This window comes from Actinomadura sp. NPDC048394 (assembly GCF_040651755.1).
GTDB classification, from domain to species: domain Bacteria; phylum Actinomycetota; class Actinomycetes; order Streptosporangiales; family Streptosporangiaceae; genus Spirillospora; species Spirillospora montaniterrae.
Genome location: NZ_JBEZJL010000030.1, coordinates 1 through 55,432, shown reverse-complemented (window position 1 = coordinate 55,432; position 55,432 = coordinate 1). Strand labels below are relative to the sequence as shown.

General features: G+C 74.3%; 52 protein-coding genes and 1 tRNA gene. 27 read left to right on the top strand and 26 right to left on the bottom strand.

Annotated elements, in window-relative coordinates:
• Positions 1–91: 91 nt before the first annotated feature.
• Positions 92–1,006 (bottom strand): LysR substrate-binding domain-containing protein, encoded by a 915-nt coding sequence (locus AB0C78_RS22875; RefSeq protein ID WP_360751106.1) that lies wholly within the window; start codon positions 1,004–1,006, stop codon positions 92–94.
• A gap of 80 nt (positions 1,007–1,086) precedes the next feature.
• Here AB0C78_RS22875 and AB0C78_RS22870 point away from each other — a divergent pair, with 80 nt between their 5' ends.
• Entirely contained in the window at positions 1,087–2,049 is a 963-nt protein-coding gene (locus AB0C78_RS22870; RefSeq protein ID WP_360751004.1) for a DMT family transporter, read from the top strand.
• A complete protein-coding gene (locus AB0C78_RS22865; protein ID WP_360751002.1) occupies positions 1,997–2,938 on the top strand; it encodes a phosphotransferase in 942 nt (313 codons plus the stop codon). The genes AB0C78_RS22870 and AB0C78_RS22865 overlap by 53 nt, the downstream gene beginning before the upstream one ends.
• 70 nt (positions 2,939–3,008) lie before the next feature.
• Here AB0C78_RS22865 and AB0C78_RS22860 read toward each other — a convergent pair whose 3' ends face one another.
• Both AB0C78_RS22860 and AB0C78_RS22855 read right to left on the bottom strand, forming a co-directional pair.
• Complete coding sequence (locus tag AB0C78_RS22860; protein WP_360751000.1) at positions 3,009–3,944, bottom strand: sensor histidine kinase; 936 nt, start codon at positions 3,942–3,944, stop codon at positions 3,009–3,011.
• A gap of 85 nt (positions 3,945–4,029) precedes the next feature.
• Positions 4,030–5,112 carry a glutamate--cysteine ligase gene (locus AB0C78_RS22855; protein WP_360750998.1) on the bottom strand — a complete coding sequence of 361 codons (1,083 nt, stop codon included), beginning with the start codon at positions 5,110–5,112 and terminating at the stop codon, positions 4,030–4,032.
• 203 nt (positions 5,113–5,315) lie between these two features.
• Between AB0C78_RS22855 and AB0C78_RS22850 the strand changes: the two genes are divergently transcribed.
• The gene (locus AB0C78_RS22850; RefSeq protein WP_360750996.1) at positions 5,316–5,447 is read left to right on the top strand and encodes a hypothetical protein; all 132 of its coding nucleotides are present in this window, start codon (positions 5,316–5,318) and stop codon (positions 5,445–5,447) included.
• Positions 5,448–5,481: 34 nt separating this feature from the next.
• Here the strand turns inward: AB0C78_RS22850 and AB0C78_RS22845 are convergent, their stop codons facing one another.
• The 3 genes from AB0C78_RS22845 to AB0C78_RS22835 all read right to left on the bottom strand — a co-directional run bounded on the left by AB0C78_RS22845 (position 5,482) and on the right by AB0C78_RS22835 (position 7,210).
• Positions 5,482–5,664, bottom strand: coding sequence for a hypothetical protein (locus AB0C78_RS22845; RefSeq protein WP_151542631.1), 183 nt, complete (start codon positions 5,662–5,664; stop codon positions 5,482–5,484).
• A gap of 2 nt (positions 5,665–5,666) precedes the next feature.
• Entirely contained in the window at positions 5,667–5,876 is a 210-nt protein-coding gene (locus AB0C78_RS22840) for an HGxxPAAW family protein (RefSeq protein WP_151542630.1), read from the bottom strand.
• Positions 5,877–6,031: 155 nt separating this feature from the next.
• Positions 6,032–7,210 carry an acyl-CoA dehydrogenase family protein gene (locus tag AB0C78_RS22835; protein ID WP_360750993.1) on the bottom strand — a complete coding sequence of 393 codons (1,179 nt, stop codon included), beginning with the start codon at positions 7,208–7,210 and terminating at the stop codon, positions 6,032–6,034.
• Between the two features lie 120 nt (positions 7,211–7,330).
• Here AB0C78_RS22835 and AB0C78_RS22830 point away from each other — a divergent pair, with 120 nt between their 5' ends.
• The 9 genes from AB0C78_RS22830 (at position 7,331) to AB0C78_RS22790 (ending at position 17,308) form a co-directional block, all read left to right on the top strand.
• Positions 7,331–9,154, top strand: a complete 1,824-nt coding sequence (locus AB0C78_RS22830; RefSeq protein ID WP_360750991.1) for a methylmalonyl-CoA mutase subunit beta — start codon at positions 7,331–7,333, stop codon at positions 9,152–9,154.
• Positions 9,151–11,364: a methylmalonyl-CoA mutase gene (gene scpA, locus AB0C78_RS22825; RefSeq protein ID WP_360750989.1), complete on the top strand. Its 2,214-nt coding sequence runs from the start codon at positions 9,151–9,153 to the stop codon at positions 11,362–11,364. Before AB0C78_RS22830 ends, scpA begins: the two co-directional genes overlap by 4 nt.
• Positions 11,361–12,344, top strand: a complete 984-nt coding sequence (gene meaB, locus AB0C78_RS22820) for a methylmalonyl Co-A mutase-associated GTPase MeaB (protein WP_151542626.1) — start codon at positions 11,361–11,363, stop codon at positions 12,342–12,344. Before scpA ends, meaB begins: the two co-directional genes overlap by 4 nt.
• Positions 12,345–12,422: 78 nt before the next feature.
• Complete coding sequence (locus tag AB0C78_RS22815) at positions 12,423–13,403, top strand: GNAT family protein (RefSeq protein WP_360750987.1); 981 nt, start codon at positions 12,423–12,425, stop codon at positions 13,401–13,403.
• Between the two features lie 163 nt (positions 13,404–13,566).
• Positions 13,567–14,550, top strand: coding sequence for a hypothetical protein (locus AB0C78_RS22810; RefSeq protein ID WP_360750985.1), 984 nt, complete (start codon positions 13,567–13,569; stop codon positions 14,548–14,550).
• Between the two features lie 167 nt (positions 14,551–14,717).
• Positions 14,718–14,788, top strand: a tRNA-Asn gene (locus tag AB0C78_RS22805).
• Between the two features lie 24 nt (positions 14,789–14,812).
• Positions 14,813–15,253, top strand: a complete 441-nt coding sequence (locus AB0C78_RS22800) for an HNH endonuclease (protein ID WP_151547333.1) — start codon at positions 14,813–14,815, stop codon at positions 15,251–15,253.
• Positions 15,254–15,442: 189 nt separating this feature from the next.
• Complete coding sequence (locus AB0C78_RS22795; RefSeq protein ID WP_360750983.1) at positions 15,443–16,459, top strand: hypothetical protein; 1,017 nt, start codon at positions 15,443–15,445, stop codon at positions 16,457–16,459.
• Positions 16,460–16,471: 12 nt separating this feature from the next.
• Positions 16,472–17,308, top strand: coding sequence for an endonuclease/exonuclease/phosphatase family protein (locus AB0C78_RS22790; protein ID WP_360750981.1), 837 nt, complete (start codon positions 16,472–16,474; stop codon positions 17,306–17,308).
• Positions 17,309–17,315: 7 nt separating this feature from the next.
• Here AB0C78_RS22790 and AB0C78_RS22785 read toward each other — a convergent pair whose 3' ends face one another.
• A complete protein-coding gene (locus AB0C78_RS22785; protein ID WP_360750979.1) occupies positions 17,316–18,371 on the bottom strand; it encodes a Gfo/Idh/MocA family oxidoreductase in 1,056 nt (351 codons plus the stop codon).
• A gap of 130 nt (positions 18,372–18,501) precedes the next feature.
• Between AB0C78_RS22785 and AB0C78_RS22780 the strand changes: the two genes are divergently transcribed.
• The gene (locus tag AB0C78_RS22780) at positions 18,502–20,148 is read left to right on the top strand and encodes an FAD-dependent oxidoreductase (protein ID WP_360750977.1); all 1,647 of its coding nucleotides are present in this window, start codon (positions 18,502–18,504) and stop codon (positions 20,146–20,148) included.
• Complete coding sequence (locus AB0C78_RS22775; RefSeq protein ID WP_360750975.1) at positions 20,145–21,566, top strand: ATP-binding protein; 1,422 nt, start codon at positions 20,145–20,147, stop codon at positions 21,564–21,566. The genes AB0C78_RS22780 and AB0C78_RS22775 overlap by 4 nt, the downstream gene beginning before the upstream one ends.
• A 208-nt stretch (positions 21,567–21,774) precedes the next feature.
• Here AB0C78_RS22775 and AB0C78_RS22770 read toward each other — a convergent pair whose 3' ends face one another.
• A complete protein-coding gene (locus AB0C78_RS22770) occupies positions 21,775–22,176 on the bottom strand; it encodes a VOC family protein (protein WP_360750973.1) in 402 nt (133 codons plus the stop codon).
• 56 nt (positions 22,177–22,232) lie between these two features.
• On the opposite strand from AB0C78_RS22770, the gene AB0C78_RS22765 reads away from it, so the two are divergent.
• Positions 22,233–22,691, top strand: coding sequence for a MarR family transcriptional regulator (locus AB0C78_RS22765; RefSeq protein ID WP_360750971.1), 459 nt, complete (start codon positions 22,233–22,235; stop codon positions 22,689–22,691).
• Positions 22,692–22,725: 34 nt separating this feature from the next.
• Here the strand turns inward: AB0C78_RS22765 and AB0C78_RS22760 are convergent, their stop codons facing one another.
• Positions 22,726–23,724, bottom strand: coding sequence for a zinc-dependent alcohol dehydrogenase family protein (locus tag AB0C78_RS22760; protein ID WP_360750969.1), 999 nt, complete (start codon positions 23,722–23,724; stop codon positions 22,726–22,728).
• 134 nt (positions 23,725–23,858) lie between these two features.
• On the opposite strand from AB0C78_RS22760, the gene AB0C78_RS22755 reads away from it, so the two are divergent.
• Entirely contained in the window at positions 23,859–24,794 is a 936-nt protein-coding gene (locus AB0C78_RS22755) for an AraC family transcriptional regulator (protein ID WP_360750967.1), read from the top strand.
• Between the two features lie 23 nt (positions 24,795–24,817).
• Here AB0C78_RS22755 and AB0C78_RS22750 read toward each other — a convergent pair whose 3' ends face one another.
• Complete coding sequence (locus AB0C78_RS22750; RefSeq protein ID WP_360750965.1) at positions 24,818–25,780, bottom strand: helix-turn-helix domain-containing protein; 963 nt, start codon at positions 25,778–25,780, stop codon at positions 24,818–24,820.
• A gap of 82 nt (positions 25,781–25,862) precedes the next feature.
• Here AB0C78_RS22750 and AB0C78_RS22745 point away from each other — a divergent pair, with 82 nt between their 5' ends.
• Positions 25,863–26,774 carry an NmrA family NAD(P)-binding protein gene (locus tag AB0C78_RS22745; RefSeq protein ID WP_360750963.1) on the top strand — a complete coding sequence of 304 codons (912 nt, stop codon included), beginning with the start codon at positions 25,863–25,865 and terminating at the stop codon, positions 26,772–26,774.
• Here the strand turns inward: AB0C78_RS22745 and AB0C78_RS22740 are convergent.
• Complete coding sequence (locus AB0C78_RS22740) at positions 26,771–27,565, bottom strand: class II aldolase/adducin family protein (protein ID WP_360750961.1); 795 nt, start codon at positions 27,563–27,565, stop codon at positions 26,771–26,773. The genes AB0C78_RS22745 and AB0C78_RS22740 overlap by 4 nt on opposite strands.
• A 145-nt stretch (positions 27,566–27,710) precedes the next feature.
• Here AB0C78_RS22740 and AB0C78_RS22735 point away from each other — a divergent pair, with 145 nt between their 5' ends.
• From AB0C78_RS22735 to AB0C78_RS22725, 3 genes are all read left to right on the top strand, one after another.
• Positions 27,711–28,844 (top strand): helix-turn-helix domain-containing protein, encoded by a 1,134-nt coding sequence (locus AB0C78_RS22735; protein WP_360750959.1) that lies wholly within the window; start codon positions 27,711–27,713, stop codon positions 28,842–28,844.
• Positions 28,845–28,920: 76 nt separating this feature from the next.
• Positions 28,921–29,781 carry an LLM class flavin-dependent oxidoreductase gene (locus tag AB0C78_RS22730; RefSeq protein ID WP_360750957.1) on the top strand — a complete coding sequence of 287 codons (861 nt, stop codon included), beginning with the start codon at positions 28,921–28,923 and terminating at the stop codon, positions 29,779–29,781.
• A gap of 51 nt (positions 29,782–29,832) precedes the next feature.
• The gene (locus tag AB0C78_RS22725; RefSeq protein WP_360750955.1) at positions 29,833–30,162 is read left to right on the top strand and encodes a multidrug efflux SMR transporter; all 330 of its coding nucleotides are present in this window, start codon (positions 29,833–29,835) and stop codon (positions 30,160–30,162) included.
• On the opposite strand, the gene AB0C78_RS22720 is transcribed toward AB0C78_RS22725, so the two are convergent.
• From AB0C78_RS22720 to AB0C78_RS22705, 4 genes are all read right to left on the bottom strand, one after another.
• Positions 30,107–30,574, bottom strand: coding sequence for a YkvA family protein (locus tag AB0C78_RS22720; RefSeq protein WP_360750953.1), 468 nt, complete (start codon positions 30,572–30,574; stop codon positions 30,107–30,109). The genes AB0C78_RS22725 and AB0C78_RS22720 overlap by 56 nt on opposite strands.
• Positions 30,575–30,695: 121 nt before the next feature.
• Positions 30,696–31,547: an AraC family transcriptional regulator gene (locus tag AB0C78_RS22715; RefSeq protein WP_151546833.1), complete on the bottom strand. Its 852-nt coding sequence runs from the start codon at positions 31,545–31,547 to the stop codon at positions 30,696–30,698.
• 51 nt (positions 31,548–31,598) lie between these two features.
• Entirely contained in the window at positions 31,599–32,348 is a 750-nt protein-coding gene (locus tag AB0C78_RS22710) for a hypothetical protein (RefSeq protein ID WP_360750951.1), read from the bottom strand.
• Positions 32,349–32,531: 183 nt separating this feature from the next.
• Positions 32,532–33,941, bottom strand: a complete 1,410-nt coding sequence (locus tag AB0C78_RS22705) for an aldehyde dehydrogenase family protein (RefSeq protein ID WP_360750949.1) — start codon at positions 33,939–33,941, stop codon at positions 32,532–32,534.
• A 98-nt stretch (positions 33,942–34,039) separates the two neighbouring features.
• Here AB0C78_RS22705 and AB0C78_RS22700 point away from each other — a divergent pair, with 98 nt between their 5' ends.
• Positions 34,040–35,467: an alpha/beta fold hydrolase gene (locus tag AB0C78_RS22700; RefSeq protein ID WP_360750947.1), complete on the top strand. Its 1,428-nt coding sequence runs from the start codon at positions 34,040–34,042 to the stop codon at positions 35,465–35,467.
• 82 nt (positions 35,468–35,549) lie between these two features.
• On the opposite strand, the gene AB0C78_RS22695 is transcribed toward AB0C78_RS22700, so the two are convergent.
• The 3 genes from AB0C78_RS22695 to AB0C78_RS22685 all read right to left on the bottom strand — a co-directional run bounded on the left by AB0C78_RS22695 (position 35,550) and on the right by AB0C78_RS22685 (position 39,046).
• Entirely contained in the window at positions 35,550–36,107 is a 558-nt protein-coding gene (locus tag AB0C78_RS22695; protein ID WP_360750945.1) for a hypothetical protein, read from the bottom strand.
• Positions 36,108–36,113: 6 nt separating this feature from the next.
• Complete coding sequence (locus AB0C78_RS22690; protein ID WP_360750943.1) at positions 36,114–36,824, bottom strand: hypothetical protein; 711 nt, start codon at positions 36,822–36,824, stop codon at positions 36,114–36,116.
• Positions 36,825–36,910: 86 nt separating this feature from the next.
• Entirely contained in the window at positions 36,911–39,046 is a 2,136-nt protein-coding gene (locus AB0C78_RS22685; protein ID WP_360750941.1) for a DUF6077 domain-containing protein, read from the bottom strand.
• 290 nt (positions 39,047–39,336) lie between these two features.
• Between AB0C78_RS22685 and AB0C78_RS22680 the strand changes: the two genes are divergently transcribed.
• Complete coding sequence (locus AB0C78_RS22680; RefSeq protein WP_360750939.1) at positions 39,337–39,810, top strand: hypothetical protein; 474 nt, start codon at positions 39,337–39,339, stop codon at positions 39,808–39,810.
• A gap of 123 nt (positions 39,811–39,933) precedes the next feature.
• Here the strand turns inward: AB0C78_RS22680 and AB0C78_RS22675 are convergent, their stop codons facing one another.
• Genes AB0C78_RS22675 through AB0C78_RS22665 form a run of 3 tightly spaced genes read right to left on the bottom strand, consistent with a single transcriptional unit; the run spans position 39,934 to position 42,801 of the window.
• Positions 39,934–40,986 carry an ABC transporter substrate-binding protein gene (locus AB0C78_RS22675; RefSeq protein WP_360750937.1) on the bottom strand — a complete coding sequence of 351 codons (1,053 nt, stop codon included), beginning with the start codon at positions 40,984–40,986 and terminating at the stop codon, positions 39,934–39,936.
• Positions 40,987–41,027: 41 nt separating this feature from the next.
• Positions 41,028–41,954, bottom strand: a complete 927-nt coding sequence (locus tag AB0C78_RS22670; protein WP_360750935.1) for an ABC transporter permease — start codon at positions 41,952–41,954, stop codon at positions 41,028–41,030.
• A complete protein-coding gene (locus AB0C78_RS22665; protein WP_360750933.1) occupies positions 41,944–42,801 on the bottom strand; it encodes an ABC transporter ATP-binding protein in 858 nt (285 codons plus the stop codon). The genes AB0C78_RS22670 and AB0C78_RS22665 overlap by 11 nt, the downstream gene beginning before the upstream one ends.
• 158 nt (positions 42,802–42,959) lie before the next feature.
• Here AB0C78_RS22665 and AB0C78_RS22660 point away from each other — a divergent pair, with 158 nt between their 5' ends.
• Complete coding sequence (locus AB0C78_RS22660) at positions 42,960–44,579, top strand: sensor histidine kinase (RefSeq protein ID WP_360750931.1); 1,620 nt, start codon at positions 42,960–42,962, stop codon at positions 44,577–44,579.
• A 44-nt stretch (positions 44,580–44,623) separates the two neighbouring features.
• Complete coding sequence (locus AB0C78_RS22655; RefSeq protein WP_360750929.1) at positions 44,624–45,382, top strand: response regulator; 759 nt, start codon at positions 44,624–44,626, stop codon at positions 45,380–45,382.
• Here AB0C78_RS22655 and AB0C78_RS22650 read toward each other — a convergent pair.
• From AB0C78_RS22650 to aceA, 5 genes are all read right to left on the bottom strand, one after another.
• Positions 45,331–46,311 carry an ATP-binding cassette domain-containing protein gene (locus AB0C78_RS22650; protein WP_360751104.1) on the bottom strand — a complete coding sequence of 327 codons (981 nt, stop codon included), beginning with the start codon at positions 46,309–46,311 and terminating at the stop codon, positions 45,331–45,333. The two genes, AB0C78_RS22655 and AB0C78_RS22650, sit on opposite strands and share 52 nt — an antisense overlap.
• 28 nt (positions 46,312–46,339) lie before the next feature.
• Positions 46,340–47,155, bottom strand: coding sequence for an ABC-2 family transporter protein (locus AB0C78_RS22645; protein WP_360750927.1), 816 nt, complete (start codon positions 47,153–47,155; stop codon positions 46,340–46,342).
• Complete coding sequence (locus AB0C78_RS22640) at positions 47,148–47,936, bottom strand: ABC-2 family transporter protein (RefSeq protein ID WP_360750925.1); 789 nt, start codon at positions 47,934–47,936, stop codon at positions 47,148–47,150. Before AB0C78_RS22640 ends, AB0C78_RS22645 begins: the two co-directional genes overlap by 8 nt.
• A 100-nt stretch (positions 47,937–48,036) precedes the next feature.
• Complete coding sequence (locus AB0C78_RS22635) at positions 48,037–49,548, bottom strand: M1 family metallopeptidase (RefSeq protein WP_360750923.1); 1,512 nt, start codon at positions 49,546–49,548, stop codon at positions 48,037–48,039.
• A gap of 202 nt (positions 49,549–49,750) precedes the next feature.
• Entirely contained in the window at positions 49,751–51,034 is a 1,284-nt protein-coding gene (aceA, locus tag AB0C78_RS22630; RefSeq protein WP_360750921.1) for an isocitrate lyase, read from the bottom strand.
• A gap of 150 nt (positions 51,035–51,184) precedes the next feature.
• On the opposite strand from aceA, the gene AB0C78_RS22625 reads away from it, so the two are divergent.
• The 3 genes from AB0C78_RS22625 to AB0C78_RS22615 all read left to right on the top strand — a co-directional run bounded on the left by AB0C78_RS22625 (position 51,185) and on the right by AB0C78_RS22615 (position 55,170).
• Positions 51,185–52,621: a helix-turn-helix domain-containing protein gene (locus AB0C78_RS22625; RefSeq protein WP_360750919.1), complete on the top strand. Its 1,437-nt coding sequence runs from the start codon at positions 51,185–51,187 to the stop codon at positions 52,619–52,621.
• Between the two features lie 189 nt (positions 52,622–52,810).
• Complete coding sequence (locus AB0C78_RS22620; RefSeq protein WP_151545108.1) at positions 52,811–53,794, top strand: glucosyl-3-phosphoglycerate synthase; 984 nt, start codon at positions 52,811–52,813, stop codon at positions 53,792–53,794.
• 146 nt (positions 53,795–53,940) lie between these two features.
• Positions 53,941–55,170: an acyl-CoA dehydrogenase family protein gene (locus tag AB0C78_RS22615; RefSeq protein WP_360750917.1), complete on the top strand. Its 1,230-nt coding sequence runs from the start codon at positions 53,941–53,943 to the stop codon at positions 55,168–55,170.
• Positions 55,171–55,432 lie beyond the last annotated feature (262 nt).

Sequence of the window (55,432 nt, the reverse complement as noted above, 5' to 3'; positions counted from 1 at the left end):
AGATTCCGGGCGCAGGGATCATTCCCGCCGGGTGCCCGCTACACCTGAAGGCACGGTCAAGTCTCGGCCACGGCTCGCCGCCCTGCGCCGCTCAGGACGCCAGGCGGTCCTCCATGAAGTGCTCGGCGGCGGCCCGCAGCGCCTCGACGCACGCGTCGACGGCCGGGCCCGCGGCCTCCGTCCGCCACGCCACGTAGATCTTGCGGCGCACGACGGGGCGGGTGGCGAGCATCCGGACGCCGGCGGGCACGGGGTCGCGGCCGAGCCGCGGGATCAGCGCCGCCGCGAGCCCGGCGGCGACGAACGCCAGCTGGGTGGGGTAGTCGGCGACGCTGCAGGCGATCTCGGGCTCGACGTTGTGCTCGCGCAGCGTCTGGACGAGCTGCTTCTCGCAGGTCCCGCCGGCCGTCCAGCCCGCCCACCGCAGGCCGCGCAGCTCGTGCAGGTCGACGGTGCGCCGCCGGGCGAGCGGATGCGCGGCCGGGAGCGCCAGGTCGATGACGTCCGAGGACAGCAGGACGTTCGACACCGACGCGGGGAACGGGGTCGGGAGCGTGTCCCAGCTCTCCACCATCGCGACGTCGACGTCGCCGCGCGCGAGGGCGGGCAGCACGTTCTCCGCCTCGCCCTCCTGGAGGGTGGGGGACAGGCCGGGGTGCCGCTCGCGCAGCGCGGCGAGCGCGGGCGGCAGCACCGACCGGGCGGCGGTGACGAACGCGCCGAGCCGCACCGGCCCGGTCACGTCCTCGCGCAGCCCGTCCAGCTCGGCGGCGGCCGCCGACAGCTGCGCGAGCACCCGTGCGGCGTGCCCGGCGAGGACGTGCCCGGCGCGGGTGAGGCGCACCCCGCGCCCCTGCGGTTCGAGCAGCGCGTGGCCGGTCTCGCGTTCGAGCTTGGCCAGCTGCTGCGAGACGCCGGACGGCGTCACGTGCAGCGCCTCGGCCGCCGCCGCGATCGATCCGTGCACCGCGACCGCGTGCAGCGCGCGGAGCCGTTCCAGGTGCATCGTCACGGTAGCGATCCTACCGATTTCCGCTTAAGAACATTCGCTTGTGCTAATGGATCGCGGCGCGGCAGCGTGGAGGGGTGCGAAGGATCGACCCGCGTCTGCTCGCGATCGCCGGGGCCGCGTTCATCTCCGTCTCGGCGATCCTGTTCCGGCTGTCCGGCGTCTCGTCGGGGACGGCCGCGTTCTTCCGCTGCGCGCTCGCGCTGCCGGTGCTGGCGCCGCTCGCGCTGTGGGAGCGGCGGCGGACCGGGCCGCGGCGCCGCGCCGCGGTCGACGTGGCGGCGGGCCTGCTGCTGGGCGCCGACCTGGTGCTGTGGGGCGCGTCCATCGACCGGGTCGGCGCCGGGATCGCGACCGTCCTGGTGAACGTGCAGGTCGTGGTCGTGCCGCTGCTGGCGCTCGCGGTGTTCGGCGAGCGCCCGTCGCGGCCGTTCGCGTTCGCCGTCCCGGTGATGCTCGGCGGCGTCGCGCTCGCCGGCGGGGTCGCCGAGCACGGGACGGGCACGGACCCGGCGGCGGGGATCGCGTTCGGCGTGGGCGCAGGCGCCGCCTACGCGGGCTACCTGTTCCTCACGCGCGTCGCCGGACGCGGGCAGCGGCACCGGGCGCAGCCCGTCCTGCTGTCGACGTGCGGCGCCGGCGCCATGGCGGTCGTGATCGGCGCGCCGTGGCAGGGCGTCGACCCGGCGCCCGGCTGGGCCGCGCTGGGCTGGCTCGCCGCCCTGGCCATGACGGGCCAGGTGTGCGGCTGGATGCTCATCGGCGCCGCGCTGCCGAGGCTGCGCGCCGAGGAGGGCGGGACGCTGCTGCTCCTGCAGCCGGTCCTGGCGGTCGTGTTCGGCGCCGCGGTCCTCGGCGAGCGCCCCGGCTTCTCGCAGATCGCGGGCTGCGTGCTCGTCCTCGCGGCGGTCCGGCTGGCCGGACGTCCCCGCGCCGAGCGCCCCGACGGCGCGCGGCCGCCGGCGCCGCCCGGTACGGTTCATCGGCGTGACGACTCCACCGCGCCGCCCGCCCGCTCCCGAATGGGAGCCCGAACATGAGGTGACGGCGGAGGCGGCGGCCGCGCTGATCGGCGGCCGGTTCCCCGTGCTCGCGGGCGCCCCGGTGGAGGCGCTCGCGATCGGATGGGACAACACGGTCTTCCTGGTCGGCGGCCAGTGGGCGTTCCGCTTCCCCCGCAGGCGCATCGCCGTCCCCGGCGTCGAGCGCGAGATCGCGGTGCTCCCCGCGATCGCCCCGAGCCTGCCGCTGCCGATCCCCGTGCCGCGGTTCACCGCGAGGCCGTCCGACGATTTCCCCTGGCCGTTCTGGGGCGCGCGGATCATTCCCGGCCGCGAACTCGCCGAGGTCAGGCCCGCGGACGAGGACCGGACGGCCCTCGCGGAACAGGTGGGCGCCTTCCTGCGCGCGCTGCACGCCCCGTCGCTCGCCGCGCAGGCGGGAAACGGGCTGCCGCACGACCCGATGAAGCGGGCGGACCCCGCCGTCCGCGCCCAGCGGACGTTCCCCCGGCTGGACGCGCTGGTCCGCCTCGGCGTCTGGGAACGCGACGCCGCCGTGACGGACCTCCTCGCGGACGCGCGGCACCGGGACGCGCCGGACGGCGAAGCGGTGATCGTCCACGGGGACCTGCACGTCCGGCACCTGCTGCTCGCCCCGGACGGACGGGCCGCCGGGGTGATCGACTGGGGCGACGTGTGCCTCGCGGATCCGGCCGTGGACCTGTCGATCGCCTACGCCGGGTTCGCCGGCCTAGCCCGCGCCGCGCTCCTGGCGGTGTACGGGCCCGTCCCGCCGGAGCGGGAGGCCGCCGCGCGGGTGCTCGCGCTGAACCTCAGCGCGACGCTCGCCGAATGGGCCGCCTCCACCGGGCGCGGGGTGCTGCTCGCCGAGGCGCTCGCCGGCATGGGCCGAGCCGTCGCGGGCTGAGCGGGCGCGGGCCGAGCCGTCGCGGGCTGAGCCGTCGCGGGCTGAGCGGGCGCGGCGGGCCGACCGTGCCTCAGACCCGCATGTACACGCGGACCGTGGTGCCGCCGGGCCCGGTGTGCATGCGGACGAGGTCCGCGAGGTGGTTGACCAGCAGGATCCCGCGGCCGCCGAGCGGGCTCATCGCCGCCGGGCGCCGCCCCGCGAGCGGGTCGGTGATGGTCCCGGCGTCGCTGACCTCGCAGACGACCTGGCCGTCCTCGGACCAGATCCGCGCCGTCCCCTTCCCGCCGCCGTGCAGGCAGGAGTTGGCGGCCAGCTCGTGTACGGCCACCTCCAGGGCGCCCGCCGGCTCCGGGTCGAGGCCGAGGTGCAGCGCCCACCGGCAGGTGAACTCGCGGACGCGGGGCAGCGCGTCCAGGTCGAAGCTCATCCGCGCGGCGCCGGACGGCTCGGGCAGCGGCCGGTTGTAGGAGCTGATGACGCGGCCGGGCGCGTAGTCGCCGCTGGCGCGCTCGCCGTCCCGGTCGATGAGGACGGGGTGGGTGGCGCGGGCGTCGGAGATCACGACGGCGTCCAGGCCCGCCACGTCGTAGGGGCACAGGATCGACACCTCGCGTCCGGCGAACGCCAGGTTGATCAGCGCCTCGTGCTGGGCGCACGCGGGGTACTCGGTGTCGGTCCGGCCGGGCCAGATCGGCTCGCCGATGATCCGCACGCGCCCGGCGGGATGCCGGTCGGCGAACTCGCGCAGCACCCCGGGGATGATCCGGCCGGGGTTGCGGCCCGCCTCGGTCATGTCCAGCCACCGGACGTCCCCGGCGGCGTCGCCGAGCGCCTCGCGCAGCACGCCGAGCCGGGGTCCGGGGACCGCGACGGCCACCGGCTCGCCGCCGTCGAGGCCGGCGCGCAGGAACGGGACGGTGCCGGCGAGGTACTCCTCGTCGCCCCGGTAGAAGAGGGCGGGATGGACGAACGGATCCCCCGGTGTCGCGTCGTCCGGATCCATGCCCTCGTGGCCCCCAAGCCCTCAGTGAACGCCGTTCACTCGAACGACTACCCGCGAACGAGCAGGTGAAAACGGGTGAATCATGTCATAGAGCGCGGGTGCGGAGGAGAGCGGCGTCCACCACATCGGTGAGCCGGCCCCTCCGGCGGTACGCGGCGCGCTGCCGCTCGGCGCCCGTCCCGCCGGTCATCAGCCGCCGCACACCGGCCGCGACCCGGTCCAGGTCGCCGCTGTCGCGCAGCGCGGGCAGGACGTGCGCGAGCAGGTCCCCGGCCAGCTCCCGGAACGTCGCCGGACGGCCCGTGCACACGTCGAGGCCGCCGCCCGACAGGCCGTCGCGGGCCGCCAGCCAGTACGCCGCCCGCAGCATCTCCTGCGGCGGATCGGGCGCGGGCTCCCCGGCCTCCACGGCCCGCACCGACATCTCCACCAGCGCGCGGATCAGCGCCGCGAACACCGACGCGTCCGCCGCGGTCGGCGCCACGTCGCCGAGCCGCACCTCGACGGTGGGCAGCCGCGCCGACGGCCGGACGTCCCAGAAGATCGTCCCGGTGTCCATCAGCGCGCCGCACCCCAGCAGCGTGCCGACCAGCTCCTCGTAGTGCCCGTACGACTCGAAGTACGGCGGCGGCCCCGCCACCGGCCAGCGCGCCCACGCCATGACCCGCCAGCAGGCGTGCCCGGTGTCGCGGCCCGCCCAGTACGGCGAGTTCGCCGCGAGCGCCAGCAGCGTCGGCAGCCAGGGCCGCAGGTGGTTGCTGACCGCGACGGCCCGCTCCCGGTCGGGCATCTCGACGTGGACGTGGCAGGAGCAGATGCTCTGCTCGTCGTCCAGCGCCCGGTAGACCGCGAGGCTCTCGGCGTAGCGGGCGCCCGCGCCGATCGGGGCGGGCACGAGGTCGCCGAGCACGGGCGTGCCGGTCGCGGCGAGCCGCACGCCCTCGGCGGCCGCGGCGCCCGCCATCGCGGCGCGCATCGACCCGACCTGCTCCTCCAGCTTGTCCAGGTCGTCGCAGGGCGGGGTCTTCGCCTCGGCCAGGAAGTCGACCAGCTCGGTGGAGGCGCGCTCGCCGAGCGCCCGCTCCGCGCGCCGCACCACGGCGGCGGCACGGGGGACGACCTCCCGGGAACCGGGATCGACGACGAAGTACTCTTCCTCGATTCCCATTCGCAGGGCCATCCCACCACCTCGGGGTCGGGGGCTCGCAGGCGGCCGCGTCACTTCGACGGTACGTTCTCGCGGCCCGCTTCGCACCCGCCGGAGGTGGCCGCGCCGGGGGAGCGGGATCTCCTTGACCCTCTTTTGACCCGCCGCTCAGCGGGCAGCGTTGGAGGAGAGACGCCGCGAAGCGACGAAGGAAGGTGGTCCGGATGACCGGCTCGACCTCGATCGGCGTGCTCCTGCTGGTGCTGGCGATCGTGGCCCTGGTGCTCGTCGGCCTGTTCTATTTCGGCGGCGGGAGGAAGGGCCCGCACAACGGCCTGGACAGGGACCGCCGCTGACCGGCCCGGCGCGCCGGACCGGTCACGGGAGGCTTCAGGGGCCCTTGTCGACGAAGTACATCGACAGGGCGATGACGTGCGTGACCACGACCACGCCGATGCCGAAGAAGAACAGCATCTTCGCGGGGCCGTGCGGGAAGACGGTCCCGGGCTTCAGCGGCCCGCGCTCGCGCTGGCGGGCCGCGATCCGCTCCTCGATGGGCGGCCGCCCGAACACGGCTACTGCCGCGGGTCGTCGACGACGACGTCGGTCATGATGTCGACCGCGAGGGCGATGATCCCGCCGATCACGGCGACCGCGGCGCCCGCGCCGAACACGATCCAGTCGGGGCCCATGACGATGCCCACGCCGCCGATGACGAAACCGACGAAGATGATGGCCACGGCGATCCAGGACTTCGGGCGTCCGGCGTGGCTGCCAGTCGACATGCGCAGTCTTCTCTTTCCGCGTTCGGTGGGGGACGGGGACCCGTCGTGATCGGGTCCTCGACGCCGAACTCTAGCAACGCCCCGCCCGCGCGGCCGCAGCGGGGCGCCCGCGCGGCGCGCCGCCCGGACCCGCGGGCGGGCACCGCCGCGCGCGGTCAGACGAACGCGCCCTGCCCGGTCGCGGCGCGGCCGACGATCAGCGTGTTGATCTCCCGGGTGCCCTCGTAGGAGTAGAGCGCCTCGGCGTCGGCGACGAACCGCCCGATGTCGTAGTCGAGGACGATCCCGTTGCCCGCCATCAGCTCGCGCCCCCAGCCGACCGCCTCGCGCATCCGGCTGGTGCAGTACGCCTTGGCGAGCGCCGAGTGCTCGTCGCGGTAGAGGCCCTCGTCCTGCAGCTGCGCCAGCCGCACCACCATGCCGAGCGAGGCCGTCGCGTTCCCGAGCATCCTGACCAGCAGGTCCTGGACGAGCTGGAACTTGGCGATCGGCCGCCCGAACTGCTCGCGCCGCACCGCGTAGTCGCGGGCGATCTCGTACGCGGCGAGCATCACCCCGACCGCCTGCCAGGCGACGCCGCTGCGGGTGCGGCGCAGGATCGCGGCGGTGTCCCGGAAGCCGGCCGCGCCCGCCAGCCGGTCGGACTCGGGGACGACGCAGTCCTCGAACGCCAGGTCCGCGTTCTGCACCGTGCGGAGCGCGATCTTGTTCTCGATGCGGGTCGCGGTGAAGCCGGGCGTGTCCTTGCCGACGACGAACCCCTTGACCTGGTCGTCGGCCTCGTCCCTGGCCCACACGACGACGAGGTCGGCGAACGTGCCGTTGCCGATCCAGCGCTTGGCGCCGTTCAGCACCCAGGAGCCGCCGTCGCGCCGCGCGGTGGTGCGCAGCCCCATCGCGACGTCGGAGCCGCCCTCCGGCTCGGTCAGCGCGAACGCGCCGATCTTCTCCATCCGCCCCATCGCGGGCAGCCACCGCTCGCGCTGCTCCGGCGACCCGCAGCGGCCGATGCTGCCCATCGCCAGCCCGGTGTGGACGCCGAAGAACGTGGCCATGGACGGGTCGACGCGCGCCATGTCCATCGCGAGGAACCCCGCGAGCAGGCTGCTCGGCCGCTCCCCGGGGCACTCGTCGTAGGCGAGCCCGGCGATGCCCAGCTCGCCGTACCGCGGGACGAGGTCGAAGGGGAACTCGGCCCGCGCCCAGCAGTCGTTGGCGATCGGCGCGACCTTCGACTCCAGGAAGCTCCGCACCCGCTCGACGATCTCCTTCTCGCTCTCGTCGAGCAGGTCCTGCATGTGGTAGAGGTCACCCGGCAGCGGATCCAGCGTCATGGGGTGGCCTGTTCCCCGAGCCCGGACCGCTAACCGGCGGCGGGCCCGGCCCGGCGGGCCGTTCTGGTGACCGGGACCCGGTCTCGGACGCGTTGTAGGCGTGCGCTTACCATCCAGGGCATGACGGTGCCGCCTGAAGAACTCGAACTGGCCGCCGCCTTCCCCCCGGCCGAGCGGGACCGGTGGCGGGAGATGGTGAAGGGGGTGCTGCGCAAGTCCGGCGCGGCGACCGAGGAGACCCCTCTCGGCGAGATCGAGTCCCTGCTGACCCGCGAGTCCTACGACGGAGTGCCGATCGCCGCGCTCTACACGCGCGACGACGCCCCGCCGGGACGCCCCGGCCTCGCCCCCTACGTCCGCGAGGTGCGGCCGGACGGCGAGGGCCTCGCCGGCTGGGACGTCCGGCAGCCGCACGCCCACCCGGACCCGGCGGTGACGCGCGAGGCGGTCCTCGCCGACCTGGAGAACGGCGCCACCTCGGTCTGGCTGCGGCTCGGCGAGGGCGGGACGCCCGTCGCCGCGCTGCCGGAGGTCCTGCGCGGCGTGCTGCTCGACCTCGCGCCCGTCGTGCTGGACGCGGGGGAGCGGGCGGCGGAGGCGGCCGAGGCGTTCCTCGCCCTGGTCACCGAGCGCGGGAACCAGCCGGACGCGTCGGGCAACCTCGGCGCCGATCCCCTCGGCCTGCAGGCCCGCACCGGCACCGCCGGGTCCCTGGACGACGCGGCGGCGCTGGCCGCCCGGTGCGTCCGGGAGTTCCCGCGGCTGCGCGCGATCGTCGCGGACGGCACCCCGTACCACGACGCGGGCGGCAGCGACGCCGAGGAGCTCGGCGCCGTGGCCGCCGCCGGCGTCGCCTACCTGCGCGCCCTCACCGGCGCCGGGCTGAGCGTGGACGAGGCGTTCGGGCAGATCGAGTTCCGGGTCGCCGTCAACGCCGACCAGTTCTCCTCGATCGCCAAGCTCCGCGCGCTGCGCCGGCTGTGGGCCCGGATCGCCGAGGTCAGCGGCGCCGCCGAGGGGACGTCCGCGCGGATCCACGCCGTCACCTCGTCGGCGATGATGACGCGCCGCGACCCGTGGGTGAACATGCTGCGCACCACCGTCGCGACGTTCGCCGCCGGGGTCGGCGGCGCCGACGCCGTCACCGTCCAGCCGTTCGACGCGCGGCTCGGCCTGCCCGACGGCTTCGCCCGCCGCATCGCCCGCAACACCCAGACGCTGCTGCTGGAGGAGTCGAGCCTCGCCCGCGTCGTCGACCCGGCCGGCGGCTCCTGGTACGCCGAGAGCCTCACCGAGGGCCTCGCGCAGGCCGCGTGGGCCTGGTTCACCGAGATCGAGAAGGCCGGCGGCCTCGCCGCCGCCCTGGAGTCCGGGCTGGTCGCCGACCGGATCGCCGCGACCTGGGCGCGCCGCCGCAAGGACCTGGCCCGCCGCAAGGCCCCGCTCACCGGCGTCAGCGAGTTCCCGAACCTCGCCGAGAAGCTGCCCGAGCGCGACGCCGCTCCGGAGCGTCCCGGCGGCGGGCTGCCCGTCGTGACGTACGCGCAGGACTTCGAGGCGCTCCGCGACCGGTCCGACGCCCACGCCGAGGCCACCGGCGCCCGCCCGAAGGTGTTCCTCGCCACGCTCGGCCCCATCGCCGTCCACACGGCGCGCGCGTCGTTCGCCGCCAACCTGTTCCAGGCCGGCGGCATCGAGACCGTCACGGGCGCGCCCGAGGAGTTCGCGGCGTCCGGCACGACCGTCGCCTGCATCTGCTCCAGCGACAGGCTGTACGAGGAGCAGGCCGCCGAAGCGGCGCGCGTCCTGAAGGACGCCGGTGCTGTGAAGGTCTGGCTCGCGGGTAAGGGAACCTACGAGGGGGTCGACGCCCGCGTGCACGCCGGATGCGACGCGATCGAGGCGCTGCAGACCACCCTCCGCGATCTGGGAGTGAACGAATGATCCCCGACTTCACCGAGATCGAGCTCGGGACGGCGCCCCCCGCCGACGCGGCCGCCAAGCGCTGGCGCGCCGCCGTCGCCGACGCCACCGGCAAGGACCCCGAGGCCCACACCTGGGACACCCCGGAGGGCATCGGCGTCCCGCCGCTCTACACCGGCGACGACCTCGCCGGGCTCGACTTCCTCGGCACCCTGCCGGGCATCGCCCCGTACCTGCGCGGCCCGTACCCGGCGATGTACGCCACCCAGCCGTGGACGATCCGCCAGTACGCCGGGTTCTCCACCGCCGAGGAGTCCAACGCCTTCTACCGGCGCAACCTCGCCGCCGGGCAGAAGGGCCTGTCCGTCGCGTTCGACCTCGCCACCCACCGCGGCTACGACTCCGACCACCCGCGCGTGGCCGGCGACGTCGGCATGGCGGGCGTCGCGATCGACTCGATCTACGACATGCGGCAGCTCTTCGACGGCATCCCGCTGGACAAGATGAGCGTGTCGATGACCATGAACGGCGCGGTGCTGCCCGTCCTGGCGCTGTACATCGCGGCGGCCGAGGAGCAGGGGGTGAAGCCGGAGGGCCTCGCGGGGACCATCCAGAACGACATCCTCAAGGAGTTCATGGTCCGCAACACCTACATCTACCCGCCGGCGCCGTCGATGCGGATCATCTCCGACATCTTCGCGTACACCTCGCAGCGGATGCCGAAGTACAACTCCATCTCGATCTCCGGCTACCACATCCAGGAGGCCGGGGCCACCGCCGACCTGGAGCTGGCCTACACCCTCGCCGACGGCGTCGAGTACATCCGCGCGGGCCGCGAGGCCGGGCTGGACATCGACGCGTTCGCGCCGCGCCTGTCGTTCTTCTGGGCGATCGGCATGAACTTCTTCATGGAGGTCGCCAAGCTGCGCGCCGCCCGCCTGCTGTGGGCGAAGCTGGTGAAGCAGTTCGACCCGAAGAACCCCAAGTCGCTGTCGCTGCGGACGCACTCGCAGACGTCCGGCTGGTCGCTGACCGCGCAGGACGTGTTCAACAACGTCGCCCGCACCTGCGTCGAGGCGATGGCCGCCACGCAGGGCCACACCCAGTCGCTGCACACCAACGCGCTGGACGAGGCGCTCGCGCTGCCGACCGACTTCTCCGCCCGCATCGCCCGCAACACCCAGCTGCTGCTCCAGCAGGAGTCCGGGACGACCCGGACGATCGACCCGTGGGGCGGCAGCAACTACGTCGAGCGCCTCACCTACGACCTCGCCCGCCGCGCCTGGGGGCACATCACCGAGGTCGAGAAGGCCGGCGGCATGGCCAAGGCGATCGACGAGGGCCTGCCGAAGCTGCGCATCGAGGAGGCGGCGGCCCGCACCCAGGCCCGCATCGACTCCGGCCGTCAGCCCGTCATCGGCGTCAACAAGTACCGGCCGGACGTCGAGGAGCGGATCGAGGTCCTCAAGGTCGACAACGCCGCCGTCCGCGCGCAGCAGATCGAGAAGCTGCGGCGGCTGCGCGAGGAGCGCGACGAGACCGCGACGCAGGCCGCGCTCGGCGCGATCACCGCCGCGGCGGAGGCCGCCGAGAACGGCACCCGCCCGTCCGACCTGAGCCACAACCTGCTGGCCCTCGCCATCGACGCCGCTCGCGCCAAGGCGACCGTCGGGGAGATCTCGGACGCGCTGGAGAAGGCGTACGGGCGGCACGCCGCGCAGATCCGTACGATCTCCGGGGTGTACCGGGAAGAGGCGGGGAAGGTGAGCAGCATCGAGAAGGCGCGCGCCGCGACCGCCGCGTTCGAGCAGGAGGAGGGCCGCCGGCCCCGCATCCTCGTCGCGAAGATGGGCCAGGACGGCCACGACCGCGGCCAGAAGGTGATCGCGACCGGCTTCGCCGACCTCGGCTTCGACGTCGACGTGGGCCCGCTGTTCCAGACGCCGGGCGAGGTCGCCCGGCAGGCGGTCGAGGCCGACGTGCACATCGTCGGCGTCAACTCCCTCGCCGCCGGCCACCTCACGCTGGTGCCCGCGCTGCGCGAGGAGCTGGCCGCGCTCGGCCGCGACGACATCATGATCGTCGTCGGCGGCGTCATCCCGCCGCAGGACTTCGACGAGCTGCGCGCCGCCGGCGCCGCCGCGATCTTCCCGCCCGGCACCGTGCTCGCCGACGCCGCGATCGGCCTGCTGGACGAGCTGACCGCGCAGCTGGGGCACGCCGGGACGTGAGGCCGGAACTCCAGGACTACGTCTCCGGGGTCCGGGACGGGTCGCGGGCGTGGATCGCGCGGGCGATCACGCTGGTCGAGTCGGCCCGTCCCGACCACCGGGAGCTGGCGCAGCGGCTGCTGGTCGAGCTGACCCCGCACACCGGGAACGCCCGCCGCGTCGGGATCACCGGGGTGCCGGGCGTCGGCAAGTCCACGTTCATCGACGCGCTCGGCACGAAGCTGACGGGCGAGGGGAACAAGGTCGCGGTGCTGGCCGTCGACCCGTCCTCCACCCGCACCGGCGGCAGCATCCTCGGCGACAAGACGCGCATGCAGCGCCTCGCCGCCGACCCGGACGCCTTCATCCGCCCGTCCCCGACGGCCGGGACGCTCGGCGGCGTCGCCAAGGCCACCCGCGAGGCGATGGTCGTGATGGAGGCCGCCGGGTACGGCGTCGTCCTCGTCGAGACGGTCGGGGTCGGGCAGTCCGAGACGACCGTCGCCGAGATGGTCGACTCGTTCCTGTTCCTCACCCTCGCCCGCACCGGCGACCAGCTCCAGGGCATCAAGAAGGGCGTCCTGGAACTGGCCGACGTCATCGCCGTCAACAAGGCCGACGGCGACCACACGATGGAGGCCAAGCGCGCCGCCCGCGAGCTGTCGGGCGCGCTGCGGCTGCTGCGCAGCGACGAGCGCGCCCGCGCCACCCCCGTCCTGACCTGCAGCGCCCGCGAGGGCACCGGCCTCGACGCGGTGTGGGACGAGATCGTCGGGCACCAGGAGCGGCTCCGCGAGTCCGGCGAGCTGGAGGCGCGGCGCCGCCGCCAGCAGGTCGGCTGGACGTGGGCGATGGTCCGCGACCGGCTGCTCGGCGAGCTGCACGCCCACCCCGCCGTCCGCGACCTCGCGCCCGGCCTGGAGAAGAGCGTCGCGGACGGGACGCTGACCCCGGCGCTCGCCGCCGAGCGCATCCTGGAGGCGTTCTCGCGCGAACGGTGAGGGGGCTTCCGGGCGTCCGGAACCACGGGTTGCCCGGGCTCCCGGCCGCGGCGGACGGGGATCAGGTACAACAGTCGGATGGACGTCATCGCGCTCGATGATCCGACGGACGCGCAGATCCGGGAGTGGCACGGCGTGCTGTGCGCCGTGCACGCCGCCGACCCGGCGGGGGAGCCCGCGCCGGAACCGGAGCAGACGGCCGAGCGGCTCCTCGGCGGCGATCCGGGCTCGCGGCAGCGGCTGTGGGCCGCCGCCGACGGCGGGCGGCTGGCCGGCGTCGCCGCGCTGCGGCTGCCGGGCGAGCCGGGCGCGGACCGTCCCGCCGAGATCGACATCCAGGTCCGGCCCGGGCACCGCCGCCGCGGCCTCGGCCGCCGGCTGCTCGCCGCCGCCGCCGAGGGGCTGCGCGCCGACCGCCGCACCAGCGTGATCGCGCAGGTCCACGCGGGCACCCCGGCGGTCCCGTTCCTGGAGTCGCACGGATTCGAGTGCGTGCTGGTGCTGCGCGGCATGGTGCTGCGGCTGGACGAGGTCCCCCCGGAGCGGATCGCCCGGCTCGTCGCGGCGGGCCCGGCCGGATACCGGCTGATCCGCTGGCAGGGCGTCGTCCCCGACGAGCACGCCACCGCCCTCGCGCACGCCAAGCACGCCATGGCCGACCTCGCCGAGTACGAGGGCGCCCCCTGGGACGCGCACCGCGTCCGCGAGACCGCCGAGGTCGTCGCCAAGCGCGGCGACGACCTCTACACCGTCGCCGCCCTCGACGCCTCCGGCGCGGTCGTGGCGGGCTTCACCGAGATCGTCGTCCCGCACGACGCCGCCGGGCGCGCCGCCCAGTACGACACCGCCGTCGCCCCCGAGCACCGCGGCCGCCGCCTCGGCATCTGGGTGAAGGCCGCGATGCTGGAGTGGCTCGCGGCCGAGCGCCCCGAGGTCCGCGAGATCGAGACCGACAACCTGGGCGACAACGAGCACATGCTCGCGGTCAACGAGGAACTGGGCTTCCGCGTCGAGCGCGAGTCCCTGGAGTACCAGGCCCCCGTCTCCGTCCTCCCCTGAGCTCCTCCTCCCGTCCCCCCTGGGCCGAACCCGCTGAGGCGGCCCGCCGCCCGCTCCCGCCTTATCCACAGAATCCCGTTCTTGTTCCGCCCGTCGGCGCCCGCGGCCACGCTGAATCCCGGGCGCGGCAGGGGGCCGTGCCCGCGAACGGGGGAGGCGGCCCATGGGCGGGCGGTTCGAGCTGGAGGTCCCGGAGTCGGTGACCACGCGGTTCCTGGTGGCGACCCAGGCGCGGACGCTCCCCGGGCCCGGCCGCCTCCCCGAGGCCATCGGCGACGGCGCCCTCGCGCGCGAGGCCGCCGCGATGCTGGCGTCGGCCCGCCTCGTCGTCGAACCCGTCACGCGCCCGTCCGGCGACCTGAAGACCCGGTTCCACCGGCTCGCCGCGCCACCCGGCCGGCTCGGGACGGTCGTCGGCGCCCGCCGGCACATCGCGGTCACCGCCGCGGGCCCGCCCGCCGGGCAGCCGCGGGCCGCGCGGGCCGCCCGGCTCGCCGCCCGCGCCCTCGCCGCCGCCGTCGGCGGTACCGTCGCCGACCTGGACTCCCGGCGGATCCTGCCCGGCTCGCCGCCGCCCGCCGAACCGGAGAGGTTCGCCCTCGGCCACGCGTGGGTGTCGGTCTTCGTCGCCCTGGACCCGGACGGCGGCGCCCGCGCCCGCATCGACACGGCCGGGCTGCACCGCTTCGGCCTGCCGGAGGTCGCCGCGCGGCGGGTGGCGTTCGGCGACGTGCTCACGGCCGCCAACCTCGTCCGCGGCCTGACCTGGCAGCTGGTCGCCGAGCAGTCCGCGTGGCTCGGCCGGGGCCACCGCGGCCGCACCCGCACCACCCGCCGCGAACGCGCCGTGTCCGCCGGCGACGTCCTGCGCTTCTGGGGCGTCGGCCCGCCGAGCCGGGCTCCGGGCGACCGCGGCGCCGCCACCGTCCGTCTCGGCTGGACCGGCACCGACTGCCCCGACTGCCCCGCCGCCATCGAGCTGATCCCGCCCGTCCGCCTGCGGCCCGGCCCCTGTGCCTCTGGTTCATCCGCCCCGGTCTCTCGCGCGTCGCCCCCGGACGCCGGCCCCGCCGAGGAGCCGTGGTGGCGCGCGGCGGCGGAGGCGATGCCGAAGATCGTCCGCCCCGCCCCGGACCCGCCCTGCTAGCGCCCCCCGCGCATCCCCTGGAGGGGGCGGCGCCGGTGAAACCTCGGGAGGGGCCGGGCGGGTGACCTGAAGCGGGTGGGAAAAACCGTTGCCTTTGCGGGGCGTGCGTCGGCATTCTGATGGAGGCTTCCGGGAAATGCCCGGAAACCGGAGAATTTCCGGAACATTGTCTCGTAGTTCAACGGCAGAACGCCGCACCGTTAATGCGGATATCCAGGTTCGAATCCTGGCGGGACAGCGGCCCGGGGTGGGAGGTGACCCGGTGAACGTGCTCGTCCTGAACGCGTCGTACGAGCCATTACAAAAGGTCGACCTGCGGCACGCCATCCGCATGCTGGTCCGCGAGGTGGCCGTGGTCGAGGAGGCGGAGGAGGGCCGGACCATCGGCAGCTTCCCGGTGCCGCGGGTCCTGAGGCTCGTCCGGTACGTCGCGATGCGCTGGCGGCACGGCCGCCGGCCGCCGTGGAGCAAGCGCGGCGTCTACCTGCGCGATCGGGGCCGGTGCGGCTACTGCGGGCAGCGCGGCAACACGATCGACCACGTCCACCCGCAGTCCCGCGGCGGCGGCAACACCTGGGAGAACACCGTCCTCGCGTGCGGCCGCTGCAACAACCGCAAAGGGGACCGGACGCTCCGCGAGGCCGGGCTGCGGCTGCGCTGGGAGCCGCGCGTCCCGCGCTGGGAGGACCTCGTCGGGGCCTGAGGGGAAGCCGCCGGACCCCTCCCGGCGGCACGGGGGAGAGGCCGGACCGCCCGCGGGCGGTCCGGCCCTCTTTCGCGTCGTCCGTAGCGTCCGGATCACGCAGTGTGCTTGCCCGAATGTCGGAGGGTTTGTGGTGATTGTGGTAGCGTGCCCGCCAATCTCCGACCCTCTGTTATCCGGGAGTGATCTGTGGCGGCCTTCGGTCCCTTCGGCAGGACGGCGCGCCCGGCCGGCGGGCGCCGGGCGGCGCGGCGGCTCGCGGTGCTCGTCCTCGCGGTCGGGATGTCGGCGGCGCTCCCCCCGGCCGCCGGCGGCGCGGCCCGCGTGCCCGCCGAGCCGAAGGACCTCAAGAAGGAGTACGCGAAGCTCAAGAAGCGCGCGGACACCCTCTCCAAGCAGTACCGCGGAGAGCTCGTCTCCCTTGAGGAGGCGAAGAAGGCCGCCGAGCGGGCGGGCTCCGACGCCGCGCGGGCCGACCGGGACTACGGCGCGGCCCGGCTGTCCGTCGCCCGCATCGCCTCCACCACCTATATGACCGGCAGGCTCGACGTCATCCCGCTCGTCACCTCCGGGGATCCGACGTCCGCGCTGCGCGACGCGTCGGTGGTCGAGCACATCAGCCAGGACAACGGCCGCCGCGTCCAGAGCCTCGGACAGCTGAACGCCAGGGCCGCGCAGTCGCACCGCACGGCCCAGGCGAAGCTGGACGAGGTGCGCAAGGAGATCGACGACCTGGAGGGCCAGCGCGCCCGGGTCAAGAAGCTGCTCGCCAAGTACAAGCCCGAGGTGCCGCAGGCCCCGGCGGGCGGCGGGAAGCCCGACGGCGTCTCCGGGAGCAAGTCGCCGATCGTCGGCAACTCCATGACCGCGCGGATGCGGACGGTCCTGCTGGAGATCGACGGGAAGTTCGGGCCGTTCCCCACCATCGGCTGCTCGCGCCCCGGCGACCCGCAGGACCACGGCTCCGGCACCGCCTGCGACTTCATGGAGAGCACCGGCGGGAAGATGCCGAGCGCGTCGGCGCAGGCGCACGGCGACCGCGTCGCCCAGTACGTGATCGACAACGCGTCCCGGCTCGGCATCAAGTACGTGATCTGGCGGCAGCGCATCTACGACATGCGCGGCAGCGGCGGATGGCGCCAGATGGAGGACCGCGGCAGCGTCACCCAGAACCACTACGACCACGTGCACGTGTCCGTGCTGTGACACGCTCACCGCATGGGCTATGACATCGAGGAGCCGTACGGGCCGCTGATCGAGACGACGTGCCGGGTGGCGACCTGGAACGTCTGGGACCGCTACGGCCCGTACAAGGAGCGCGAGGCGGCGATCATCGAGGTCCTCCGGGACGCAGCGCCCGACGTGCTCGTGCTGGTGGAGGCGTGGGAGGACGGGGACGACTCGCTCGCGGCGCGCCTCGGCGAGCCCCTCGGCCTCCCGCACGGCGTCTTCGGCGGGTCCGCCTACGCGGCGGCGGCGGGCGGCCGCTCGGGGGTCGCGGTCCTGTCGCGCTGGCCGCAGGGCCGGACCGGTGAGCGCCCGCTCGGCGACCCGGCCGGCGGCGACGGCGGTCTCGCCGTGTACGCCGAGGTCCAGGGCCCGCGCGGGGCCGTCCACACGTTCGGCGTCGCGCTGGGCTACAAGCTCGGGCACAGCGGGCAGCGGCAGCAGCAGGTCCGCGACCTCACCGCCTACGTGCGCGAGACGGCGGGACGCGACGCGCCCGCGGTCGTCGCGGGCGACTTCAACGCCGACCCGGACTCCGACGAGATCCGCATGCTCACCGGGCGCGCCGCGGTGGGCGCGCCCGGCGTCGTCTTCTACGACGCGTGGGAGATGGCCGGCGACGGGACGCCCGGTCACACCTGGAGCAACGCCAACCCGTGGACGCGGCCCGTCCTGTGGCCGGACCGCCGCATCGACCACGTCTTCTCCGCGTGGCCCCGCGCGGGCGGCGCGGGCCATCCCGTCCACTGCGCGCTGCTGGGCACCGAGCCGGTGAACGGGGTCGTCGCGTCCGACCACTACGGCGTGCTGGCGGACCTGCGCTACTGACCGGCGGTCACTCCGGGCGGGTGCTCACGACGGTGCCCTCGCCGGCGGAGCGGACGGCGGCCTCGATGACCTCCAGGCCCGCGATCGCGTCGGTGAGGGTGACCGGCGGGGGCGCCTCGCCGCGCAGCGTCCGCGCCACCGCCGCGTAGAACTCGTGGTAGGCGCCCGGCGCGGTCGGCTCCGGGCGGTCGTCGCCGGGCGTGCCGACCAGGCCGTAAGACTCGGGCGGCGCGATGCCGTAGCCGGGGTCCCTCGGGGTGAGGCCGGCGCGCAGCGCGTCCTCCTGCCCGTCCATCCCGTTCACCGTGTAGGCGGCGCGGTCGCCGAGGACGCGGAACCGCGGCCCGAGCTGCGCGGCGGTCGCGCTCATCCAGAGGTGGGAGCGGGTCCCGCCGCGGTGCTCCAGCGCCACGAAGGCGTCGTCGGGCGCCGCCGCGCCGCGCCGCCGCGTGTCGATCTCGGCGTAGACCCGGTCGGGACGGCCGAACAGCGCGATCGCCTGGTCGATCAGGTGGGAGCCGAGGTCGTAGAGGATGCCGCCGGCGTCGCGCGGGTCCGCGCTCTCCTTCCAGCCCGCCTTCACCTCGGGCCGCCACCGCTCGAACCGGGACTCGAACCGCAGCACGCCGCCGAGCGCGCCGGATCCGGCCAGCCGCAGCACGGTCCGGTAGTCGCCGTCCCAGCGCCGGTTGTGGAACGGGATCACCGGCAGCCCGCGTACGGCGCTGAGCGCGGCGAGGGACCGGGCGTCCGCCGCCGTCGCAGCGGCCGGCTTGTCCACGACGACCGGGAGCCCGGAGGTCAGCGCGGTGCGGGCGAGGGGGACGTGCTGCCGGTTCGGGGTGGCGACCACGACCAGGTCGTAGGCGCCGGACACCTCCCACAGCCGGTCCGCGCTGCCGAGCACGGTCGTCTCCGGGTAGCGCTCGGCGACGGCGCGCTGCCGCTCCGGGTTCCCCGTGACGACCGCGGCGAGCCGCATCCCCGGCACCGAGGAGATCAGGGGCGCGTGGAACACCGAGCCCCCGGTGCCGTATCCGATCAGCGCAACACGCAGGTCCATGCGACGATCATTACCGATGCGGTCCCGGCCGCGGGGCGGCGGGGTGGCGGCCGGCCGGTGCGGGCGGGACGCGGCGTGGCCGGGCCACGTAGGCTTTTGCCCGGGGATGTCATGGGATGAGGGGGACGCGTTGTCCAAACCAGTGCTGCTCACCGTCGACGACGATCCGGGCGTGTCCCGGGCGGTGGCGCGCGACCTGCGCCGCCGGTACGCCGAGTCGTACCGGATCGTCCGCGCCGAGTCGGGGCGGCAGGCCCTGGACGCCCTGAGCGAGCTGCGGCTGCGCGGCGACGACACGGCGGTCCTGCTCGCCGACCACCGGATGCCCGAGATGAACGGCGTGGAGTTCCTCGAACGGGCCATGGACCTGTTCCCGTACGCGCGCCGCGTCCTGCTGACCGCCTACGCCGACACCGACGCCGCGATCCGCGCGATCAACGTCGTCGACCTCGACCACTACCTGCTGAAGCCGTGGAACCCGCCGGAGGAGAAGTTCTACCCGGTGATCGACGCGCAGCTGGACGCGTGGCGGCGCACCGACCGGTCCCGGCCCGCCGAGCTGCGGGTCGTCGGGCACCGCTGGTCGGCGCGCTGCTACGAGGTCCGCGACTTCCTGGCCCGCCACCAGGCGCCCTACACCTGGCTGATGGACACCGACCCGGAGGGCGCGGAGCTGATCGCGGCGGCGGGCTCGCCGGAGCTGCCGCTGGTGGTGACGGCCGGCGGGGACACGCTGTGCGCGCCGTCGGACGCGGAGCTGGCGTCGGTGATCGGGCTGCCGAGCACCCCGTCCACCGGGTTCTACGACCTGATCGTGGTGGGCGGCGGGCCGTCCGGGCTCGGCGCCGCGGTGTACGGGGCGTCCGAGGGTCTGAAGACCGTCGTGGTGGAGCGGCGCGCGCTCGGCGGGCAGGCCGGGCAGAGCTCCCGGATCGAGAACTACCTCGGCTTCCCCGACGGGGTGACCGGCCAGCAGCTCGCCGACCGGGCGCGCCGGCAGGCCGACCGGTTCGGCGCCGAGCTGCTGCAGGCCGGGGAGGTCGTCGCGCTGGAGGCGCGCGGCACCGCCCGGGTGGCGCGGCTGGCCGACGGCACGGAGATCGCGGCGCACGCCGTCATCCTCGCCAGCGGCGTGTCGTACCGGCGGCTGAACGCCGAAGGCGTCGAGGACTTCGTCGGCCGCGGCGTGTACTACGGCGCGGCGCTCACGGAGGCGCCGTCGTGCGCGGACGAGGAGGTCGCCGTCGTCGGCGGCGCCAACTCCGCCGGGCAGGCCGCCGTGCACCTGGCGAAGTACGCCAAGAAGGTGCACATCATCGTCCGGGCGGACGGCCTGGAGAAGTCGATGTCGCACTACCTGATCGAGCAGATCGAGCAGACGCCCAACATCGAGGTGCACACCGGCAAGACGGTCTGCGCCGCGGAGGGCGCCGACCGGCTCGAGCGCCTCACGTTCGCGTGGCCCGGCGGGAAGAAGACCATCGACGCGCACTGGCTGTTCGTGTTCATCGGCGCCGAACCGGGCACGGACTGGCTGGACGGCTTCGTCGAGCGCGACGCCCGCGGGTACGTCGTCACCGGCCCCGACCTGGTCGCCGGCGGGCGCCGTCCCGCCGGGTGGCCGCTCGCCCGCCAGCCGTACCACCTGGAGACCAGCGTCCCCGGCGTGTTCGCGGCGGGGGACGTCCGCTCGGAGTCGATGAAGCGGGTCGCGTCCGCCGTCGGCGACGGCGCGATGGCCGTCGCGCTCGTCCACCGCTACCTGGAGCAGGCATGACCACTACCGCGTCGCCGGAGGAGCTGCGGTCGCTGTTCCTCTTCGAGGACCTCGACGACCAGAAGCTGGAATGGCTGTCCCTGTGCGGGACGGTCGCGGAGATCCCCGCCGACGGGGTGATCTGCGCGCAGGGCGAGCCCGCCGAGTTCCTGTACGTGCTGCTGGACGGCGAGATGGTGATGAGCCAGCAGGTCCGGGACCACTCCGTCGAGATCAGCCGGACGTCGCGTCCCGGCACCTACGGCGGGGCCGTCCAGGCGTACCTGGACGACCAGATCGAGCAGAAGTACGCGCACACGCTCAGGGCGACGCGGCCGTCGCGGGTGTTCGTGCTGCCGGCCCGCAAGTTCAGCAAGGCCGTCCGCAAGTGGTTCCCGATGGCGACGCACCTGCTGGCCGGGATCTTCTTCGGGATGACGAACCTGCGGCGGACCGTCGACCAGCGCGAGCGGCTCACCGCGCTCGGCACGATCACCGCGGGCCTCACCCACGAGCTGAACAACCCGGCCGCCGCGGCGGCGCGGGCCAGCGCCGAGCTCGGCGACCGGCTGATCGCGGCGCAGAAGACGCTCGCCGACCTCGCCGCGCAGGGCGCCGACTGCACCCGGCTCGCGGCGCTGGTGGCGCTGCGGCCGACGCTGCCCGCGCCGCCGGGCACGCGGCGCAGCCCGCTCGAGGTCAGCGACGCCGAGGACGAGCTGGGCGACTGGCTGGACGAGCACGGCGTCGAGGACGCCTGGGACCTGGCGCCCGGCCTCGTCTCCGCCGGGGTCGGGGTGGAGCAGGCCGAGGAGGTCGCGCGGGCGGCCGGGGAGCACCTGCCCTCGGCGATCCGGTGGCTGGCGGAGGTGATGGAGGTCGGGCAGCTGCAGGCGGAGATCTCCGAGGCGATGGACCGGATCACCGCGCTGCTGGACTCCGCGCGCCAGTACTCGCAGCTGGACCGGGCCGCCTACCAGCGGGTCGACCTGCGCGAGCTGCTGGACAGCACGCTGACGATGCTCAAGCGCAAGTTCGGGCCGGGCGTGACGGTCAAGACCGTCTACGACGAGTCGCTGCCGCCCGTCCCGGTGTACGCGGCGGAGCTGAACCAGGTCTGGACGAACCTGATCGTGAACGCGCTGTACGCGATGGACGGCCAGGGCACGCTCACCATCCGGACGGCCCGGGTGAACGACCAGGCGATGGTGGAGATCGCCGACACCGGCGGCGGCATCCCCGAGGAGAACATCGACCGGATCTTCACGCCGTTCTTCACCACCAAGCCGGTGGGGCAGGGGACGGGCCTCGGCCTCGACATCTCCTGGCGGATCGTGGCGGACCGGCACGGCGGCGACATCAAGGTGGAGTCGCTGCCGGGCGACACCCGGTTCCAGGTGCTGCTGCCGCTGGCCGAGGCGTCCCGCAACGGGGCCTGACGGCGCCGGTCCTGTCAGTTTCCGGCGGGGTGGCGCGTTCCTTTTCGTCGATGGGGGACAAGCGCTCGTCGGCGGGTGCGTGGTGTCCTTGGGGCACGGGCTCACACCGGGGTCGGCCCGGCGGAACCTCCCTCCGCCGGGCCGAGCGCCCGTCCCGCGACGCCCGCGCCGGCATCCGCTCCCGCGCTGATCCCCCTCGGGGGCGGAGTCAGTACGACTGGAGTTCCAGCAGGTTGCCGCCGGGGTCGCGCAGGTGCGCGGTCCGCAGCCCGGGCCCCCACTCCGGGCGGTCCGCCGGCTCGGCGACCACGGCGGCGCCGAGCGCCGCCAGCGCGGCGGCGGCCTTGCCGACATCGCCGACCCGGAACACCAGCATCGAGCCGTCCTGCCCGGACGGCGCGGGCAGGTCCGCGGTGCCCACCGTCTCCGCCATGCGGGCGCGGCCCATCACGACCAGGACGCACTCGCCTTCGAGGTCCCAGTTGGCGTACTGCGCGTCGGGCAGCATCTTGACCGGCTGAATGCCGAGCAGCTCGTCGAGCGCCGCGGCGTAGAACCGGGCGCAGGCGTCGAAGTCGTCCACCAGCAGGCGCGGGTAGAGCGCGTCCATGCCGCCTCCAATTCGTGGGTGTTAACCAATGATGGGGGTAACCCTACAATAGGGGGATGGACGACACCGCGGGCCCGCTGCCGCCCCGCCTGCTCGGCATCACCACGTTCGTGCTGGCCCAGGTGGGGCGGGCCGGCCGCGTCCGGATGGGGCGGATGATGGACGAGCACGGCCTCGGCCTGTGGCACTTCGCCGTGCTGTCCGCGCTGGACGACGCGTCCCCGGCCTCGCAGCGGGAGCTGGGCACGCGGCTGCGCATCGACCCGAGCGACCTGGTGGAGGTGGTCGGCCGGCTGGAGGCGGCCGGGTTCGTCCGGCGCGAGCGCGACCCGTCCGACCGGCGCCGGTACGTGGTCGAGCCGACCGCCGAGGGTCGCGCGGAACTGGACGCGATCGGCCGCCGTGCCGCCGAGCTGGACGCCGACCTGCTGGCCCCGCTGTCCGCGGAGGACCGCGCCGAGTTCGAACGCATGGCGCGCGTGCTCCTGGCGCACCACGACCCGAGGGCGCGCTGACGCCCGGCGCCGCCGCGCCGGGCGAAGAAGCGCGCTAGTGCCCGACCGTGAGGACGATCTTGCCGAACTGGGTGTTGGACTCCAGATGGCGGTGGGCCGCGACGACATCGTCCAGGTCGAAGGTGCGGTCGATCACGGGGGAGAGGGAGCCGGAACGCAGGCCCGCGTTGATGAAGTGCTTCGCGCGGCGCAGCCGGGGCTCGCTGTCGACGGTGAGCTCGGTGAAGGCGTAGGTCCGGAGGGTGCGGCCGCGGAAGTCGGGGGCGATGGGCAGCGGCGCGGGGGTGGGGTCGAGCCAGCCGTAGAACAGGAGGGCGCCGTCCGGGGCGACCGCCTGGACGAGGGTGCCGACCGCCGGGCCCATGACGGCGTCGATGGCGAGGTCCACTCCGCGGCCGCCGGTGACGGCGTCGATCTCCTTGAGGAGGTCCTGCTCCTGGAGCGCGATGACGTGGGCGGCGCCCGCGTCCAGCAGCCGCCGCCTCTTGGCGCCGGTGCGGGTGGTGGCGATCGGAACGGCGCCGAGGTGGTTGGCGACCTGGACGGCGGCGAGGCCGACGCTGCTGGAGGCGGCGTTGACGAGCACCGTGTCACCGGGCCGGATTCCGCCGAATTCGACCAGGAGGCCATAGGCGGTGGTGTAGGCCATCCAGGTGGCGGCCCCGGTCACCGCGTCGACGCCGTCGGGGCGGTGCACCAGTGCGTGCGCCGGGAGGACGGCCGACTCCCCGTAGGTCCCGTACTCGGTCATCAGGAAGGCGGGCACGGCGCTGACGGCGTCGCCGGGCGCGAAGCCGTCGACACCTTCGCCGACCGCCTCCACGACGCCGGCCGCCTCGTAGCCGATCCCGGACCCGGGAAGGTTCGGCTGGTAGACGTAGGTGCCGGCCCGGAAATTGGCCTCTGCCCGGTTCAGGCCGATCGCGTCGACGCGGATGCGGGCCTCGCCCTTTCCCGGTTCGCCGGGCGCCTCGTCCCGCAGCCGGAGCACCTCCGGGCCGCCGAGCTCGTCGAAGAACACTGCCTTGGTCATCACGGATTCCCTTGGTCGGGCCGGCCGCACCGATGCGAGCCGGGTCATGCCACCGTAGGAGTCCGCGTTCGAGACCTTCAATAAGTGATCGTCTGCGAAGACCCAGCGACCGTCTCGGCACCTAGACTTCCGCCATGGACGTCCTCAGTGACACGATCACCGCCATGCACGCCGGACGGCCGCACGCCAACCGCCACGACCTGCGTGCGCCGTGGGGCATGCGCTTCACCGCCGACAGCGGCGGCGCGTTCCACGTCGTGCTGGAGGGGTCGTGCTGGCTGCTGCCGCCGGACGGCGCCCCGCCGATCCGGCTCGGCGTCGGGGACGTGGCGTTCCTGCACGGCGCCGGCACGCACGGGCTGGCCGACCACCCCGGAAGCCCGCTGGTGGACTTCGACATGCGGCGCCCGCACGCCGGGCCGGGCGGCACCGGCGCTCCCACGGTCGTGCTGTGCGGTGCCTACCTGCTGGACGGCAGCAGGACGCACCCCCTGATGTCGGAGGTCCCGCCCGTCGTCCACCTGCCCGCCCGGATCGGACGCCATCCCTCGCTGCGCGCGGCCGTCGACCTGCTCGGCGACGAGATGGGGCGGTCGCGGCCCGGAGCGGGGGCCATCGTGCCGGCGCTGCTCGACACGCTGCTGCTCTACATCCTGCGGGCCTGGTTCGAGGAGCGGACCGAGGACCCGGCCGCCACCGGCTGGACGGTGGCGCTCACCGACCCGGCGATCGCCGCGGCCCTCACCGCCATCCACGACGCGCCCGACCGGCCCTGGACGGTGGCCGAACTCGGCGCGCGGGCCGGGCTGTCCCGTGCCGCCTTCGCCAACCGGTTCACCGCCCTGGTCGGGCGGCCGCCCCTGACCTACCTGACCTGGTGGCGGATGACGCTCGCGGCGCGGCTGCTGCGCCGGTCCGGCACGCCGCTGCGCGTGGTGGCGCGGCAGGCCGGCTACTCCTCGGACGTCGCCTTCGCCGCCGCGTTCAAGCGCGAGTACGGCGTCACCCCCGGCCGCTACCGGACCGCGAACACGCGACCGCGAGACGACCGGACCACGGGCGGAGCGTAGGGCCCCGCCGGGGCCGCCGGCGGTCACCGCGCGGCGGGCCGGCCCCGGGAGAAGGTGCGGCGGTAGGTGCGGGGCGGGACGCCGCGGCGGAGCGTGAACTGCTCGCGCAGCACGGCCGCGTCGCGGTAGCCGACCCGGCGGGCGACCTCCTGGACCGGCAGGTCCGTCGTCTCCAGCAGCTCCTCGGCCAGGTCGAGCCGCTGCGCGCGCAGCCACGCGTGGGGCGTCGCCCCGGTCGCGGCCTTGAACCGGCGCGCGAACGACCGGCGGCTCATCAGCGCCCGCGCCGCCAGCTCGTCCACCGGCAGCCGCCGGTCCAGGTTGCCGCGCGCCCACGCGATCACGTCGGCCAGCCGCCGGTCGTCGCCGCCGGACGGGACGGGCGCGTCGATGTACTGGGCCTGGCCGCCGTCCCGGTGCGGCGGCGTCACGAGGTCACGGGCCACCCTGTTGGCGAGGGCCGCGCCGTGGTCCCGGCGCAGCAGGTGGAGGCAGAGGTCCAGGCCCGCCGCCGCCCCGGCACCGGTCGCGACCGCGCCGTGGTCGATGTACAGGGCGTCCGGGCGGACGGTGACCCGCGGGTGCGCCGCCGCGAGCTCGGCGGCGTGCCGCCAGTGCGTCGTGACGTCGAGGCCGTCCGCGAGCCCGGCGGCCGCGAGCAGGAACGTCCCGACGCAGTGGGCCGCGATCGTCGCGCCCCTTCCGTGGGCTTCCCGGAGCGCCTCCACGACGTCCGGGGGCACGTCGCGGAACCCGGTGCCGGGCAGCAGCAGGACGAGGTCGGCCGAGGCGATCGGCTCGGGTCCGTGGCCGATGTGCACGTCAAGGCCGAGTTCGGTGCGCAGCGGCCCCGGCCGCTCGGCGCAGAGCCCGAGATCGAACGGCGGGACGCCGTCGCGGGGACCGAACACCGAGCCCGCGATCCCGAGGCTGAGCGCGGTGACGCCCTTCGGGGCGTAGGCGGCGATGCGCCGGAACGGGGGCATGCCGCCAGGATGGCACGAAAACCTCGATGGGTGGCAGATGGGCCACTTTCCCGAGCGGCGGGCGCGGGACAGGCTGGCCGTCATGATCGAACACGGCAGTGACCGGAGCGGTGGCCGCGGCCATCGCGACGACGGGATCGTCCTGGTGACGGGAGCCACCGGAAAGCAGGGCGGCGCGGCCGTCCGGCATCTCCTCGCGGACGGCCGGCGCGTCCGCGCCCTGACCCGCGACGTCCGCGGCGCCGCCGCCCGCGCGCTCGCGGCGGCCGGCGCCGAGGTCGTCGCCGGCGACCTGGACGACCGCGCGTCGCTCGCCGCCGCGGCGGCCGGCGTCCACGGCGTCTTCAGCGTGCAGGCGGGCCTGCTGGGCTCGCCGCCCGTCCCGTTCGACGACGAGGTCCGGCGCGGCATCGCCGTCGCGGACGCCGCCGGCGATGCCCACCTGGTCTACTCGTCCGTCGCGGGCGCCGAGCGGTCGGCGGGGGTGCCCGCCTTCGAGGCCAAACTCCGGATCGAGGAGCACATCCGCCGGAAGGGGATCCCGGCGACCGTGCTGCGGCCCGCGTCGTTCATGGAGAACTACCTCGGCGCCGAGGTGGTCGCGACGCCGTTCTCCCCGGACGTCCCCGAGCAGCTGATCGCGGTGGACGACATCGGCGCGTTCGCCGCCGCCGCCTTCGCCGACCCCGCCCGGTACCTGGGGGAGACGCTCGCCATCGCGGGCGACGCGGCCACGCCCGGCCGGCTCGCGGCGGCCTTCAGCGAGGCCGCCGGACGCGAGATCCCGTACGTTCCGGTTCCCCTCGGCGCGCTGCCGGCGGAGACGGCCGCCGCCGTCGCCCACCTCGACGCGCAGGGCGGTTACGGAGCCGACATCGCCGCCACCCGCGCCCTGCGTCCCGAGACGAAGGACCTGGCCGCCTGGCTGGAGACCGTCGAATGGCGGGCGGCGGCCGCCGGCCGTGGCGGGAGCAGGCCGCCACGGGCGTCCTAGTCGAACAGGTCGGGCTGCTCGCGGGTGATCTGGTCGTAGAGCGGCTGGTAGTTGATCCAGCCGACGAGGTCGTTGCCGATCTGCTCGTGGGTGAGGACGGCGTTGTCGTGCTCGATCGGCACGACCTGGCCCGCGGCCTTCGCCAGCAGCTGCACCTGGCACGAGCGTTCCATCGTGATGAACCACCAGGCGGCCGCGTCGACGGTGTCGCCGACGGTGAGCAGGCCGTGGTTGCGCAGGATGACGGCCTTGTACTCGCCGAGGGCGGCGGCGATGCGCTTGCCCTCCTCCAGGTCGGTGACGACGCCGGTGTAGTCGTCGAACAGGCCGTGGTCCTGGTAGAACGCGCACACGTCCTGCGTGATCGGCTCCAGCTTCTGGCCGAGCGCGGAGATCGCGCGGCCGTGCGTGGAGTGGCTGTGCGCGGCGGCGACGACGTCCGGGCGGGCCTGGTGCACCTGCGAGTGGATCGCGAACGCGGCCTCGTTCACCGGGTAGCGGCCCTCGACGACCTGCCCCTGGTGGTTGACGAGGATGAGGTCGCTGACCTTGATGTGCTTGAACGACATCCCGAACGGGTTGACCCAGAAGTGGTCGGTGCGCTCGGGGTCGCGGGCGGTGATGTGCCCGGCGACGCCCTCCTCGAAGCCGAACTTGCCGAAGATCCGCAGCGCGGCGGCGAGCCGCTCCTTGCGGTGCCGGCGCTCGTCCTCGACGTCGTCGAAGGTCGGCGGCAGCCGGAAGATCAGGTCGGTGGGCAGCTTCTCCAGGAACTGCTCGTCGTCGGGCATCGGCGAACTCCTCGGGCTCTGGGCGGGACACCGCTGGGCACTACCGCCAGCGAACACCAGGCGGCGGGCGGTCCGCTAGGGGAGGCGGCCCAAGCGCCGCCCGGCTCGTTGTCCGATCGGGACAACGACGGGGGACAATGGCGGGATGGAGCCCAGCGAGGACGACCGGTTCCTGCGGCTGGTGAGCGAGCGCGGCGACGACCCGCGGCTCCTGGAGGGCGCGGTCCGCGCCGCGCGCGGCCGGTCGGAGATGGTGGCGGCGCTGCCCGAGGAGGAGACGCGGCGGCACACCCGCGCGCTGCTGCGGGGCGTGCTCGCGGCGCTCGCGGACGGCGCCCCCGGCGAGGAGCTGCTGGCCGCCGCCGGGCGGCTCGGCTCGGACCGGGCCCGGCAGGGCGTGCCGGTCGCGGCGTTCCTGGACGGGTTCCAGGCGGGCCGCGCCCATCTCGTCCGCACGCTCATCGCGGACGGCCGCCGCCAGGGCGTGCCGGACGCGCTGCTGCTGGACGGCGTCAGCCGCATCGACGAGATCAACACCGCGCTCGTCCACCGGATGGTGCACGCCCACCGGGTCGCCGAGCTGGAGATGGCCCGCACGACGCGGGAGGGCCGCGTCCAGATGCTGCGGCAGCTCCTGCACGGCGAGTCCGTCCCGGTCCTCGCCCCGCTCGACCCCGACGCCGAGTACCACTGCGTCGTGTCGGACGTCAGCGACCCGGCGGTCGCGGCGGGCCTGGAGGCGCGCCTGGTCGCGGCGGGCCCTGCCCTGTGCGGGCTGGTGGACGGGCGGCTCGCCGCGCTCGTGGCGCGGCTGCCGCCGCCGGTCAGGACGGGGCCGCTGCTCGTCGCGGCGCCGCCCGCCCGGCCCGGCGCCGTCGCGCCGCTGTACGACCTGGGCCGCCGCGCCCTGCGCGCCGGGACCGCGGCGGGCCTCACCGGGCTGCGGGAGCTGGCCGGGCTCGCGCTCCTCGCCGTCACCGAGGCCGAGCCCGACCTCGGCGGGCTGCTCGCCGGCGGGCTGCTCGGCGGCCTCGACCGCGACGACCCGTTCCACCGCGAGCTCGCCGCGACCGCGCTCGCCTACCTCGACCACGGCGGCCGGATCGAGCCGACCGCCGCCGCCCTGCACGTCCACGGCAACACGGTGAAGTACCGGGTGCGGCGGTTCCAGGAGCTGACCGGCCGCGCGCTGCTCGACCCGTCCGGCGGGACGGCGGTGGAGCGGACGGCGCACTGGTGGTGGGCGCTGCGCCACTGGCTCGCCGGGCCGGGCGCGTGACCGGCCGTCGGTGCCGGGTGATGGGATGGACGCGGCGCCCCGGGGCGGGGCGTCCCGGAGACAGAACGGGGGAGCAGTGACCGCACCGCGGATCAGCACGGTGATGTGGCCGATGCAGTCCTGGCCGGAGGCCGGCGAGCTGTGGCGGCGCGCCGAGGAGCTCGGGTTCCACCACGCCTGGGTCTACGACCATCTGGCCTGGCGCGGGACGACGCCCTGGTACGACGCGTACACCACGATGGCCGCGGCGGCGGCCGTCACCTCGCGGATCCGGCTCGGCACGCTGGTCACCTCGCCGAACTTCCGGCACCCGGTGCCGACCGCGCACGCGATCAGGACGATCGACCACGTCAGCGGCGGCCGGCTGACGATCGGGATCGGCTCCGGCGGGACGCGCCGCCAGTCCGACGCGGGCGTCCTCGGCGGCGACGAATGGACGCCGCGCGAGCGCGCGGACCGGTTCGCCGAATGGGTCGCCCTGCTCGACCGCGTGCTGCGCGGCCCCGAAACCACCAGCGAGGGCGCGTTCTACACCGCGCGGGACGTGGTGTCGGACCCCGGCTGCGTCCAGCGGCCCCGCGTCCCGTTCGTGATCGCCGGCGACGGGCCGCGCGGCATGCGGCTCGCCGCACGGTACGGCTCCGGCTGGGTGACCAGCGCGCACGGGGACGGCGCCGAGCCGTTCAATATCGTCCGAGAGCGCCTGGCCAGGCTCGGCGAGGCGTGCGAGGCGGAGGGCCGCGCCCCGGCCGAGCGGGTCCTGCTGACCGGGTTCAACGGCGAGCCGTGGCTCGCGTCGGCCGAGGCCTTCGCCGACCTCGCGGGCCGGTACGCCGGCCTCGGCATCACCGAGATCGCCCTGCACTGGCCGCGTCCGGGCACCCCGTGGGACGCCGACATGAAGGTGTTCGAGGAGGTCGCCGCGCAGGGCCGGTGAGCGGCGGACCCCGCCCTGGGGCGCCCGGGTGGGCGCGGCTAGACTCCTGCGATGCCGTACGTCCTGCTGGCCTTCGCGATCGCCTTCGAGGTCACCGCCACGCTGGCGATGCGCGCCTCGGAGGGGATGAGCAGGCTCGGGCCGTCCGTCCTGGTGGTGGCCGGCTACCTGATCTCGTTCGTGTTCATGGCGAAGGCGCTGACGTCGCTGAACGTCGGGCCCGTCTACGCGATCTGGTCCGCGCTCGGCACCATCGGGGCCTTCGTCGGCGGCGTCGTGCTGTTCGACGAGCAGGTCAGGCCGCTGACGATCGCCGGCGCGGTGATCATCGTGCTGGGCGTGATCGTGATGAACCTCGGCGGGGGAGTGAGCCGGGGCTAGGCTCCGGCGCGCGCTCCGGGCCCGCGGTGACCGCGCGCCGCGCGCGCGAGCGGCGGGTGTACTCCTGGCCGAGCGCGAACAGCAGCCAGGCGAGCGCGGTGGCGTCGTCCACGACGCCGACCGGCAGGAACACGTCGGGGATCAGGTCGATGGGCGACACGATGTACACCACCGCGACGACCATCGCGACGATCTTGCCGGTGGACGTCCGGTAGTACGCCTGCGCGCCCCCGGCCACCGGGCCGAGGCGGCGCCGCCGGCGCAGCCGCAGGATCCCCGCGACCAGCAGGAAGGCGCCGGCGGCCAGCGCGACGGCGCCCGCGAGGGTGAGATCGACGCCGCCGAGGCGGCCGTCGGCGGTGAGGACGGTGGCGCCGCCCGCGACGAGCAGGACCACTCCGAGCCAGGCCATCGTGCACCTCCGGGGGGAGTCGACTGCGGTATTTCCGCTCGGGCGCGTTCCATTCGCCCGGACGTCCGGACGCCGGGACGAACGGGTGCCCGGGCGCGGGTCGGGCGGGCTCCGGCGCCGGTCAGGCGGGTTCGGCGGCGGTGGTGACGCGCTGCTGCTCGAGCATGCCGCCGAGCAGCTCCGACGGCGTGCAGCCGGCCAGCGCGCGGAACTCCCGGTTCAGGTGCGCCTGGTCGTAGTAGCCGCAGACCGCGGCGGCCTCCGCCAGGCCGAGCCCGCCGCGCGACAGCAGCCCCACGGCGCGCTGGAACCGCAGGACCCGGCCCATCACCTTCGGCGGCAGCCCGGCCTGCTCGGTGAACCGCTGGGTGAGGTGCCGCCGGCTCCACCCGACGTCCTCGGCGAGCCGCGCGACGCCGACCGCGCCGCCGGTGCCGTCCAGCAGCCGCCACGCCCGCGCGACCTCCGGGTCGGGGACGGGGCCGATCTCCAGCCGGCGCAGCAGGAACGCGTCCAGCAGGTCGAACCGGGCCGCCCAGGACGGCGTCCCGGCGAGCCGCTCGACGAGCGCCGCGGCGCCCGGCCCGAGCAGGTCCGGCAGCTCGACGGCCGCGTTGGTGATCCGGGCCATCGGCACGCCGAGCAGCGTGTACGCGCCGAGCGGGGTGACGTCGAGCTGCACGCCGTGCTGCCCGCCGGGCGTCGTGTACTCGCCGTGGCCGTCGTGCATGCCCGCGACGAACGACCCGTACTCGGTGCCGGCGTCGGACGGCGTCGCCAGCCGCATCGGCGGGCCCAGGTTGACGATGACGACGGCGCTGCGGGTCGGCAGCGTGCGCATCCGGGACGGGACGGCCACCGGCTCCCAGTACCCCTGGTAGACGCGCAGGAAGGGGCGCAGCGCGCGGTGCGGGCGCCCGCGCGCCTCCAGCCAGCCTCCCCGGTCGCGGATCTCGACCGGCCTGTCGACCATGCCCCCACTACTACCACCCGCCGCCGACATCGCGCCGCCGCGCGGGCCGGCTCACTCGTACATCTGCCCGCACACCGCGATCCGGGCCAGGTCGCCCCAGGTCATCGTGGTGATCTCGCGGACGTAGGAGCGGGCGGGCGGCTCCCCGGGCGCGGTGGGCACCGGCACCCGCGCGCCGTCCGCCGCGTCCCAGCCGCCGAGGCTCCCGGCGACCGCGCACTCCAGGTACGTCGCCGGGTCGAAGTTGTACCAGCGGGCCGGGGTGGCGCGGGCCCCCGAGCCGGGCGGGCGGGGCGCGTCGACGCCGAACCGCGCCTGCGGTCCCGGCGGGCTGGCGAGGAAGTCCTCCAGGTCGGCGATCTGGGACAGCACGACCCGCTCCCAGTCGGCGTACCCCTCGGGCTCGTCACCGGGCAGGGACAGGTCCTTGGCGCTCCAGGCCGGGTCGAAGCCGGCGGGCGGGGTGGTGGACGCGGCGGCGAACATCGCCGCGACGTCGTCGGGTTCGAGGCGCGCGTTGTCGCGGAGCGGAGCCGACACCTTCCACAGCGCGCGCAGGAACGCCGACAGCGACCACGAGGCGGCGCGGGCCTCCTGGCCGAGGTGCAGGAAGATCAGGTAGAGGTCGCGGTTGGTCCGGACGGACGGGCCCGGCGGCCCTTCCACCCAGTACGACTGCTTGTGCGGGACGCCGCTCTCCATGGCCAGGACCTGCGCAAGCGCGGAGATCCGCGAGTCGTGCGCGGCCAGATGGAACTTGTTGCCGAGATCGTCCTGGCGGATGACGTCCCATGTCTGCATCCGGCTCCTCCACGGTCGGCGGTGCGGTGCGGCGGCCCCCGCTCAGAAAGTGTCCCATTCCGGCAGCGGACCGCCAGTAGTGGTGATGTCACTTTCCGGACTCGAAGTCGTGACTTACCGCACATGTCGATCGGCGTGGGGAGCACCGCGCGAGGGGGCCGGCGGCCCCCTCGCGCCGGGCGCTCAGTGCTTCGAGCGGTGGATCACCTGCATCTCGGTGAAGCCGTACAGGCCCCACGGGCCGTTCTCGACGCCGACGCCGCTCCACTTGAAGCCGCCGAACGGCTGGTGCGGCGCGAGCGCGAGGTGGGTGTTCACCCAGGCGGTGCCGCACTCCAGCTCCGCGGCGACCTCCGCCGCGCGGTCGGCGTCGGCGCTCCACACCGAGCCGGACAGCCCGAAGTGGGTGCCGTTCGCGCGGGCGAGCGCCTCGTCCAGGTCGGTGTACTTGATGATCGGCAGCGCGGGCCCGAACTGCTCCTCGTCCACGATCCGGGCGCCGTCGGCGATGTCGGCGAGGATCGTCGGCTCGAAGAAGTAGCCGGGACCGTCGATCGGCTTGCCGCCGGCCGCGGCGCGGGCGCCGCCGGCGAGCGCGTCGGCGACCAGCTCGCTGACCCGCTCGTACTGCGGCCTGTTGTTGATGGGCCCGTACTGGACGCCCTCCTCCATGCCGTTGCCGACCTTCGCGGCCTTCGCCTGCTCGGCCAGCGCGTCGACCACGTCGCCGTACAGCGCCTCCGGCACGTAGACCCGCTTGATCGCCGAGCAGACCTGGCCGTTGTTCTGAAACGCGCCGCCGAACAGCTTCGGCGCGACCGCCGCCGGGTCGGCGTCGTCGAGCAGGATCGCCGGGTCGTTGCCGCCGAGCTCCAGCGTGACCCGCTTGAGGTCCGGCGCGGCGGCCGCGGCGACCCGCTTGCCGGTGGCGACGCTGCCGGTGAAGCTGATCTTGCGCGGCGTGTCGTGCGCGGTCATCCAGGCGCCCAGCTCGTCGCCGCCGGTGACCACGTTGAGCACGCCGGGCGGCAGCACGTCGCGCAGCACCTCGCCGAGCTTCAGGCTGGACAGCGGCGTGAACGGGGACGGCTTCAGCACCATCGTGTTGCCCGCCAGCAGCGCCGGCGCGATCTTCCAGACCGCCAGCAGCAGCGGGAAGTTCCACGGGGTGATGGCGGCGACGACGCCCATCGGCCGGCGGACGACCTCGACCACGGCGTTGTCGTCGTCCTGGATGATCTCGCGGGGCAGGTCCAGCTCGGCGAAGTACTTGAGCCACACCCCGGCGCCGACGACCTCCATCGTCCCGTCGGCGAGCGGCTTGCCCTGCTCCAGCGTCAGGATGCGGCCGATCTCCTCGGACCGGGCGAAGAGCACGTCGGCGGCGGCCAGCAGCGCCTTGCGCCGGGCCGACTCGTCGCGGCGCCACGCGGGGTAGGCGGCCTGGGCGGCGGCCATCGCCGTGTCCAGCTGCTCGCGGGAGGCGTCGGGCGCCTGCTCGGCCACCTCGCCGGTCGCCGGGTTGATCACTCCGAAGGTGGCGGGCGCGGCCACCGCCGCGCCGTCGATGGTCATCGCGAAGTTCTCGGACACGTTGCTCCTCCGCTCGGGGGGCGGCTAACCGAATGACGTTCAGTATTCACCCTGGGGCGCCCTCTTGACGAGCGCCCCCGGCGGCGGATGATCAGCCCATGCGCTTACCTCTCATCGCGGTGTCCGCTCTGACCCTCGCCCTCGCCGCATCCGGCGGGGCGCCGGCGGCCGCCGCCACCCACGCGGCCCCCTCCGTCCGAGCACCCCGGCTGGCGGACCCCCACCCGTGCGCCGGCCAGCCCGGTTACACCTGCTCGACGCTGACCGTCCCGCTCGACCACCGGGACCCCGCCAAAGGGACGCTCAAGCTCCAAGTGGCCACAGGGGACAACGTCCGCGCGCCCAAGGGCGTCCTGCTGTTCCTGACGGGAGGGCCGGGCCAGCCCGGCGTGCCCTTCATCTCCCGCATGGCCGAGCAGAGGCTCCCGGAGCTGGCGAAGAACTACCGGTTCGTCACCATCGACCAGCGCGGCACCGGCGAGTACGGCGCCCTCGACTGCCCGAAGCTCCAGGCCGAGGTCGGCAGCAGCGACATCGAGCCGCCCACCCCGGACGCCGTCCGCGAATGCGCCGGGATCCTCGGCGACCGGCGCGGCTACTACACGACCGAGCAGACCGTCGGCGACCTCGACCTGCTGCGCCGCGCGCTCGGCGTCCGCGAGATGGTCCTCGACGGCGTCTCCTACGGCACCGTGACCGCCGCGAGCTACGCCGTCGCTCATCCGCACAACGTGGACAAGGTCGTCCTCGACTCGGTGCTCCCGCACGTCGACCCGCAGCACGACGACATGCTCTACCTCACCAGCCTGCGCGCCACGGCCCGGGTGCTCCGCGACGCCTGCGCGACCGCACCGGCCTGCGGGTTCGACCCGGCGCAGGACCTCGCTTGGCTCGCCCGGCACCGCACCGACCCCGTCCTCATCTGGGACATGCTCGTCAGCTACGAGTTCCTCGACCCCACCTATCGCAACCCCGACCCGGGCGGCATCCCCGCCGGATCCGGCGACGTCGTCACCGCCCTCCACCAGGCCCGCCACGGAGAACCGGCCCGGCTCGACGCGCTGCTGCGGATGATGAACTCCGGCGGCGACCCGGTCGCCGACTACAGCTCCGGGCTGCACATCGCCACCATCTGCGGCGACGGGCAGTTCCCGTGGGGCACGTCCGAGGCGCCGCTCGCCGGGCGGGAGGCCGCGCTGCAGCGCGTCCGCCGGACCCTTCCCGCCTCCGCCACCTGGCCGTTCACCGCGGACACCGCCGTGGGCGACGGCTTCGTCCAGGAGTGCCTGCACTGGCCGTGGGCGCGGCACACCGCCGAGCCGCGGACGGACCGGTTGCCCGCCGTACCGATCCTGCTCCTGAACGGCGACCGCGACCTGTCCACGCCGCTGGAATGGGCCCGCGAGGAACTCCGCCGCGCCCCGCTCGGCCGCCTCGTCGTGGTGAAGGGCGCGTCCCACTCCATCCAGAACCGCGAGCGCGGCACGCAGGGCCGCGAGGCCGTGTACCGGTTCCTCAACGGCTGACCGTTCCACGACGGTCTACGGGCGAACGGAAGACCGGCGCCTGGAACTCCAGGCGCCGGTCATCGTTCCGATGGGGGCGTGGTCAGGCGGCGAAGATCCGTTCCAGCAGGTCCCGGTACCCGCGCAACGCGAGGCGGAGCCGCTCGGTGTCCGGGGCGTCGTGCCGCCCGACCTCGTCGGAGAGCGCCCGGCGGTGCGTCCCGACCGAGCGGCTCAGCGCCTCGACCGCCTCGGCCGTGAGCGCGTCGGCCGCGCGGACGGACTCGGCCGGGTCGTCGATGAAGCCCGACTGCACCTCGTGCCAGCGCTCCCGGAACCGCTCGGCGTCCGCCGGGTCGAACAGCCGCTCCGGGACGCCGCCGAGCCCGGCGGGCGTCGGGTGCAGGCCGGGCCGGGCCCCGCCGGGGCCGGGGCTCGGGAAGCCGGTCGCCACCTCGTCGTCGGCCAGCCCCGCGGCCGGGACGGGATCGGGCGAGGTGTCCTCGGCGGGATCGGGGTCCGCCGCCGGCGCCGGGGGCGGACCGGCGACGTGGACGTCTCCGGCCACGCCCGGGTCCGCCGTCCCGGCGGCGCGGGCCCGCTCGTCCGCGGCCGTCCCGCCGGCGGGGGACGCCGCCTGCTCCGGTGACCTGTGCTGCATCGGCGCTCAGCTCCTCGTGGTCCGCTCGTCGTCCCGGCCGGTCCGCCCGTCGCCGGGCTCGCCGGCGCGCGGGCCGGGCACCCGGGCGTCCCGCTCGGGCGCGGCGCTCCGGCCGGCGTCACCGGCCGCGGGGGCGTCGCCGGGTGCGGGGCCGCGGGCGGCGTCGTCGGGCGCGGAGCGCTGGGCGGGGACGGACAGCAGGTCCTCGAACAGGGCGCGGTAGTGCACCATGGCCTGCCGCAGCTCCTCGGTGGACGCCTCCCCGCCGGCGGCGCGCCCGCCGATGTCGTGGCCGCGCCGGTAGTGCTCGAGCGTGCGGCCGTGCTCCACCGACAGGTGCTCGGCCTTCTCCTCGAACCCGCTCGTGGGGTAGCCGCGCTCGCCCATCACGACGGTGACCAGGCCGTCGGCCTGCTCCACCGCCGACCGGGGCGCGTCCACGAAGCGCTCCTGGACGGCCACCCACTGCTCGCGGTACTGCTCGCGGCGCCGCGGGTCGAGGTCGCGCAGCTCCAGCTCCTTGTGGCGCCGCTCGCGGCCGAGCAGTTCCCGCTCGGCGGCGGCGCGGCCGCCGTGCTGCTCCACGGCCCGGTCGTACTCGGGGCCGAAGCGCCTGCGCAGCCGCTGCGTCCGCGCCTGCCGCGCGGCGAGGAACGCGACCGCGGCGACGGCGGCGATGATGATCAGGGCGATGACGACCATGACGGCGGTCGACATTGTCTGTCCTCCAACGTGCGTCGGATCGAATGGAGCGCCGATGCCCGGACAGACGCGGTCGAAACAGACCTAAGGGGGAAAGTGCCCTAAGGGGTGCGCGGTCCCGGCCGGGAGAAGAGGCAGACCAGATGGCCGACCCAGCGGCGACCCGACAGCCCGGCCTGCTCCAGCAGGGCCAGTCCGCGCAGGTCGCGCGGGTGCGCGCAGGCGACGACGACGCCGGCCCGGCGGACCGCCCCCTGGAGGTCGGCGAGCGCGGGCTTCCAGCCGCCCGGCCGGCGCACCGCCGCGGTCAGCACCCGCCGGTCGGTCACGAACCGGGCCGGAACGGGCAGGTTCCGGAGGTAGTGGCTGTTGGGGTTCGCCGCGTGGACACGGGCGGTCAGCAGCGGCACCGCGCGCATGTAGGGCGGCGGCATCACGACCACGCCGCCGGTCCGGGCCAGGGCGACGACCGCGCGGGCCGTCCCCACCTGCTCCGGCGGAAGCTTCCACGACGGGCGCGACGCGACGATCGAGCCGTTCTCCGCCGACCAGACCGGCGTCCCGCCCGCGACCATCGTGACCGCCAGGGCGGCGGCCGGCAGCGCGGCGGCGAGCACGCCGAACGCCCGCTGCCCGCCGGCGGGCAGCGGGATCCGCACCGTGGCGAGCAGCCCGATCAGGACGGGCGCGGGCACGACCCACATCGTCCGCCACAGCACCTGGCCCGCCCCCGTCACGTCCGCCGCGAGGCCGAGGACGCCCGGCACCAGCAGCAGCGTGATCACCACGGCCACTCCGGTGCCGATGAGCGCGGGCACGCCGCGGCGCGCCGTCCACGGCGCGAGCCACAGCGCGCACCCCGCGAGGACGCCCGGCGCGGAGTACAGCAGCACCCACCGGAAGTCGTCGGAGGCGTCACCGACGAATCCCGTCACGGAGGTGTCGTGGTTCTGCAGCGTGACCACCGCGCCCGCCGCGACCGGATAGGCGAGCGCGACGCAGGCCGCCAGGCCCGTCCGGACCCGCCCGGACACGATCAGCGGCACCGCGGCGGCGCCGACGACCAGCGGCAGGACGAACGCGGCCGAGGAGGTCAGCCCCGTCGCGGCGACCCCGCAGGCGGCGAGCATCACCAGGTCGCGCCGCCTCCGCCGCTCGGCCCAGCGCGTGAGGTGGACGTACAGCAGCGGGACGAGCGCCGAAACCATCACGGCCTTGCCCTGCCACATCCGCAGCAGGTGGAACGACCCGAGCGACGCGGGGCCGAGCCCCGACCACAGCAGGTACACGGCCGCGATCGCGAAGCACGCCACCGCCCGGCGCGGCGCCCACGTGCGCGACAGCCGCCACACGGCCCACACCGCGGCGAACGTCACGACCGGCAGCAGCAGGTAGTACACGAAGGACGCCGTCGGGACGCCGGCGATCCGCGCGAGGCTCCCGGCGAGGACCTCGATCGAGGAGACCGGCGGCTCGCCGGCGACCGGGCCGACCGCCCCGGAGGTGAAGATGGCGTCCTTGAAGGGGATGCGGCCGAGCGCGGCCGTCGCGACGGACCGGGATACGAAGTAGGAGTCGTCGCCGTCGGAGTTGACGATGAACAGGGAGGCGGCCGAGAACCCGGCGGCGGTGGCGAGCGCGAGCGGCGTCCCCCACCGGCTCGCGGACGCCTCGATCCGGGAGGGCTCGTCCCGAGATGGCTCGGGCCGGGAGGGCTCGTCCCGGGAGGGCTCGTCCGGTGCGGGCGGCGCATCGGCGGGGGATCGGCGGAACAGCAGGCAGGCGGCGGACGCGGCGGCGGAGACCAATCCGAACGCCCAGGCGCACCACCACGGAGCGCCGGACGTCTGCAGGCCCGCGCAGGCGCCCGCGACGACCCCCGCCCCGACGGCGACCAGGGCGAGGGCGCGCGAGGGGGCGCGCGAGGGGGCGGGGGAGCGCGGCGCGGCGGGCTCTGGCCACAGCGGCCCGCGTCCCGGCCGGTCCCGCCGCCGGCGCAGCGCCCACACGGCGGCGGCCGCGGCGGACGCGCCGAGCCAGCACGCGACGAGCGCCCAGGTCGGCGGCCGCAGCAGCAGGCCGAGGTGGTAGACGACCGTCCACACCGCGAAGAGCAGGACGGAGGCGTCGAGCGCCGCGTCCCCGGCGCGTCCGGTGCGTCCGGTGCGTCCGGTGCGGGCCGCGTCCGGCGCGGCGCCGCCGAGGCCGCCGGCGGCGGGCCCCCTTGATCCGATCATGCTTCCCCCGAGAGCCATGGCGTGCTGTCGTTGCCTCTTTCTTCGCCGCAGAGGCGGAACGCGTTCGCGGCGGCCGCGGAATTGATCTTGTTGCGTAGGACGCCCGGCCCGGCGGGGCGGTTGGCCGTCCGCCGCCGATTCCTGGAGGTTCGCTGAAGATTCGCTGCACGGCCTGCCGGTGATCGCACGGCGAGGGGCAATAAGTCCGGATTTACTGCGCCGTGCCCGGTGGGCATGTTCTGATGGACCGGTCACCGGAAGGGCGCGCGTTCGATGGGATGTGATGCGCGGTGCGCCACGCGTTCGGCTTCGTCCTCGGCGTCCTGCTGACGCCCGCGCTGGCGTACGGCGCCGCCTGGGGTTTCGTGCAGGGCGGGCAGTCCTTCGACGGGACCGGCCAGGAGATCACCGACCGCACCCGCATCTACGGGGCCTTCGCGCTGCTCGCCGCCGTCGGCCTGGTGATGGGCGTGATCATCGTGGCCCGCTGGGCGTCGCCGCTCGTGTCGCTCGTGCCCGCGCTGGCGCTGCTCGGCTTCTCGGTCGCCTTCCTCATCGACCCCGGCCGCGTCCTGGACCTGCCCTCCAAGGTGCCACCCTCGGGCGACATGGACGACGGTCTGCGGACCCTGCTCGGCTCAGGGATGTACGCGATGATGGGATTCGCGCTGCTGATGCCGTCCTGGGCGCCGCGCCGCTGGGGCTCCGGCCGCCGCGACGACGAGGCCGCCGACGTGGACTTCTACTCCGCCGCGGGCCGCTGACGGCGGTCCGGCGGCGGGACGGCGCCCGTCCTGACGCGGGACGGGCCGCCCGTGAATGCGAGCGGGCCGGACCTCCGCGTAAGGTCCGGCCCGCCTCCACCACGCCCCTTGGGGCGCCGTCCGTCAGGACTGCTTCGCCTTGGTGACGAACTGGGTCGTGTAGGTCTTCGACAGGTCCACCTGGTCCTTCTTGCCCTGCACGTTGGGCGAGAACTGGGCCAGCACCTCCAGCACGTTCTTCGCGCCCTCGGCCGGCATGACGCCGTCGCCGTTGAACATGCTGATCGAGTCGGTGATCGCCTTCTCGTACAGCTTCGGGTCGCCGCCCGCGTAGTCGGCCGGCATCTTCGCCGCGATCTCCGCCGGCTTGTGCTGCTTGATCCAGCCCAGCGTCTTGACGAACGCGTTCGCGAGCTTCTGTACCGTCTCGGCGTGGGACTTCACGTACGAGCAGTCCATGTACAGCGAGCTGGACGGGTACAGCCCGCCGAGCGCCTTGCGGGTGCCGTCCTCGGTGCGCATCTCGACCATGACCTTCGCCTTGCCGGTGCTGACGAGCTTGGCGATGGTCGGGTCGGTGGTCATGCCGGCGTCGATGCCGCCGTTGTCCAGCGTCGAGATGAACGTCGGGCCGGCGCCCGCCTTCACCGTCGTGTAGTCAGCGGTCTTCACGCCGTTGCGGACCGCGAGCGCCCGGGTGATGAAGTCGGTGGACGAGCCCGGGCTGGTCACGCCGAGCTTCTTGCCCTTGAACGCAGCGGGCGAGGCCAGCGAGCCCGCCTTCTTCGCCGCGACCATCTCCGCCTCGCCGGGCACGTCGGCCATCTGCACGACGCTCTGCACGCACTTGCCCTTGGTCTGCAGGTCGATGGTGTGGTCGTAGAACCCGACGACGCCCTGGACGTCCCCGGAGATCAGCACGTTCTCGGCCTGCGCGCCGGCCGGCTCGGTGAGCAGCTGGACGTCGAGGCCCTGCTCCTTGAAGTAGCCGAGCTGCTCGGTGAGCTTGGCGGGCAGGTAGATGACCTTGTCGATGCCGCCGACCATGATCTTGACGGTGCCGCCGTCCTTCCCGCCGCCGTCCCCGCCGCCGCGCGAGTCGCGGCAGGCCGAGACGGACAGGGCGGTGAGGGCGGCGACCGCCGCGGCGGTGACGCGGATCGGGGTGGTGCGCATGGTGGTTCTCCTGGTCGTGCGGGGGGTGGGGTGGGGCCCGGTCAGATCTGCGGGTCGGCGCCGGCGGCCGGCGGGCGCCAGCGCAGCAGCCGGCCCTCGACCATGGTGAGCAGCCACTCGGCGAGCAGCGCCAGCACCGTGATGATGATCATTCCGGCGTAGATGCCGGCCGAGTCGAAGGTGCCCTGGGAGTGGTTGATGAGCAGGCCGAGGCCCTTGTCGGCGCCGCTGTACTCGCCGACGATCGCGCCGATGATCGCGAACCCGAACGCCGAGTGCAGCGAGGCGAGGATCCACGAGGTGGCGCTCGGCACCACGATCGTCCACAGCACCTGCATCCGGCCGGCGCCGAGGATCCGGGCGTTGTTCACCAGGTTCCGGTCGACCTCGCGGGCGCCCTGGAAGGCGTTGAAGAACACCGCGAAGAACACCAGCACGAACGCGGTCGCGATCTTGGACTCCATGCCGAGCCCGAACCAGATCACGAACAGCGAGGCGAGGATGATCCGCGGGATCGCGTTCACCGCCTTGATGAACGGCGCGCACACGTCGGACAGGTAGCGGCTGCGGCCGAGCACGATGCCGAGCACCACGCCGCCCGCGGCGCCGAGCACGAAGCCCGCCACCGCCTCCTGCAGGGTGTAGGAGATCTGCTCCCAGATCGAGCCCTGCGAGGTCCCGTCGGTGAACCAGCCGGCCAGCCGGCTCCAGATCTTCGACGGCATCGAGTAGTAGAACGGGTCGATCCAGTTGCGGGCGGCCAGCTCCCACGAGCCGAGCCACGCCGCGACGAGCAGGACGCGGACGCCGTTGACGCCGATCCGGCGGCGGAGCCCGGCCGAGCGCATCCGCGCGATCGCGGCGGACTCGTCCGGGCCGCCGGGCGGCCCGCCCGGGGCCGGGGCCGGGACCGCGAGTGCCTCCGGCGCGGCCTCGGCGGCCTGCACGGTCTCCGATTCACGCGGCATGGCCGGCGCCCCTCTCCCTGGTGATCTGGACCTCTTCGCGCAGCGACTCCCAGACCTCCCGGTAGACGTCCAGGAACTCCGCGGTGAGCCGCACCTCCTCGGCGTCGCGCGGCCGCTCCAGCGGCACCGCGAACGTGCCCTTGATCGTGGCGGGCCCGGCCGTCATGACCACGACCCGGTCGGCGAGGACGAGCGCCTCCTCCAGGTCGTGGGTGACGAACACGACCGCCGCGCCCGAGCCCGACCACAGCCGCAGCAGCTCGTCCTGCATGAGCCCGCGGGTCTGCACGTCCAGCGCCGAGAACGGCTCGTCCATCAGCAGCACCGACGGCTCGTTGACCAGCGTCTGGGCGAGCGCGACGCGCTTGCGCATCCCGCCGGACAGCTGGTGCGGGTAGTAGCCCTCGAACCCTTCGAGGCCGACCCGGGCGACCCAGTCGCGGGCGCGCTCGCGGGCCTCCCGCTTGCCGGTCCCGCGGTACCGGGGGCCGGTCGCGACGTTGTCCAGGACGGTCCGCCACGGCAGCACGGCGTCGTTCTGGAACATGTAGCCGACGCCGTCGGGGATGCCCTCGACGGGCCGGCCGTGCACGAGGGCGCTGCCCTCCGACGCCGGCTCCAGGCCGGACACCAGGGACAGGGTGGTGGACTTCCCGCAGCCGGTCGGCCCGACCACGGCGACGAACTCGCCGGCCCGGACGGTCATGTTCAGGTCGCGGACCGCGGTGTGCACGCCGCCGCCGGACGAGCGGAAGCGCTTGGTCGCGCCCCGCAGCTCGATGACGGGATCGCCCGTGCTCACGCGGCCGTCGTCCGCGTTCTCGGGGGTGGTTGCTCGCTTGGGCATGGCGGCACCGTAGGGATGTGGCCCGCGTCACCGGAACCCTTGCCCGCGATGTGCTCGCAAGCCGCGAATTCCCACGTTGAGCGCGTATTCCGGACTTCTGCTCTTTTTGCTCGCCGGGGTCTGGGCGGCGGGGCCCGCCGTGACGTACGGTGCGGGTCATGTCCGTCCGGCCCCGCATCCCCTTCGCCCGGCAGGTGCTGATCCTGCAGGTGGGCGTGGTCGTCGTCGTGGCATGCCTCGGCTACGGGCTGGTCGCCTGGATGCTGGACGGCGAGCTGCGCGACCAGTACGGGCAGCGGGCCCTCACCGTCGCCCGCGCCGTCGCCGTCGACCCGCAGATCGAGGCCGCGGTCGCCGCGGGCGATCCCGGGCACGTCGTGCAGGAGCGCGCCGAGCGCGTCCGGATCCGCACCGGCGCCCTGTTCGTCGTGGTGACCGACCGGCGCGGCATCCGGTACTCGCATCCGACGCCGTCCGAGGTCGGCCGGCGGGTGAGCACCGACCCGTCGGCGGCGCTCGCCGGGCACGAGGTCGTCAACGTCGAGCGCGGCACCCTCGGCCTGTCCGCGCGCGGCAAGGTGCCGCTGTACGGGCCGCAGGGCGGCGTCCTCGGCGAGGTCAGCGTCGGGTTCGACGCGGGCGCGATCGACCAGGAGCTCGACCGCCTGCTGCGCGACCTGACGCTGTTCATCGCCGGCGCCGTGCTGCTCGGGGTGCTGGCCTCGGCCGCGATCGGCCGCCGGCTGAAGCGCCAGACGCTCGGCCTGGAACCGTACGAGCTGGCCGAGCTGGTGCAGGAGCGGGAGGCCGTCCTGCACGGCGTCGGGGAGGGCGTGGTGGCGGTCGACACGGCGGGCCGCGTCGCGGTCTGCAACGACGAGGCGGCCCGGCTCCTCGGCGCGGCCCCCGAGCGCGGCGCGGCCGCCGCCGGGCTCGCGCCGGTGGGGGCGCTGCGGGACGTGCTGACCGGTGCCCGCGAGGCCGCCAACCTGTTCGTCACCGCCGGGGAGCGGGTGCTGGTGGTGAACCGGCGGGAGGTCCGCCGCGACGGCCGCGACCTCGGCGCCGTGGTCACCCTGCGCGACCGCACCGACCTGGAGACCCTCGCCCGCGAGCTGGACTCGGTCAGCACGCTGTTCGACGCGCTGCGCGCGCAGCGGCACGAGTACGCCAACCGGCTGCACACCCTGTCCGGGCTGCTCCAGCTCGGGCACGCCGAGGAGGCCGCCGGCTACCTCGGCGCGCTGATGGACGACGAGGTGGGCCGGCTGCCCGCCGAGGAGGAGCTGCCCGACCCGCTCACCGACCCCTACCTGCGGGCCTTCCTGGCGGCGAAGTCGGCGGTCGCCGCCGAGAAGGGCGTCCGGCTGGACATCGGCTCCGCCAGCTACGTGCCGGGCCGGGTCGCCGAGCCGCTGGACGTGACGACGGTCGTCGGGAACCTCGTCGACAACGCCGTCGAGGCCGCCCGGCTCGGCCGCCGCCGCCCCGCCCGGGTGGAGGTCGAGCTGCTCGGCGACGGCCGCGACCTGCACGTCACCGTCGCCGACTCCGGCGACGGGCTGCCGGAGGGGCTGCGCGAGGCCGTCTTCGACGACGGGGTGTCCACCCGGGAGGCGGCCGGCGGGCGCTCGCGCGGCCTCGGCCTCGGGCTCGCCCGCCGCACCGCCCGGGCCCGCGACGGCGACGTCGCGTTCGTCGACCCGGGCGGGGACGGGACGGGCGCGGTCGCGCTGGCCCGGCTGCCCGGCGTCCTGGGCGCGGAGGCGGCCCGGTGACCGGGCGCGCAGCCGGTGCGGTGACCGGACATGGAGCCGGTGCGGTGACAGGGCGCGCAGCCGGTGCGTCGGCCGGGCATGGAGGCGGTGCGGCGGCCGAGCGCGGCGCCGCGATCGGGGAGCGGGAAGGCGGCGCGGTGATCGGGGTGCTGGTGGTGGACGACGACTTCCGGGTGGCGCAGGTGCACGCCGGGTTCGTGGCGGGCCTGCCCGGCTTCGCCGTCACGGGCCTCGCGCACACCGCCGCCGAGGCCCGGTCGATGGCCGCCGAGCTGGCGCCCGACCTCGTCCTGCTGGACGTCTACCTGCCGGACGAGCCGGGCCTGGCGCTGCTGCCGGAGCTGTCGGCGGACGTGATCATGGCGACCGCCGCGGCGGACCCCGGCGTCGTCCGGGAGGCGCTCGCCGGCGGCGCGCTGCACTACCTGATCAAGCCGTTCACCGCCGCCGCGCTCGGCGAGCGGCTCACCGCCTACGCCCGCTACCGGGCCGCGCTGGCCGGCGGGAACGCGCTGTCGCAGGCCGCCCTCGACGGCGCGCTGCGCGCCCTGTACGCGCCGCTGCACGCCGAGCCGTCCGCGCCGAAGGGGCAGTCGCCGGTGACGGCCCGGCTGATCGCCGAGGCGCTGCGGGCGGCGGACGAGCCGCGCTCGGCGGCCGAGGTCGCCGACCTCGTCGGGATCTCCCGCGCCACCGCGCAGCGCTACCTCGCCGGGCTCGCCCAGTCCGGCCGGGTCGTGGTGACGCTGCGCTACGGCGCGACGGGCCGTCCCGAGCACCAGTACGCGTGGTCGCCGCGGTAGAGGCCGGCGAGCACCTCCTCGATGCCGGCCTCGCGCAGCGCGATGTCGCGGATCTCGTGGCGCTCGGCGAGCGCCGCCACCAGCGCCGCGGCGTTCTCCTCGCGCGGGATCCGCAGCCACTGCCGCGCCCCCTCGACCCGCTCGGCCGTGATCTCCCCGAGCGCGATCGGCGGGGCCGGCGCGGCCAGCTCGACCACCAGCGTCCGGTCGGCGTCGACGGTGCGGCGCAGCTCGTCCAGCCCGCCGTCGTAGGCGAGCCGCCCCCGGTCGATGATCATGACGCGGCGGCAGAGCCGCTCGATGTCGCCGAGGTCGTGCGTGGTCAGCAGGATCGTGGTGCCGCGCTCCCGGTTGATCCGCTCCAGGAAGTCGCGGACGGTCGTCTTGCTCACCACGTCCAGCCCGATCGTCGGCTCGTCCAGCACCAGCAGCTCCGGGTCGTGCAGCAGCGCGGCGGCGAGGTCGCCGCGCATCCGCTGGCCGAGGCTGAGCTGCCGCACCGGCGTGTGCAGGAACGGCTCCAGCTCCAGCAGCGCGGTCAGCTCCGCCAGCCGCGCCCGGTGCGCCGCCGCGTCGACCCGGTACAGCCGCCGGACGAGCGTGAGGCTGTCGCGCAGCGGCAGGTCCCACCACAGCGTCGTGCGCTGCCCGAACACGACGCCGATCCGGCGGGCGAGGGCCGTCCGGCGGCGCGACGGGTCGAGCCCGCACACCCGCAGGCCGCCGGACGAGGCCGTCAGGATCCCGGTCAGCATCTTGATCGTCGTCGACTTGCCCGCGCCGTTCGGCCCGAGGTAGCCGACGAACTCGCCGCGCCCGACGGTGAACGACACCCCGTCCACGGCGCGCAGCGTGGTCCGGGCGCGCCGCCGCCCGCCGGCGCGCCCGCGGACGGTGAACGACTTGACGACGTCCCGGGCCTCGATCATCGGCCCGTCCTCGATCGCCGGCATCGGCTCAGCTCCCTGTCGATCGGTAGTGCCGGATCCCCGCCCGCCAGGCGACGGCCGCCGCGGCGCACAGCGCGGCGGCGATGGCGGGGGAGGCGAACCGCGCCGCCGCCGGCAGCCCGAGCGGGTCCGGCCGGTCCAGGACGTACAGCGCGGGCTGCCAGTTGACGAACGCCAGCGGCACGACGAACGTCACCCCGCGCACGAAGTCGCGGGCGAACACCGTCATCGGGTACTGGGTGACGAACGCGCCGCCGTAGGTGAGCGACTTCGTGGCGCCGTGGCTGTCGACCAGCACGAACTGCACCGCCGCCGTCAGCACCCACAGCCCCGCGAAGATCGCCGTCCCGGACACCGCCATCAGCGGGATCATCGCGACGCGGCCCGGCGTCCACGGCACGTCCAGCCGGGGCAGCGCGAACGCGAGGACCGCCGTCGCCGGGATGAGCTTGCCGAGCCGGCGGGCGGAGAAGTTCTCGGTCGCGAGCTGGATCAGCGGGCTCACCGGTCGCACGAGGACCGCGTCCAGGGTCCCCAGCCGCACCCGCTCGCCGAGCTGCTCGGTGGTGCCGAGCAGCAGGTCGGAGACCGTGAACGACAGGGCGCTCGTGGCGTAGAGGAAGAGCACCTCGGGCGCGGTGAACCCGGCGATGCGCGGCGCCCGCGAGAACAGCACGAGGATCGCGGCGGCGTCCAGGAAGCTGACGACCGCGGTCGCCACCGCGAGCAGCGCCAGCGACACCGGGTACTGCGCCGCCGCGCGGATCCACGTCCACGCCAGCAGCGCGTACGTCCGCACCGGCCGCGTTCCGCGCTCAACCACCGTGGATCACCAGCTTCCGGCGCGCCGCGCGGGTCAGCAGCCACCCGGCGGCGAGCAGGACCGCCGCCCAGCCGGCCTGGAACGCCAGCGCGCCGAGCAGCCCCGCGCCGGTGCGGTGGCCGAGGAACACGTCCGCCGGCACCTGGAGCTGCGCCGCCCAGGGCAGCAGCAGTGCGATGTCGCCGAGCCGCCCGGGGAAGACCACCAGCGGCAGGATCATCCCGGAGAAGAACAGCGACATCACGAGCGTGACCGCGTTCAGGCCCCGGTCGTCGTGCAGCCAGAACATGCCGAGCGCCACCAGGTAGCGGATCGCGAAGCTCACCAGGGCGCCCAGCGCGACCGCCGCCGTGAACGCGGCGAGCCCGGCCGGGCCGGGCCAGTGGAAGGGGAACAGCAGCGCGCCCGCGGCCAGCGGCGGCCCGGCGCGCAGCAGCAGCGACCCGGTGGCGCGGCCGAGGTCCTCGGCGAGCCACCAGCCCTGCAGCCCGACCGGGCGGTGCAGGTCGATCGCGACGTCGCCGTTGCGGATCCGCTCGGTGAGGTCCATCCCGCCGAAGATCTGCACCGGGCCGATCAGCGCCTGGGTGAGGAAGCAGAACGTGACGGCGTCGGCCGCGTCGTAGCCGCCGAGGGCGGGACGGGCGTGCCAGAGCGCCAGCAGGACGTAGGCGCGGACGAACCCGAACGCGGTGTTGGTCAAGGACTCGGCCAGGGAGCCGAGCGGGTAGGCGGCGTGGCGGCGCAGCCCGTACCACCACACCCACGGAAGGACGCCCACTTGCCGGAAGCCTAGACAAGGGACGGCCCGGCGACCACGTAATTTCGCACAGTGACCGCCGGGCCGTCCGCCCGGGCCGCGCTCGCTCGCGCGCGCCGGGTCAGCCCTGGGGGAGGGAGGGCTTGATCGGGGAGTAGAGCCAGTCCTTGAAGAACGGCGTCAGGTCCTGGCCGGCGATCTGCTGGGCCAGCGCCGTGAACTGCTCGGTGGTGCCGTTGCCGTACTTGTGCTGGGCGTACCAGGTGCGCAGCACCGAGAAGAACTTGTCGTCACCGATCTTCTCGCGCAGGAACTCCAGCGCCATGCCGCCGCCGCTGTAGACCCGCTGGTTGAACATCGTGTCGCGCTGCGGGTCGGCGGTGACGACCGACCAGAAGGGACGGCCCGCCGGGTCCGGGAAGGGCCGCGAGTTGTAGGTGGCGCGGGCCTGGTCGTGGACGGTCGCGCCGCCGTGCTTCTCGCTCCAGTACCACTGCGCGAAGGTCGCGAAGCTCTCGTTCAGCCACACGTCCTTCCAGCGCTCCGGCGACACCGCGTCGCCGAACCACTGGTGCGCCAGCTCGTGCGCGATCGTGGAGGTGCTGCGGACGGCCGAGTACACCGGCTTGCTCTGCGTCTCCAGGGAGAACCCGAGCGGCTCGCCGTTGTAGCGGGCGTCGTCGCCGATCGCGCCGGTCGTCTCGAACGCGTACTTGCCGAACAGCTGCGACCACAGGTCGGTGGCCTCGCTGGTGGTGTCGTAGAAGAAGTTCACCGCGTCCGGCTGGTCCTGCAGCAGCACCGGGTCGACGGCGGTGTAGTTGTTGATGCCGCCGGGCGTCTTGCCCTGCTTGACGTCCCACTTGCCGATGTCGATGGTGGCCAGGTAGCTGGCCATCGGGTAGCGCTCGCGCCACTTGAACGTGCTCGCGGCGGTGGCGGCGGCGCGGCGGCTGAACGCCGCGTTCCCGCTGCGCTGCCCGTCGGGCAGGCCGTTCGCGACCACGGTCAGCCCCTTCGGCACCGTGATCTCGAAGTCGTAGGTCGCCTTGTCGCTCGGGTGGTCGTTGACCGGGAACCAGGTGGACGCGCCGTTGGGCTCGTCGCCGACGAACGCGCCGTCCGGGGTGTGCAGGAAGCCGTAGGGCGAGCCGAACACGATCGGGGAGCCCACGATCGTCTGCGGGACGCCGCCGTAGGTGATCACGGTGGTGAACGTCGCGCCCTCGCGGATGCCCTTGCGCGGCGTGATGACCAGCTCCTGGCCGCGCCGCTTGTAGTCGGCCTTGTGCTTGTCGACCTTGACGCGCTGGACGTCCATGCCGGACAGGTCCAGGTCGAAGCTCGACAGGTCCTGGGTGGCCCGCGCGGTCATGGTGACCACGCCGTCGAGCTGGTCGTAGTCGGGGTCGTAGGTGAGGTCCAGCGCGTAGTTCTGCGCGTCGTAGCCGCCGTTGCCCTCGAGCGGGAAGTAGGCGTCCCCGACGCCCTCGGCGCCGGGCGTGTAGCGGTGCTGGGCGGCGGCGGACGCCGCGGGGGCGAGCGCGACGACGCAGAGGGCGGCGACGGCGATCGGGAGCGTGCGCCCGGGGGTCGCCCGGAACGGATGGAAGCGGGGGTGGCGCTGCGCCATCGGAAGGATCCTCTCCCTTGAGTGATCACAAGCGTGCTTACGATGCCCCCAATATCGCTACATGTCGAGACTTGCTCCTGATTTGGCCGATCATGGTCCGGACATCAGAAGGCCCCCGCGGGTGTAGGGACGCGGGGGCCTTCTGCCCGGATCAGGCCTGGGGCGACAGGCCTTGATCAGCTCACCGGATCACCGGATCGGCTCAGTGGAACTGGCCCTCCTCGGTGGAGCCCTTGAGCGCCGTGGTGGACGAGTCCGGAGCGATCGCGGTGCTCACCATGTCGAAGTAGCCGGTGCCGGCCTCGCGCTGGTGCTTGACCGCCGTGAAGCCCTTCTCGGCCGCCGCGAACTCGCGCTCCTGCAGCTCGACGTAGGCCGTCATGCCCTCGCGGGCGTAGCCGTGCGCCAGGTCGAACATGCCGTAGTTGAGCGCGTGGAAGCCGGCCAGCGTGATGAACTGGAACTTGAAGCCCATGTGGCCGAGCTCGCGCTGGAACTTCGCGATCGTCGCGTCGTCCAGGTGCGCCTTCCAGTTGAAGGACGGCGAGCAGTTGTAGGCCAGCATCTGGTCCGGGTACTCGGCCTTGACCGCCTCGGCGAACTTGCGGGCCTGCTCCAGGTCCGGGGTGCCGGTCTCCATCCAGATGAGGTCGGAGTACGGCGCGTAGGCCTTGGCGCGGGCGATGCAGGGCTCGATGCCGTTGCGGACCCGGTAGAAGCCCTCGGCGGTGCGCTCGCCGGTGATGAACTCGCGGTCGCGCTCGTCCACGTCCGTCGTGATCAGGGTCGCGGCCTCGGCGTCGGTCCGCGCGATGATCAGGGACGGCACGTTGGAGATGTCCGCGGCGAGGCGGGCGGTGTTCAGGGTCTTGATGTGCTGCGAGGTCGGGATGAGGACCTTGCCGCCGAGGTGGCCGCACTTCTTCTCGGAGGCCAGCTGGTCCTCCCAGTGCACGCCCGCGGCGCCCGCGGCGATCATGCCCTTCATCAGCTCGAAGGCGTTCAGCACGCCGCCGAAGCCGGCCTCGGCGTCGGCCACGATCGGGGCGAGGAAGTGCGTGTCGCCCTCGCCCTCGGCCCACTGGACCTGGTCGGCGCGCAGCAGCGCGTTGTTGATGCGGCGCACGACGGCCGGGACCGAGTTCGCCGGGTAGATGCTCTGGTCCGGGTAGGTCTGGCCCGCCAGGTTGGCGTCCGCCGCGACCTGCCAGCCGGACAGGTAGATGGCCTTGAGGCCGGCCTTCACCTGCTGGACGGCCTGGAGCCCGGTGAGCGCGCCGAGGGAGTGGACGTAGTCCTCCTCGTGCAGGAGCTTCCAGAGCCGCTCCGCGCCGAGGCGCGCGAGGGTGTGCTCCTCCTGGACCGAGCCGCGGATGCGGACGACGTCCTCGGCCGTGTAGGTCCGCTTGACGCCCTTCCAGCGCTCGTCGGTCTCCCACTGCCGCTGCAGCTCCTCGGCTGCGCCCTTGAGGCGACTGTCGCTCATTGTCTTGCCCTTCCGTGTCGTCCCCTGGGTGCTTGGTCATGACTATGCCCGGGCCGCAACCCCTAAATGAACTCGTGAGTAACAGAAGAATCGCGAAATTTCCGCTACGATGAAGCCGTGACGACCTTGCGGCCAGAAGAACCCCTCAACTTGACGAGTGATGTAGACCTCGTCACCTTCGGGCAGCGGCTCCGCCACCTGCGGCGCAGCCGCGGCATGACGCTGTCCGACCTCGGCGAGCGCGTCGGCCGCGCCCCGTCCCAGCTCTCGCTGCTGGAGAACGGCCGGCGCGAGCCCAAGCTGTCGCTGCTGCAGGCCCTCGCCACCGCGCTGGAGTGCCCGGTGGAAGAACTGCTGCGCCGCCAGCCGCCGAGCCGCCGCGCGCAGCTGGAGATCCAGCTGGAGGAGGCGCAGCGCGACCCGCTGTACCGCACCCTCGGGCTGTCGCACCTCAAGGTCGGCAAGCGGATGCCGAACGAGGTGATCGAGCACATCCTCGCCCTCTACGGGGAGCTGAAGCGCAGCCGCACCAAGCCGACCGCGAGCCCCGAGGAGGCCCGCAAGGCCAACGCCGAGCTGCGCCGCCAGATGCACGAGCGCGGCAACCACTTCCCCGACATCGAGCGGGTCGCCGCGCAGACCCTCGACGCGGTCGGCTACCGGGGCGGCGCGGTCTCGCAGGGCATGCTGATGACCCTCGTCGGGCACTTCGGCTTCAGCCTGCAGTACGTCCAGGACCTGCCGCGCTCCGTCCGGTCCGTCACCGACCTGCGCAACCGGCGGATCTACCTGGAGCGCGAGCAGCTCGGCATGCACACGCCCCGCACGATCCTGCTGCAGACCCTCGGGCACATCGCGCTCGACCACGACCAGCCCCGCGACTTCGCCGACTTCCTGCGCCAGCGCGTCGAGGCCAACTACTTCGGCGCCGCGATCCTGATGCCCGAGCGCAGCGTCGTCCCGTTCCTGCAGGAGGCCAAGGCCGCGCGCGAGCTGTCGGTGGAGGACCTCGCCGACGTGTTCTCGGTGTCCTACGAGATGGCCGCGCACCGCTTCACCAACATGGCGACCCACCATCTCGGGCTGCAGCTGCACTTCACCAAGAACGACGAGAACGGCACGATCTATAAGGCGTACGCCAACGACGGCCTGGCCTTCCCGCAGGATGAGGACGGCGCGATCGAGGGCCAGCGGATGTGCCGCGAGTGGGCCGGCCGGCACGTGTTCGGCGCCGCCGACCGCTTCTCCGTCTACTACCAGTACACCGACACCCCCAAGGGCACCTACTGGTGCCTGTCCCACATCGACCCGAGCCACGAGCGCGACTTCGCGATCACGCTCGGCGTCCGGTTCGAGGACTCCCGCTGGTTCCGCGGCCGGGAGACCACCCGCCGGGTCAAGTCGGCGTGCCCGGACGGCGACTGCTGCCAGCGCCCGCCCAAGGAGCTGGCCGAGCGGTGGGAGGGGATGGCCTGGCCGTCCGCCCGCGCGCACTCGCACGTCCTGTCGGTGCTGCCGCCCGGCGCGTTCCCGGGCGTGGACGACGCCGACGTCTACGAGTTCCTCGACAAGCACGCCGCCGAGTGACGGCCGCGCCGACGGGCGCCGCGCCGCCGGGCGCCGGCCACGCCGGCGGATGTCGGGCGCGTTGCGCCGGTGTCAACTCTTCGGGTCGGCCGCCCGCTCGCCGCGCGGACGGTGAATGATCTGGACGTGTCCGGTGTTTCCTCATGGTGAGGGCCGGTCGCGGGACCGTCCGCACGGGAGGGAGAGCGCGTGCTGCCAGAGGTCGCTTCGTGGTTGCGGCGCCGCACGAGCACGGCCGAGGACTGGCCGGCGCACGTCCTGCTGGACGCCAAGGGCGGCGCCGGGATCAGCGTCGTGCTGCCCGCGCGCGATGAGGAGGCGACCGTCGGCGCGATCGTCGCCGCCGTCCGCACCGACCTGATGGAGCGGGTCCCGCTGGTCGACGAGATCGTCGTCGTGGACTCCCGCTCCACCGACCGGACCGCCGCCGTCGCCGCCGCGGCGGGCGCCGAGGTCGTCGCGCAGGACGAGGTGCTGCCCGGGCAGGGCCGCATGTCCGGCAAGGGCGAGGCGCTGTGGAAGTCCCTCGCCGCCACCACCGGCGACCTGATCGTGTTCGTGGACGCCGACCTGCGCGGGTTCACCTCGTCCTACGTCACCGGGCTGCTCGGTCCGCTGCTGACCGACCCGTCGGTCGGGTACGTCAAGGGCTGCTACGACCGCCCGCTGGTCGAGGGGGAGCGGCGGGTCGAGGGCGGCGGCGGGCGGGTCACCGAGCTGGTCGCCCGCCCGCTGATCAACATGCACTGGCCGCTGCTGGCCGGGGTGATGCAGCCGCTCGGCGGGGAGTACGCGGGCCGCCGCGCGCTGCTGGAGCGGCTGCCGTTCGTCACCGGCTACGGCGTGGAGCTCGGCCTGCTGCTGGACGTCTACCAGGACGCCGGGCTGGACGCGATCGCGCAGGTCGACCTCGGCCGCCGGGTGCACGCGCACCAGTCCACCGAGGCGCTCGGCGCGATGTCGGGCCAGATCATGCTGACGGCCTGGTCGCGGCTGGAGCGGCACGGCCGGATGATCCCGCTCGGCGCGCCCTCCACCGCGCTCACCCAGTTCCGCCGGTCCGCGGCCGGGCACGACGCGCGGACCAGCGACGTCGCCGTGGGGGAGCGGCCGCCGATGATCGAGATACCGGGGTACGCCGCCGCGCGGTCCTTCTCGTCCGGCCGCGGCTGACCCGCGCCGTCCCCATCTCCGGCGCCGTCTCCGGCGCCGTCTCCGCGGCCGTTTCCGGCTGTGACTCCGGCCACGGTGTTACCCGCGGTAGCACATGATGCTGCTACCGTTGGTAACAGGCGATATTGGAGAAAGGGTCAATAATCATGACGAGCGCGGAGTCCACGCCGTTCTCGCTGGAGCTCAGCGAGGACGTGCGCGAGGTCAGGGACTGGGTGCACGAGTTCGCCAAGGACGTCATCCGCCCCGCCGCCGAGGAGTGGGACGAGCGGGAGGAGACCCCCTGGCCGCTGATCCAGGAGGCGTCCAAGGTCGGGATCTACTCGCTGGACTTCTTCGCCACCCAGTGGCTGGAGCCGACCGGCCTCGGCATCCCGGTGGCCTTCGAGGAGCTGTTCTGGGGCGACGCGGGCATCGCCCTGTCCATCGTCGGCACCGGCCTCGCCGCCGCGTCCGTGGCCGCCGTCGGCACCCCCGAGCAGGTCACCGAGTGGGTGCCGCAGATGTTCGGCACCGCCGACGACATCAAGCTCGGCGCGTTCTGCGCCTCCGAGCCCGACGCGGGCAGCGACGTCGGCTCCATCCGCACCCGCGCCGTGTACGACGAGGCCAAGGACGAGTGGGTGCTGAACGGCACCAAGACCTGGGCGACCAACGGCGGCATCGCCGACGTCCACGTGGTCGTCGCCTCGGTGCACCCCGAGCTCGGCAGCCGCGGCCAGGCCAGCTTCATCGTCCCGCCGAACACCCCCGGGCTCAAGCAGGGGCAGAAGTTCAAGAAGCACGGCATCCGCGCCTCCCACACCGCCGAGGTCATCCTCGACGACGTGCGCGTCCCGAGCCACCTCATCGTCGGCGGCAAGGAGAAGTTCGACGAGCGCATCGCGCGGACCCGCGAGGGCAAGAGCGCCAAGGGCCAGGCCGCGATGAAGACGTTCGAGACCACGCGGCCGTCCGTCGGCGCGATGGCCCTCGGCGTCGGCCGCGCCGCCTACGACTACGCCCTGCAGTACGCGCAGGAGCGCGAGCAGTTCGGCAAGAAGATCGGCGACTTCCAGGCCATCGCCTTCAAGCTCGCCGACATGAAGACCCGCCTGGACGCCGCGCGCCTGATGGTGTGGCGGGCCGCCTGGATGGCCCGCAACGGCAAGGACTTCGAGAACGCCGAGGGCTCGATGGCCAAGCTCATGGCCAGCGAGATGTCGGTGTACGTCACCGAGGAGGCGATCCAGATCCTCGGCGGCAACGGCTACACCCGCGAGTACCCGGTCGAGCGGATGCACCGCGACTCCAAGATCTTCACGATCTTCGAGGGCACCAGCGAGATCCAGCGCCTGGTCATCGGCCGCACCGTCACCGGCCTGCCGGTCCGCTAGGCGAGCGGCGACGCCGGACGATCGGCGGCGCCGGACGATCGGCGGCGCCGGACGATCGGCGGCGCGCGATGATCGGCGGCGCCGGACGAAGGGCGGCGCCGGATGACCGGCGGCGCTAGATGATCGCGGCGTCGTACAGGATCCGCTTCATCGCCGGCACGGGCAGGCCGGGGTTGCGCGCCGCGCTCCCGGCCGCCTCCGGGTCGTCGAGCAGCTCCAGCAGCCGGGGCTCCGGGAGCCGGGCGTCGCGCGCCGCCGCGGC

Bases quoted from the DNA above. Each gene is read 5' to 3' on its own strand.
- AB0C78_RS22615 (WP_360750917.1), top strand. From the start codon at position 53,941: ATGACGAGCGCGGAGTCCACGCCGTTCTCGCTGGAGCTCAGCGAGGAC.
- AB0C78_RS22770 (WP_360750973.1), bottom strand. From the start codon at position 22,176: ATGGACGCGCTCTACCCGCGCCTGCTGGTGGACGACTTCGACGCCTGC.
- AB0C78_RS22875 (WP_360751106.1), bottom strand. From the start codon at position 1,006: ATGCACCTGGAACGGCTCCGCGCGCTGCACGCGGTCGCGGTGCACGGA.
- AB0C78_RS22740 (WP_360750961.1), bottom strand. From the start codon at position 27,565: ATGCCCGACGACGAGCAGTTCCTGGAGAAGCTGCCCACCGACCTGATC.
- AB0C78_RS22755 (WP_360750967.1), top strand. From the start codon at position 23,859: ATGGACGTCCTCAGTGACACGATCACCGCCATGCACGCCGGACGGCCG.
- aceA (WP_360750921.1), bottom strand. From the start codon at position 51,034: ATGAGCGACAGTCGCCTCAAGGGCGCAGCCGAGGAGCTGCAGCGGCAG.
- AB0C78_RS22675 (WP_360750937.1), bottom strand. From the start codon at position 40,986: ATGCGCACCACCCCGATCCGCGTCACCGCCGCGGCGGTCGCCGCCCTC.
- AB0C78_RS22635 (WP_360750923.1), bottom strand. From the start codon at position 49,548: ATGGCGCAGCGCCACCCCCGCTTCCATCCGTTCCGGGCGACCCCCGGG.
- AB0C78_RS22760 (WP_360750969.1), bottom strand. From the start codon at position 23,724: ATGACCAAGGCAGTGTTCTTCGACGAGCTCGGCGGCCCGGAGGTGCTC.
- AB0C78_RS22850 (WP_360750996.1), top strand. From the start codon at position 5,316: ATGACCGGCTCGACCTCGATCGGCGTGCTCCTGCTGGTGCTGGCGATC.
- AB0C78_RS22815 (WP_360750987.1), top strand. From the start codon at position 12,423: ATGGACGTCATCGCGCTCGATGATCCGACGGACGCGCAGATCCGGGAG.
- AB0C78_RS22855 (WP_360750998.1), bottom strand. From the start codon at position 5,112: ATGGGAATCGAGGAAGAGTACTTCGTCGTCGATCCCGGTTCCCGGGAG.
- AB0C78_RS22860 (WP_360751000.1), bottom strand. From the start codon at position 3,944: ATGGATCCGGACGACGCGACACCGGGGGATCCGTTCGTCCATCCCGCC.
- AB0C78_RS22785 (WP_360750979.1), bottom strand. From the start codon at position 18,371: ATGGACCTGCGTGTTGCGCTGATCGGATACGGCACCGGGGGCTCGGTG.
- AB0C78_RS22685 (WP_360750941.1), bottom strand. From the start codon at position 39,046: ATGATCGGATCAAGGGGGCCCGCCGCCGGCGGCCTCGGCGGCGCCGCG.
- AB0C78_RS22710 (WP_360750951.1), bottom strand. From the start codon at position 32,348: ATGCAGACATGGGACGTCATCCGCCAGGACGATCTCGGCAACAAGTTC.
- AB0C78_RS22650 (WP_360751104.1), bottom strand. From the start codon at position 46,311: ATGATCGAGGCCCGGGACGTCGTCAAGTCGTTCACCGTCCGCGGGCGC.
- AB0C78_RS22715 (WP_151546833.1), bottom strand. From the start codon at position 31,547: ATGGTCGACAGGCCGGTCGAGATCCGCGACCGGGGAGGCTGGCTGGAG.
- AB0C78_RS22700 (WP_360750947.1), top strand. From the start codon at position 34,040: ATGCGCTTACCTCTCATCGCGGTGTCCGCTCTGACCCTCGCCCTCGCC.
- AB0C78_RS22840 (WP_151542630.1), bottom strand. From the start codon at position 5,876: ATGTCGACTGGCAGCCACGCCGGACGCCCGAAGTCCTGGATCGCCGTG.
- AB0C78_RS22690 (WP_360750943.1), bottom strand. From the start codon at position 36,824: ATGTCGACCGCCGTCATGGTCGTCATCGCCCTGATCATCATCGCCGCC.
- AB0C78_RS22790 (WP_360750981.1), top strand. From the start codon at position 16,472: ATGGGCTATGACATCGAGGAGCCGTACGGGCCGCTGATCGAGACGACG.
- AB0C78_RS22765 (WP_360750971.1), top strand. From the start codon at position 22,233: ATGGACGACACCGCGGGCCCGCTGCCGCCCCGCCTGCTCGGCATCACC.
- AB0C78_RS22750 (WP_360750965.1), bottom strand. From the start codon at position 25,780: ATGCCCCCGTTCCGGCGCATCGCCGCCTACGCCCCGAAGGGCGTCACC.
- AB0C78_RS22810 (WP_360750985.1), top strand. From the start codon at position 13,567: ATGGGCGGGCGGTTCGAGCTGGAGGTCCCGGAGTCGGTGACCACGCGG.
- scpA (WP_360750989.1), top strand. From the start codon at position 9,151: ATGATCCCCGACTTCACCGAGATCGAGCTCGGGACGGCGCCCCCCGCC.
- AB0C78_RS22745 (WP_360750963.1), top strand. From the start codon at position 25,863: ATGATCGAACACGGCAGTGACCGGAGCGGTGGCCGCGGCCATCGCGAC.
- AB0C78_RS22725 (WP_360750955.1), top strand. From the start codon at position 29,833: ATGCCGTACGTCCTGCTGGCCTTCGCGATCGCCTTCGAGGTCACCGCC.
- AB0C78_RS22665 (WP_360750933.1), bottom strand. From the start codon at position 42,801: ATGCCCAAGCGAGCAACCACCCCCGAGAACGCGGACGACGGCCGCGTG.
- AB0C78_RS22735 (WP_360750959.1), top strand. From the start codon at position 27,711: ATGGAGCCCAGCGAGGACGACCGGTTCCTGCGGCTGGTGAGCGAGCGC.
- AB0C78_RS22695 (WP_360750945.1), bottom strand. From the start codon at position 36,107: ATGCAGCACAGGTCACCGGAGCAGGCGGCGTCCCCCGCCGGCGGGACG.
- AB0C78_RS22670 (WP_360750935.1), bottom strand. From the start codon at position 41,954: ATGCCGCGTGAATCGGAGACCGTGCAGGCCGCCGAGGCCGCGCCGGAG.
- AB0C78_RS22835 (WP_360750993.1), bottom strand. From the start codon at position 7,210: ATGACGCTGGATCCGCTGCCGGGTGACCTCTACCACATGCAGGACCTG.
- AB0C78_RS22775 (WP_360750975.1), top strand. From the start codon at position 20,145: ATGACCACTACCGCGTCGCCGGAGGAGCTGCGGTCGCTGTTCCTCTTC.
- AB0C78_RS22660 (WP_360750931.1), top strand. From the start codon at position 42,960: ATGTCCGTCCGGCCCCGCATCCCCTTCGCCCGGCAGGTGCTGATCCTG.
- AB0C78_RS22720 (WP_360750953.1), bottom strand. From the start codon at position 30,574: ATGGCCTGGCTCGGAGTGGTCCTGCTCGTCGCGGGCGGCGCCACCGTC.
- AB0C78_RS22830 (WP_360750991.1), top strand. From the start codon at position 7,331: ATGACGGTGCCGCCTGAAGAACTCGAACTGGCCGCCGCCTTCCCCCCG.